39 protein-coding genes, 1 tRNA gene and 1 riboswitch are annotated in these 40,939 nt (G+C 58.8%); of the genes, 18 read left to right on the top strand and 22 right to left on the bottom strand.

All coding sequences use genetic code 11. The features are described from left to right. The first annotated feature begins 352 nt into the window (after window positions 1–352). On the top strand, window positions 353–1,114 hold the full coding sequence (gene fabG / locus NW870_RS07260; protein WP_414374638.1) for a 3-oxoacyl-[acyl-carrier-protein] reductase: 762 nt from the start codon (window positions 353–355) through the stop codon (window positions 1,112–1,114). Between the two features lie 5 nt (window positions 1,115–1,119). Here fabG and NW870_RS07255 read toward each other — a convergent pair whose 3' ends face one another. The 6 genes from NW870_RS07255 to ssuE all read right to left on the bottom strand — a co-directional run bounded on the left by NW870_RS07255 (window position 1,120) and on the right by ssuE (window position 5,891). Next, window positions 1,120–2,763, bottom strand: coding sequence for a gamma-glutamyltransferase family protein (locus NW870_RS07255; RefSeq protein WP_414374637.1), 1,644 nt, complete (start codon window positions 2,761–2,763; stop codon window positions 1,120–1,122). Window positions 2,764–2,800: 37 nt separating this feature from the next. Continuing rightward, a complete protein-coding gene (locus tag NW870_RS07250; RefSeq protein ID WP_414343669.1) occupies window positions 2,801–3,535 on the bottom strand; it encodes an HAD family hydrolase in 735 nt (244 codons plus the stop codon). A gap of 66 nt (window positions 3,536–3,601) precedes the next feature. Beyond that, a complete protein-coding gene (locus NW870_RS07245; RefSeq protein ID WP_414374635.1) occupies window positions 3,602–4,255 on the bottom strand; it encodes a YqiA/YcfP family alpha/beta fold hydrolase in 654 nt (217 codons plus the stop codon). Between the two features lie 12 nt (window positions 4,256–4,267). Then, entirely contained in the window at window positions 4,268–4,507 is a 240-nt protein-coding gene (secG, locus tag NW870_RS07240; protein WP_011433676.1) for a preprotein translocase subunit SecG, read from the bottom strand. Window positions 4,508–4,796: 289 nt separating this feature from the next. Next, window positions 4,797–4,970 carry a DUF4278 domain-containing protein gene (locus tag NW870_RS07235; protein ID WP_414374634.1) on the bottom strand — a complete coding sequence of 58 codons (174 nt, stop codon included), beginning with the start codon at window positions 4,968–4,970 and terminating at the stop codon, window positions 4,797–4,799. Between the two features lie 79 nt (window positions 4,971–5,049). Then, window positions 5,050–5,131: riboswitch (Glutamine riboswitch) on the bottom strand. 232 nt (window positions 5,132–5,363) lie between these two features. Then, window positions 5,364–5,891 carry an NADPH-dependent FMN reductase gene (ssuE, locus tag NW870_RS07230; protein ID WP_414331394.1) on the bottom strand — a complete coding sequence of 176 codons (528 nt, stop codon included), beginning with the start codon at window positions 5,889–5,891 and terminating at the stop codon, window positions 5,364–5,366. A gap of 233 nt (window positions 5,892–6,124) precedes the next feature. On the opposite strand from ssuE, the gene NW870_RS07225 reads away from it, so the two are divergent. Together NW870_RS07225 and NW870_RS07220 are read left to right on the top strand one after the other, a co-directional pair. Continuing rightward, window positions 6,125–6,196, top strand: a tRNA-Gly gene (locus tag NW870_RS07225). Between the two features lie 143 nt (window positions 6,197–6,339). Beyond that, complete coding sequence (locus tag NW870_RS07220; protein ID WP_414331397.1) at window positions 6,340–6,783, top strand: DUF29 domain-containing protein; 444 nt, start codon at window positions 6,340–6,342, stop codon at window positions 6,781–6,783. Window positions 6,784–6,788: 5 nt separating this feature from the next. Here the strand turns inward: NW870_RS07220 and nusB are convergent, their stop codons facing one another. From nusB to NW870_RS07205, 3 genes are all read right to left on the bottom strand, one after another. Beyond that, entirely contained in the window at window positions 6,789–7,664 is an 876-nt protein-coding gene (gene nusB / locus NW870_RS07215; protein WP_414331399.1) for a transcription antitermination factor NusB, read from the bottom strand. Window positions 7,665–7,783: 119 nt separating this feature from the next. Then, window positions 7,784–9,943 (bottom strand): ATP-dependent helicase, encoded by a 2,160-nt coding sequence (locus NW870_RS07210; RefSeq protein WP_414374633.1) that lies wholly within the window; start codon window positions 9,941–9,943, stop codon window positions 7,784–7,786. Between the two features lie 11 nt (window positions 9,944–9,954). Then, window positions 9,955–10,815, bottom strand: coding sequence for a Cof-type HAD-IIB family hydrolase (locus tag NW870_RS07205; RefSeq protein ID WP_414374632.1), 861 nt, complete (start codon window positions 10,813–10,815; stop codon window positions 9,955–9,957). Between the two features lie 214 nt (window positions 10,816–11,029). Here NW870_RS07205 and NW870_RS07200 point away from each other — a divergent pair, with 214 nt between their 5' ends. The 4 genes from NW870_RS07200 to NW870_RS07185 all read left to right on the top strand — a co-directional run bounded on the left by NW870_RS07200 (window position 11,030) and on the right by NW870_RS07185 (window position 14,503). Beyond that, window positions 11,030–11,983 carry a DUF1517 domain-containing protein gene (locus NW870_RS07200; protein ID WP_238376757.1) on the top strand — a complete coding sequence of 318 codons (954 nt, stop codon included), beginning with the start codon at window positions 11,030–11,032 and terminating at the stop codon, window positions 11,981–11,983. 82 nt (window positions 11,984–12,065) lie between these two features. Continuing rightward, window positions 12,066–12,821, top strand: a complete 756-nt coding sequence (locus NW870_RS07195; RefSeq protein WP_414374631.1) for a hypothetical protein — start codon at window positions 12,066–12,068, stop codon at window positions 12,819–12,821. Window positions 12,822–12,897: 76 nt separating this feature from the next. Continuing rightward, window positions 12,898–13,668 (top strand): peptidylprolyl isomerase, encoded by a 771-nt coding sequence (locus NW870_RS07190; protein WP_011433685.1) that lies wholly within the window; start codon window positions 12,898–12,900, stop codon window positions 13,666–13,668. Between the two features lie 106 nt (window positions 13,669–13,774). Further along, window positions 13,775–14,503, top strand: a complete 729-nt coding sequence (locus NW870_RS07185) for a HEAT repeat domain-containing protein (protein WP_414374629.1) — start codon at window positions 13,775–13,777, stop codon at window positions 14,501–14,503. 140 nt (window positions 14,504–14,643) lie between these two features. On the opposite strand, the gene bchM is transcribed toward NW870_RS07185, so the two are convergent. Continuing rightward, the gene (gene bchM / locus NW870_RS07180) at window positions 14,644–15,309 is read right to left on the bottom strand and encodes a magnesium protoporphyrin IX methyltransferase (RefSeq protein ID WP_414343655.1); all 666 of its coding nucleotides are present in this window, start codon (window positions 15,307–15,309) and stop codon (window positions 14,644–14,646) included. Between the two features lie 170 nt (window positions 15,310–15,479). Between bchM and NW870_RS07175 the strand changes: the two genes are divergently transcribed. Then, window positions 15,480–15,977, top strand: a complete 498-nt coding sequence (locus NW870_RS07175; RefSeq protein ID WP_414374628.1) for a hypothetical protein — start codon at window positions 15,480–15,482, stop codon at window positions 15,975–15,977. 44 nt (window positions 15,978–16,021) lie between these two features. Here NW870_RS07175 and NW870_RS07170 read toward each other — a convergent pair whose 3' ends face one another. The 3 genes from NW870_RS07170 to NW870_RS07160 all read right to left on the bottom strand — a co-directional run bounded on the left by NW870_RS07170 (window position 16,022) and on the right by NW870_RS07160 (window position 19,337). Continuing rightward, window positions 16,022–16,999, bottom strand: coding sequence for a D-alanine--D-alanine ligase (locus NW870_RS07170; protein WP_414374626.1), 978 nt, complete (start codon window positions 16,997–16,999; stop codon window positions 16,022–16,024). Window positions 17,000–17,068: 69 nt separating this feature from the next. Continuing rightward, window positions 17,069–18,184 (bottom strand): cell division protein FtsZ, encoded by a 1,116-nt coding sequence (ftsZ, locus tag NW870_RS07165; protein WP_414374624.1) that lies wholly within the window; start codon window positions 18,182–18,184, stop codon window positions 17,069–17,071. A 577-nt stretch (window positions 18,185–18,761) separates the two neighbouring features. Next, a complete protein-coding gene (locus NW870_RS07160; RefSeq protein ID WP_414374622.1) occupies window positions 18,762–19,337 on the bottom strand; it encodes an ureidoglycolate lyase in 576 nt (191 codons plus the stop codon). A 202-nt stretch (window positions 19,338–19,539) separates the two neighbouring features. Between NW870_RS07160 and NW870_RS07155 the strand changes: the two genes are divergently transcribed. Further along, window positions 19,540–19,797, top strand: a complete 258-nt coding sequence (locus NW870_RS07155) for a TMEM14 family protein (protein ID WP_414356331.1) — start codon at window positions 19,540–19,542, stop codon at window positions 19,795–19,797. Here NW870_RS07155 and hypA read toward each other — a convergent pair. The 3 genes from hypA to argJ are packed head-to-tail and all read right to left on the bottom strand — an operon-like array spanning window position 19,794 to window position 22,592. Then, the gene (gene hypA, locus NW870_RS07150) at window positions 19,794–20,177 is read right to left on the bottom strand and encodes a hydrogenase maturation nickel metallochaperone HypA (protein ID WP_414356329.1); all 384 of its coding nucleotides are present in this window, start codon (window positions 20,175–20,177) and stop codon (window positions 19,794–19,796) included. The genes NW870_RS07155 and hypA overlap by 4 nt on opposite strands. A gap of 3 nt (window positions 20,178–20,180) precedes the next feature. Beyond that, complete coding sequence (speB, locus tag NW870_RS07145) at window positions 20,181–21,359, bottom strand: agmatinase (protein WP_414356327.1); 1,179 nt, start codon at window positions 21,357–21,359, stop codon at window positions 20,181–20,183. 15 nt (window positions 21,360–21,374) lie between these two features. Next, the gene (gene argJ / locus NW870_RS07140) at window positions 21,375–22,592 is read right to left on the bottom strand and encodes a bifunctional glutamate N-acetyltransferase/amino-acid acetyltransferase ArgJ (protein WP_414374640.1); all 1,218 of its coding nucleotides are present in this window, start codon (window positions 22,590–22,592) and stop codon (window positions 21,375–21,377) included. A 246-nt stretch (window positions 22,593–22,838) separates the two neighbouring features. Here argJ and NW870_RS07135 point away from each other — a divergent pair, with 246 nt between their 5' ends. Beyond that, window positions 22,839–23,660, top strand: coding sequence for an ABC transporter ATP-binding protein (locus tag NW870_RS07135; protein WP_414329054.1), 822 nt, complete (start codon window positions 22,839–22,841; stop codon window positions 23,658–23,660). 60 nt (window positions 23,661–23,720) lie between these two features. Next, a complete protein-coding gene (locus tag NW870_RS07130) occupies window positions 23,721–24,719 on the top strand; it encodes an ABC transporter permease (protein WP_414374621.1) in 999 nt (332 codons plus the stop codon). A gap of 258 nt (window positions 24,720–24,977) precedes the next feature. Here NW870_RS07130 and NW870_RS07125 read toward each other — a convergent pair whose 3' ends face one another. Together NW870_RS07125 and NW870_RS07120 are read right to left on the bottom strand one after the other, a co-directional pair. Continuing rightward, window positions 24,978–25,991: a phosphate ABC transporter substrate-binding protein gene (locus NW870_RS07125; RefSeq protein ID WP_414356321.1), complete on the bottom strand. Its 1,014-nt coding sequence runs from the start codon at window positions 25,989–25,991 to the stop codon at window positions 24,978–24,980. A 104-nt stretch (window positions 25,992–26,095) separates the two neighbouring features. Next, window positions 26,096–28,156: a ribonuclease catalytic domain-containing protein gene (locus tag NW870_RS07120; protein WP_414374620.1), complete on the bottom strand. Its 2,061-nt coding sequence runs from the start codon at window positions 28,154–28,156 to the stop codon at window positions 26,096–26,098. A gap of 521 nt (window positions 28,157–28,677) precedes the next feature. Between NW870_RS07120 and NW870_RS07115 the strand changes: the two genes are divergently transcribed. The 3 genes from NW870_RS07115 (at window position 28,678) to NW870_RS07105 (ending at window position 31,445) form a co-directional block, all read left to right on the top strand. Next, window positions 28,678–29,316 carry a response regulator transcription factor gene (locus tag NW870_RS07115; protein WP_414374618.1) on the top strand — a complete coding sequence of 213 codons (639 nt, stop codon included), beginning with the start codon at window positions 28,678–28,680 and terminating at the stop codon, window positions 29,314–29,316. A gap of 104 nt (window positions 29,317–29,420) precedes the next feature. After that, entirely contained in the window at window positions 29,421–30,026 is a 606-nt protein-coding gene (locus NW870_RS07110; RefSeq protein ID WP_414374616.1) for a sulfite oxidase-like oxidoreductase, read from the top strand. A gap of 210 nt (window positions 30,027–30,236) precedes the next feature. Next, window positions 30,237–31,445 carry a Coenzyme F420 hydrogenase/dehydrogenase, beta subunit C-terminal domain gene (locus NW870_RS07105; protein ID WP_414374615.1) on the top strand — a complete coding sequence of 403 codons (1,209 nt, stop codon included), beginning with the start codon at window positions 30,237–30,239 and terminating at the stop codon, window positions 31,443–31,445. A gap of 279 nt (window positions 31,446–31,724) precedes the next feature. Here NW870_RS07105 and NW870_RS07100 read toward each other — a convergent pair whose 3' ends face one another. Continuing rightward, entirely contained in the window at window positions 31,725–32,921 is a 1,197-nt protein-coding gene (locus NW870_RS07100) for an aspartate aminotransferase (protein WP_414374613.1), read from the bottom strand. A gap of 166 nt (window positions 32,922–33,087) precedes the next feature. Here NW870_RS07100 and der point away from each other — a divergent pair, with 166 nt between their 5' ends. The 4 genes from der to NW870_RS07080 all read left to right on the top strand — a co-directional run bounded on the left by der (window position 33,088) and on the right by NW870_RS07080 (window position 37,721). Next, complete coding sequence (gene der / locus NW870_RS07095) at window positions 33,088–34,467, top strand: ribosome biogenesis GTPase Der (RefSeq protein WP_414374612.1); 1,380 nt, start codon at window positions 33,088–33,090, stop codon at window positions 34,465–34,467. A 35-nt stretch (window positions 34,468–34,502) separates the two neighbouring features. Next, the gene (gene smpB / locus NW870_RS07090; protein WP_414374610.1) at window positions 34,503–34,967 is read left to right on the top strand and encodes an SsrA-binding protein SmpB; all 465 of its coding nucleotides are present in this window, start codon (window positions 34,503–34,505) and stop codon (window positions 34,965–34,967) included. A gap of 249 nt (window positions 34,968–35,216) precedes the next feature. Then, window positions 35,217–36,398, top strand: coding sequence for a sensor histidine kinase (locus NW870_RS07085; protein WP_414374608.1), 1,182 nt, complete (start codon window positions 35,217–35,219; stop codon window positions 36,396–36,398). A 66-nt stretch (window positions 36,399–36,464) separates the two neighbouring features. Then, complete coding sequence (locus NW870_RS07080) at window positions 36,465–37,721, top strand: BMP family lipoprotein (RefSeq protein WP_414374607.1); 1,257 nt, start codon at window positions 36,465–36,467, stop codon at window positions 37,719–37,721. An 11-nt stretch (window positions 37,722–37,732) separates the two neighbouring features. Here the strand turns inward: NW870_RS07080 and NW870_RS07075 are convergent, their stop codons facing one another. From NW870_RS07075 to era, 3 genes are all read right to left on the bottom strand, one after another. After that, window positions 37,733–38,335, bottom strand: a complete 603-nt coding sequence (locus tag NW870_RS07075; RefSeq protein WP_011432893.1) for a glutathione S-transferase family protein — start codon at window positions 38,333–38,335, stop codon at window positions 37,733–37,735. A 98-nt stretch (window positions 38,336–38,433) separates the two neighbouring features. After that, window positions 38,434–39,564 carry an aromatic ring-hydroxylating oxygenase subunit alpha gene (locus NW870_RS07070; RefSeq protein WP_414374605.1) on the bottom strand — a complete coding sequence of 377 codons (1,131 nt, stop codon included), beginning with the start codon at window positions 39,562–39,564 and terminating at the stop codon, window positions 38,434–38,436. A 226-nt stretch (window positions 39,565–39,790) separates the two neighbouring features. Continuing rightward, on the bottom strand, window positions 39,791–40,834 hold the full coding sequence (era, locus tag NW870_RS07065) for a GTPase Era (protein ID WP_414374639.1): 1,044 nt from the start codon (window positions 40,832–40,834) through the stop codon (window positions 39,791–39,793). Window positions 40,835–40,939 lie beyond the last annotated feature (105 nt).

Raw genomic sequence — 40,939 nt, 5'->3', positions numbered from 1 at the left:
GTAGTAATCCGTACTGAACATATTATACATTATTTTCAGTATAGTTGAGCTTATTATTGACTAGAGTCATGCTCTGCTGCAGCCTAGCCTTTGATCATAGTCCGGCTCTGCTCGCCCGTTGGTCTGGGAATCCGTCCGTCAACACATCTTGCGGGCAGGGTGACTGCACAGAGCCGTGGGATCCCTCCTGCCTATGCCGAAGGACTCCATCCAAGTAGCGCGAACGGCGGTTATGAGGGACGCAGCGCAAGCGATCGCAGGGAAGTCCGTGGCAGCCAGACGGCCCCAAAGCATCCTATACTGTTGCGGCTGTCCTAATCACGCTGTCCGAATCACGAGGAACCTGCCGCTTATGTCTGAGCTTCTCCCTTTGCCTTCCCTCCAAGACCGGGTGGCTGTGGTCACCGGAGCCAGCCGGGGCATTGGCCGGGCGATTGCCCTGCACCTGGGGGCCATTGGAGCAAAAGTGGCGATCAACTACGCCCGCTCCGCTGCCGAAGCCGAGTCCCTGGTGGAGGAGATCGCGGCCCTGGGGGGAGAAGGGATCCCTGTGGCCGCCGATGTGTCTTGCCCAGAGGCGGTGGAGAGCCTGTTTGCCCAGGTGATGGAGCGGTGGGGTCGGGTGGATGTGCTGGTGAACAATGCCGGCATGGCCCGCGACACCCTGCTGCTGCGCATGAAGCCGGAAGATTGGCAGGCGGTGCTGGATCTCAACCTGACGGGGGTCTTTCTCTGCCTAAAGGCAGCCGCCAAAATCATGGTAAAGCAGCGCCAGGGGCGCATCATCAACATCACCTCGGTGGTGGGCTTGGTGGGCAATACCGGCCAGGCCAACTACAGCGCCGCCAAAGCAGGGGTGGTGGGCCTCACCAAGACGGCAGCCCGGGAGCTGGCCAGTCGCAACATCACCGTCAACGCCGTAGCACCGGGGTTCATCACCACCCAAATGACCGAAAAGCTGGATCCCGGCCCGATTTTGGCGCAGATCCCCCTGGGGCGGCTGGGATCCCCAGCAGAAGTGGCAGGGCTGGTGCGTTTTTTGGCGGCAGATCCGGCGGCGGCCTACATCACAGGACAGGTTTTCGCCATCGATGGCGGCATGGTGATGAGCTAGGCACTCTACCACGCCAGGGCTAGGCCATCGGCACGGGGTTCGGAAGCCGCAATGAAGTGATCCCCATCCCGCAAGAGGATCTGTCCCCGGCCAAAAAGACCGTAATCCTCTTCTGCCTCCACCACCTGCACTGCATGGCCGCGGGCGGAGAGTTCGCGCACCACCTGGGGCGGCACCGTGCTCTCCAGCGCCACCTGCGGGATCCCCTGATCCCACAGCACTCGCCAGCGGGGCGCATCCAGGGCCGCTTGGGGGTTTAGGCCGTAATCCACCAAGTTCACCACCACCTGCACATGGCCTTGGGGCTGCATCGTCCCTCCCATCACACCAAAAGGGCCGAGAGGGATCCCTTCTCTGGATAGAAAAGCGGGGATGATCGTGTGGTAGGGGCGCTTGCGGGGGCCCACCTGGTTGGGATGGCCGGGCTCCAGGGTGAAACCCGTGCCGCGGTTGTGGAGAGCAATGCCCGTGCCCGGAACCAGCAGACCACTGCCGAAGCCATCGAAATTCGACTGAATCAAAGACACCATCAACTCCCTATCGGCTGCAGCCAGGTAAACCGTTCCCCCCTCCGGCAGCCCTGGCTGGGCCAGGGGGATCGCCTCCCTCCCGATCAACTGCCGCCGCCGCTGTGCATAAGCCTTATCCAGCATCTGGGCAGGACTGACCCGCACATACTCCGGATCCGCCACCTGTCGGCTCACATCGGCAAAGGCCAGCTTCATTGCCTCAATCTGCAGGTGATAGCGCTCGCCGGCATCGTAGGAGATCCGACCCAGCTCAAAACCCTCCAAAAGGTTGAGCGCCATCAAAGCGGCAATGCCCTGCCCGTTGGGGGGGATCTCCCAGACGGTGTAGCCGCGGTAATCTGTATGGATGGGTTCCACCCAATCGGCCCGGTGCTGGGCCAAGTCGGCGGGGGACAGGAAGCCGCCCGTGGCCTCCGAGAAAGCCAGCAACTTCTCCGCCAGCTCCCCCCGGTAAAAACTCTCACCCCCGCTGTGGGCAATGGCCTTCAGGGTTTGGGCATGCAGGGGGCTGCTCCAGCGCTCCCCAGCCCGTGGGGCACGCCCTTGGGGAAAGAAAACGGCCTTGAAGGCCTCGTGGCGGGGATCTGGCAGGGGCAAATAGATGGACTCCGCCGCCTGCCACAGTTGGGCCACCCGGGGAGAGACCGGAAATCCCTCTTGCGCCAGACGAAGGGCAGGCACAAACAGACGCTCGAACGGCAGCTTTCCCCAGCGCCGGTGCAAGGTCTGCCAAGCGGAAACTGCCCCCGGCACCGTCACCGCTAACCAATCGTAGGGGGGGATCCGCCCATGGTCCCGGTACCGCTCCGGCGTCAGGGCGGCTGGGCTGCGACCGGAAGCATTCAACCCGTACAGCCGACCCTCCTCCCCCCCCTCCCACACCAGAGCAAAGGCATCGCCGCCAATGCCATTGGAGGTTGGCTCCACCACCGTCAAAGCCACCGCCATTGCCACGGCTGCATCCACAGCATTGCCGCCCGCCCAGAACATCTCCATGCCCGCCATTGCCGCCAAAGGTTGGCTGGTGGCCACGGATCCCTGTCTGCCCATCACCACCCGTCGCCGCGAAGCAAACGGATAGCGATCCAGGGCCTGCCGCAAAAAAGTGGGTGCTGGCATATCGCTACGCGACGCTCTCGCGAATGGGCTGGGCTCCCTACACAGGCAGGTTATCGCTACGCGACGCTCTCGCGAACAGGAGTGCGGCCAACTCCGCAAAGCTGTCCACCACCACATCTGCCCCGGCGTGGCGCAGTTCCTCGGCGGTGAAAGCCGTGGTGAGGCCCACCGCAAAACAGCCAGCCCCCTTAGCGGCGCGGATCCCATGGGTAGAATCTTCAATCACCCAACACAACGCCGGATCCAACCCCACAGCGGCAGCCGTTTTCAGGTAAGGCTCTGGGTCGGGCTTGGCCCGCTGAATGTCTTCGGCGGTAATCACCGCGTCAAACCAGCGGTGCAGGTCGAAGCGCTGGAAAATCTGCGCTTGATCCCGGCGGATGGCCGAAGTGGTGACGGCCAGGGCAGAAAAGCGCTGGCGGCTGGCCGCCAAAAACTCCAGCACCCCCGGCACCAGGGGTACCTCTGCCAGCAGCTCGCCAAAAGCCTTGGCCTTTTCCTCGATCAAGCGCTGCACCAGCAGGGGCCGTTCTGCAGGTGGGGTGTCCGTCTGGTGTTGGACAAGGTACTCGAACATGTCGCGGTCGGTGCGCCCCTTGAACTGCAGGGAGATGGGGGCCAAATCCAGGGATAGGTGGCAGCGTTGCAGGGCAATGGCCCCGGCGCGGGCATGGATTGGTTCCGAATCCACAATCACCCCGTCCATATCGAAGAGCAAGCCGGCAGTCACGTCAGCCTTCCCCTGTTGTAGGCACAGCACTTTGGATTGCATAGACATTATCGCTACGCGACGCTTTCGCGAATGGGCAAGCACGGGACAGGGATCCTCTTAACAACCCTACTGCCCCGTCTCCATCCCCCACCCGCAGAAGCGGCTGGTGATCTGCCAGATGGGATCCAACACATCCGTCAGGGCGTGGTCACTCTCCACCGCCACCAGTTGGGCCCAGGGGCGACGGGCCACATAGTCTCGACTGGCTTGAATGGGGATGGTTTCATCTTGGATCCCATGCACAATCAAGGTGGGCACAGGCCGTCGCAACGCCCCATCCGGGTAGCGTTGGGCATCGGCAACAAAGCCGTACTCCAAAGGGAGAGGACGGCCTTCTCCGTAGTGAAACACCATGAGTTGTCCGGTTCGCTGCCAAGTCTCCACCGCCTCTGCCCCCAGCCGCGGCAGCCAATGGCCTAAAAAGCCAAAAGCCGGCGCCAAGAGCACCAAGCGCTGCACGCAAGGTTGTCGTTCGGCAACCCAAGCAGCCACCAGGCCCCCCAAGCTAGAGCCGATGAGGGTGACAGGGGGGTAGTTCATCTCGGCAAGCTGGCTGGAAACCTGCTGGATCTGGCGGGTCAAGGTGAGCTGGGCAAAATTGTCCTGGTTCAGATCGGGCACCTGAGCAGGGATCCCCACCTGCTGCAGCCGCTGCCGAAAGAAAGTTGCCTTGGCCGACTGCGGCCCAGAGCCGAATCCATGCAGGTAAATCGCCAACACGGAAAGGGATCCCTATGGCCCTGTGGCTGCCGAGAGCCAGCCCGCCCCCAACACCACGCTGATGGAGAGGAAAAGGGTCGCTACCGTCCAGGTGATGCGGTTGAGGTTTTGCTCAGCACTCTTGGAGCTGGAGAACAGCTGGGCCTGCCCGCCAATGCCCGCCAACCCATCCCCCTTAGGGCTGTGCAGCAGCACCAAGATCACCAGCAAGATGGCCGAAGCCGACCAGAGAAACTCGAAAAACGCTTCCATCGCAGCGGATCCCTGTAGGGCAAGTTGCTAAGGCCATTATCGCTTGGAACCTCATCTTAGCGCACCCTGCCTCGGCATCGCTCCCATTTCAAACTCAACTCGTTCAAACTCAACTCGGCAGGCCCAGACCCATCTACTTGCTTCTCAGGTGGAACGGGTGCTGCTCCTTCTGGGGGTGTTGCTTTGCCTCAAAAAACGACCCCAAACGGGGCCGCTCGGTCTTTTCCGAATCTCTATGGAGATCTCCAGTGGATCCCCACCTCACCTACAAGGGCAAACAGTATTCACCTCAGTAGCTTACGCCCCGGTAGGTCAGGGGCTGATGAGGGTGAGGCATCGCTTTCTTGCTGGTGTGATGCGCCCAGAAGGTTTGACCGCGATACTGAGCTTGCAACTCCTCATCACTGAGCTGAGTATGCGCGGGAACGTAGTCAAAGGTGTTGCCACGGAAAGAGAGTTTCATATATCGCCTCCATCAACGAAGGGTTGAGTTTGTTGTCGTTGGGCCCTACGCCACGGAAAGAGTGGCGCGATTCAGTTGAGGCGCGTTCCTTCGGGAAGACCCCTACTTCCGTCTCTGCACAGCTCCAGGCCACTGGTGAGCCAACTGCAGAGATGAACGATTTATCCTATGTCTGTATCATAACTTACGGTTTTGCAGGTTTTTTGGGGGATTTATAGAAATTTAATCCGGCCATACCCGCAAAAGGGATCCCTTGCCGTCGGCTCTTCCGCGGCTTCTCGGGCCTGACTGGGCAATCACCTATGCACTTTTCGGAATAGATTGCCGCAACCGGTTCCGGGCCCAGGGCACCAATCCCGTATTCGGCCAGTCTCCGCAAAATTCTGATTTCTTCTATTTCACCGCCTGCGCAAGTGCCTGCAGCCCTGCTCGCAGACGTTCCTCGATGTCGGCCTCTAGCTGTAGTGTTCCGGCAGCGTCCAACTGAATTTGAGAACTCAGGATATAAACCCCTCTCAGGATGTGGGTTGCCCCCATCACCGCCAGCACAGGTTTCATCGCAAAGTCGATGGACAGCAGATGGGCCAGGGTTCCCCCGGTGGCAATGGGGAGAATCACTTTACCGGTAAAGGCGTCCTGATCCAGCAAATCCAGCAGTGCCTTCAACACACCTGGATAGGAGGCTTTGTAAACGGGAGCAGAGATGACGATCCCGGTAGCTTGGGCCACCTTTTGCTGAATTGCCTTGAGTTGAGGGCTATCGAACTTGGCCAGTGCCAGATCCTCTGGGGGCAAATCCCGCACCGAAACAAACTGAGTGGTCAATCCCAGATCGGACAGGATCCCGGCAGCGTGATGTAAAACGGCTTCTGAGCGAGAAGGAGTGCTGGGACTACCGGAGAGCAGGAGGATGCTGGACATAGGCCGCAGACAGAATACTGCCTCAGTTGTACCAGGGATCCCATGTGAAAGATGATTAACCCACTCTCGCCCTGCCCCAGCATGCACGATAGCTTTGTCTCTCGACGTCATTCCCTGCTGGTCAAATTGCGGGCAAAATATGCCCCCCGACTCCCCACCTACTCAAGGGGTCGGGAACGTGATAGGTTAGATTCAGCAAGGGTTTCAGCTTGCTAAACTTGAGATTGATTTACGCGGGCGTAGTTCAGTGGTAGAACGCTAGCTTCCCAAGCTGGATGTCGTGAGTTCGAGTCTCATCGCCCGCTTCTCCCAGCCAACCCGCAAAACCCGCTTTCCGCAAGCATTCTCGGGCTTGGCCTAGTCCGGGAAATCAATGAGCTCAAGGTAAAAAGGGGTAGTTCGGGGTCAGTAAGATCTCCTTGGCCAGTGCCCAGTTAGGCAATGAAGCATGCAACTTTACGAGTACGACTTCTATGCCTGGACGCAAAAGCAAGCCGCACTGCTGAAATCGGGGCAGTGGGATCAACTGGATATCGCCAACTTGGTGGAGGAAATCGAGGCTTTGGGCAGGCAAGAACGCCGGGAATTGCTGCACCGGCTGGGGATCCTGGTAGGGCATTTGCTGAAGTGGCAATTGCAACCCCACCTGCGAGGCAAAAGTTGGCGGGCAACGATTACTGAACAACGCCGCCAGATCCAGCGATTGCTCAAAGACAGTCCCAGCCTCAAGCCCGATCTTTCGGCAGCCCTGCAAGAGGCTCACCAGGACGGGATCCTGTTGGTGGTGAGAGAAACACCATTGTCTGAAGCAGATCTGCCTGCCCAGTGTCCCTACACATTTGAGCAGGTGATGGATCCCGACTTTTATCCTGGCAAGGAAGATCCCCAGTGATCTGCTCAGCCCCCGGAACCAGAACCAGGGAGGGAGGGATCCCGACCCCGGTGGGTCTCCATCTGGCTGTCCACTACCCGTCGCAGCACTCCGTTGACGAAAGCGGCGGCCTCAGGATCCCCGTATTTTTTGGCCAATTCTACAGCTTCGTTGATGGCAACCTTCACGGGGCTGCTGGCCAGTATTTCCATCTCCACCACCGCCAGGCGCAGGATATCTCGTTCGATCCGACCAACCCGCTGCAATTGCCAACCCACCAAAGCCTTTTGCAAACGAGCATCAATCGCCTCCTTGTGGGTTCGCAGGGCAGTTAACAGTTGCAAAGCGTAGGCGCGCACTTCTTGGGATTGGGCAATGTACAACAGTTCCGGCATGGACAGGGCAACGCCCACCCGGTTGACTGCTCTTTGGGACAACTGGACAACCTCATCCAAGATGTGGCGGACGCTGTGCAGCCGCTGTTCCAGGTGTTCTAAGGCTTGGCCGGCGTTGCCGAGGGCCACTTGCACCTGCTGGATTAGCTCCAGCAATTCCCCCCGTAAGGCATTGGGGTCAGGAACGTCCGCCTCCTTCAGAGTGATTTCCAGGCGCTGCAGGTGTCGTTGGGCCTGCTGAAGGCGGAGGGTGACGGAGCGGGATCCACCCTCTTCCTTGGGATCCGAATCGGCCAACAATAGAGGATCGCTCTCGTGCAACAAACGGTCGCTGCGCTGGATTTCCGCCGCCGCTGTGGAGAGGGTTTCATGGGTCTCTTCACTCAGGGCGCGGATGGCTGCCAGCAGCAAGTCCTCCAGTTGTTTTTCGCTCAGTTTGGCCGCCGTGGCTGGCAGTTGATTGACCCCCAGCAGGGCCAGTTCGCGGGCAATACGCCGAGGTTGCATTGCAGAATATCCATAGCTTCTGAAAGACTGCCCCATTGCCGCAAGGCGGCGCGCAAGCGCTATCGGGCTTAGCCATGCTAGCAGGTTGCCAATCCATGAAGAACGAGAGACTCACCCGGTCAACCGGCCCTAAAACTGCGACTTAACACCCGAAACACCAAAGATGAACTCTGCTCTGTGCCAAAGCGAGATTGGCTGGATACCGAGAGGGTGAGCCGTCGTTTGCTGCGGGTGATGCCCACATACAGCAGCCGCAATCGCTCTGCTGCCAAATCCAAAAAGGCTTGCTTGGTGGCCGAGTCGGCCTGCAGCTCCCAGCCGCCTTTGGGGCTGAGCTGTCGCAACTGAGCCAGGGCCTCTGCCTGCATATCCACTTCATCCAAAAACTTCAGCCCCAGGGTTCGCTCCCCGTACTGGGTGGGAAACTCGTAGGCCGACACCTGGGGGATGAACACCTGATCCCATTCCAGCCCCTTGGCCCGATGCAGAGTCGTGACAGTGATGCTGCCCGGCTCGGGGTCGAAGGCGAAGATCTCCGAAGGCAAGTTGTTGAGGCGGTGATCCAGAATCACTTGAAATTCTTGGGCGATCTCCTGCCAATCGGTTTCGGGCAGGGATCCCAGCACCTGCTCCAGCTGATCGATTACATAGCGACCCACAAACAGCTCTTCCGGCTTGCGGTAGAGGCTTTGAACGATCACATTCAGCACCTCCGGCCAAGGGGAGCGCCCGGCCCGGAGCCAACCGGCAAGGGTGCGCAGCAGCCTGCCCAAGTTCTGCCAAGGCGGGCCATCGGGCAGAGCGGGAGCCTCACCAAAGTTGGGAAATAGCAGCCGCTCCGGCAGAGAGGCGCGGATCCAGCTCAACATCGGTCCCAGTTCAGCACGTGGGATCCCCGCCCAATCCGCCAAGCAATCCACAGCAGCAGCCAAGCGAGTGGGGGCAGTGGGCTGGGCAAACCAGTCGATGATTCCCTTGAGCTGCAACAACACCCGCCGCTGACTGGGACTGCCCCGCAACAGATCGATCACCCGCTCCGCTCCCATTTCCTGGAGATAGCTGAGGGCCTTGCCCCCCATTTCGTTGGTGGTGACCAGAATGGCCACCGTTTGGCCGGGAAAAGCTTGGGTGGCTGCAATGGCCTGCCGCGCTACCTGTTGCAGCTCCTCCTCCGGGGATCCGACGACCCGCAGAAAGTCCACACCACCCTCGCTGGCCGGGGGGTTTTGGCCACCGGAGGTGGCCAGTTGAATGGGCTGGGGGGCCAGAGCGGTGCGCAAAGCCGGGATGGGGTGCTGCTGATTCACCCACTCCACCAGGCGGTTGGCCAAAGCGATGATCTGGGGGGCGCTGCGGCTGGATTCATCCAAGAGCACCACCTGAGGACTGGCCTGGCAAAAGGCGCGAAACAGCCGCGGCTCGGCGCTGGTAAAGGTGCCCATGATGCTCTGGTTGGGATCCCCCACCCGCACCAGGTTGCCGGTGCGTTGGCTGAGCAGCCGCAGCAGCTCTTCCTGCAGGGGGGAACTGTCTTGGGCCTCATCCTCGAACAGGTAGTCGTACCAGTTCTGCACCTGCTCCCGCAGCTCCGGACTGCCCTCGATCAAATCCACTGCTTGCCAGCCCAGGTCGTCGTAGTCTAACTTGCCCAGGCGACGCAATTCCGCTTGATAACCGGCGTAGATGGGAGCAGCCCAGCCCAGATAGCCCTCGCTGGGGATCACTTCTGGCCCCAGGCGCAGATTCTTGGCCCTGCTGATGACCACCTGCACCATCTGCTGGAAACTGCGCCGGAACTGGGCTCGGTTTTGGGCGATCTTTTGCGGGTTGTTGTCGCCGGGGATCAGCGGCTCCCAGAGCTGAGTATGGCGGACGAGCCAAGCGCGGCACAGGCGGCTGAGCAACCGCTCCTGTTCGTATCCCTCCAAAATAGACAGCTCCTCCCAACGGCTGGGGGCCTCCCGCAACACCCGCAACGACAAAGAATGCAGGGTAAAGGCCTGGGTAAAGCGATCCGGATACCCCGCCCGTTGCAAACGTTGATTGATGCGGCTGATCAAGTTGCCCCGCGCCGAACGCATGTAGGTGAACACCCCGATGCGCTCCGGTGGGATCCCCCGATTGAGAATTAAATCGGCGATCAACAGCTCCAGAATAAAGGTCTTGCCGCTCCCCGGAACGGCGGCGATCCCCAGCGGCCCCGATTGGTAGGCCAACGCCTGTTGCTGCGCCGGACGCAGGGTGACCTCAGGAAAGGGAGAAGAAGCCAGACCCAGCATGGGATCCCTGCCTAGCTGAGGATGAAGGTCTCGATGGCTGCCGCCACCCCGTCTTCTGCCACAGGAGGGGCAATCCAATCGGCATGGGGCAAGAGAGCTGGCGAGGCATTTCCCATCGCCACCCCGATCCCCGCATACCGCAGCATCTCAATGTCGTTGTCGCCATCGCCAATGGCCATCACCTGCTCCGCCGACAACCCCAGCATTTCCTCGGCCAAAAAACGAACGGCATTGCCCTTGTTCACCGCCGGATGGGTAGCCTCCAGAAAAATTGGCTCCGAACGGGTGAGATAGAGCTGCTCAGGGGAATACCGCCGCCGCAGGGATCCCTGCAATTCCTGCAGGAACTCGGTATCCTCAGAAACAGCCAGGATCTTGGTGGGGCTTCGTCCGTATTGGGCGGAAGAGAACATCTGGAACGGCACCTGAGAGCGCTCAGCATAGGCCTGACTGAGAGGGCTCAGCTCCCGTAAGTAGAGCTGGTCATCGATGTAGAGGTGAACCCCCACCGGCTGATCCTGCAACGCTTGCAACAACTCCTCGGCCAGCGGCCAGTCCAGGCTCCAGTGCTTTAGGGTCTTTTGGCTATCGGGATCCCGAATTAAAGCCCCCTGGTAGCTGCATAGGGGCATATCGGCCCCAATCGCGTAGTGGAACCGCTCGGCAGAACGATGCATGCGACCCGTAGCGATGGCTACTCGCACCCCTGCTGCTTTGGCCTTCTGAATGGCCTCCCGAACCGGCTCTGAAACCTGGTTGGAAGGCCCGGCAATCGTGCCATCGATATCCACCACCAACAGCCGAATCTGGGCACGGGGTGGAGAAGATGCCCGCTCTCTTTCCTCGGCTTGGACGTTAGCCTGAGTTTGCATTGCTGTTGTTTGCCCTCCTCCTGGCAACCTTCCAGACCGTAGCATGGCTCTGCCTCGATTGGTTGACGGTCATTGGCCGGCTCAGTACACAAATCAGTACACAAAGAATCAACACAGAAGAATTGAACAAGTGAGATGGCCGGGTGGGGGATCGGTTTCCGCCCCTATTCCCGCCAACGAGAAAGCGTAGAATTAAGTAAAGACTAGCCCCGTGATGGACGAAAACATTGTGATCATGCTGAAACGAATCGGTCGCGTCTGCCGGCCTCTGCTGGCTATTGCCCTGGCCTTGACCTTGGCCCTGGCTCCCATAGGCGCTGTTTGGGCACGCAGTGGCGGTCGCATTGGCGGCGGATCTTTCCGGTCTCCGACGTTCTCTGCCCCCCGCTCGATTGGCCCGCACTACTCAGCTCCTGTCTACCCCAGCTATGGAGGCGGCTTTGGTTTTCCGCTGCTGGTGCCCTTTTTCTGGGGAGGGGGGGGTGGCGGCCTGCTGACGCTGCTGCTCTTGGTTGGGGCAGGTAGCTTTTTGGTGCAGACGCTGCGCTCGGGGATCAGATCCGAAGAAGGGGACGATAGCATTGGGGTTCGCGATCCCCAGGTAACTGTTGCGCAGGTAAAAGTGGGACTGCTGGCCAGCGCCCGGCAACTGCAAAAAGACATGAACGCCCTGGCTCTGGAGGCGGATACTCAGTCGCCAGAAGGGCTGAGCCAACTGTTGCAAGAGGTCACCCTTGGCTTGATGCGCTACAGCGACTACTGGGCCTATGGCCATGCCCAAGCGGAGAAGCTGCCCCTCTCCCGCGCCGAATCCCTGTTCTATCAAGCCTCTTTACAAGAACGGAGCAAGTTCAGCGTCGAAAGCCTCAGCAACCGCAACAACCAGATCCAACAAGTCTCCCAAGCGGCGCTGCAGCGATCTGCTGCTGGGATCCCAGATGTTGGCGAGTACCTGCTGGTAACTCTACTGGTTGCGTATCGTGGTAACTTGGGTACACTACCTGTAGTTAACTCCATGGCGGATCTGCGGCAGTGCCTGTTGCAGCTGGCTTCGATTCCGGCAGATCGGATTGTGGCCATCGAAGTGCTGTGGACGCCGCAGTTGGAGGGAGACACCCTGTCGGCAGAGGCGCTGTTGACCGAGTACCCGGAAATGCGGCTCCTTTGAGAGCCTTTGGGCGATAGACGGCAACTGTTGGCTGAGTGTCTCAACTCCTCGGGATCCCCGCCGTTCAGGCTAGGGAGGTTGTATGTCCGGGTTGGATGCTTCAGCGGGCAGAGGCCGTCGTTCCCCTTGGGCATGGTCTGGCCAAGTCAAGCAGGCAGATTCTCTGTTGGATGAGCTGTTCGAGGATTTGGAGAACAGCTTGGAAGAGGGGCTGTCAGAAGCCGGCGAATATCCTTACCTCGGCACACGGCCCCCACTGCCTTCCCGGCGCTTCTCTGCTGCCGGAGGATTACTGCTGGGTATGGCTTTGGCCGCTACCTTGGTGGCAGGGCTGGCTTTTTGGATGACCCTGCGCCCGCGGGCGGTGGTTTTTTCGCAGGCCACTCGGGATCCCTTGGCTGAGGCACCCAATTCTTCCCATTCCGATGCTCACCAGGAGCCCTTGCTTCCCACTGCTGCTGATGTGGATGAAAACCCCAAAGCTCCACCTGAGGATTCTGCAAAGGCTGTCTTGGTCGAACCGGCAAAACCGCCGACTGTTGCCGCTCCTCTTGCTTCAAGAGGGGCTGGTCTTCCCTCTCCCCCTAGGGTACCTGCGCCTCCGGTGCCAGCGCGGATCCCACCCCAGCCTGTGCCGCAGATGAAGCTGGTGGGATTGATCCACGATCCAGGTGCCCCCAAGGCTCTGATCTTGATCGACAACGTGGTGCGGCAGGTGGCTGTTGGCCATGCGGTAAAAGCAGAGTGGCGGGTTACCGCCATCAGCCCCTACGGTGTGAGGGTGAGCAATGGCGCTCAAAGCGTTACCTTGCAGTTGGGGCTGTCGCAGCGGATCTGAATCACCTGGATAGGGATCCCTGCTGGGTTGAGCAGCGCCTGGAGGGTGGGAGATTGGATTGAAGGAGAAGGGGCAGATGAAATTCGCCAAGCTGGGGCGAATGAGCCGCTGCAGAGTGGGAGTGGGCTTAGTTCTGGGATACCTCTGTCTCGGGCTGTTGGCTTGTCGCAGTACACCCCCCCTCTCAGAATCCCCCTCTGGGATCCCGGCGGCCTATGCTAGCCGCCCGCAACTGCAAGGGAAGGCAGTGGTGGAGATGGAGGTGCAAACTGCTGAGGGGGTAGGCAAGGTGATCTTGGCGATCCACGGGGAAGCGGCACCCCTGACCGGCGGCCAGTTCGTGGATTTGGTTCAGCGGGGCTTTTACAATGGCCTCACCTTCCATCGGGTGGAAAAGGATCCGCAGCCTTTTGTGGTGCAGGGTGGGGATCCCCGTGGTGACGGTACAGGGGGTGCAACAGAGCCGGGGAGCAACCGCCTGCGCACCATCCCCCTGGAAATTCAGCTGCGTGGGGAACCCTACCCCCGCTACAACACCTTGATCCAGGATCCCGCTGCTCTGAGTAAGTTGCTCTTGCCCCATCGTTTGGGGGCGGTGGCCATGGCCCGTTCTAGCCCACTTGACTCAGCCTCTTCCCAGTTTTACATCACCCTCTCTGCTCTGCCGATTTTGGACGGGCGCTATGCCGTGTTCGGCTACGTCACCGAGGGGATGGAGTGGGTGGAGCGCATCCAGGTGGGAGATGTGATCCGCTCGGCGCGGGTGTTGGAAGGAGCGGACTTGCTTAGGGTGCCGGGATCCCAACCGGAAAGAGCAGATCAGATGGAGGATCCCGGCAGTTTATGATGGGCAGCAACTCTGCTGCTGGTTTGGTTGTTGTGGCTCTGGCTTTTGCCTTGAGGAAGGGCAAGTTTTGCCCTCGTCCCCTCCGCCAACACCTGGGCACCCTTTCATGCAAGAAGACGCTTTTTCCCCCCTTGAGCCCCTAGACGAGCTGCCACCTCACTCACCGCCGGAGGTGGATGTGGAGCTGATGCTGCAGCAGTTGCAGGATCCGGATCCCTATTTGCGGATGCAGGCGGCCCGCGCCTTCTGTGAGATCGAAGAACCCCGCGCCGTTAAACCCCTGCTGGCCCTAGTCCGGGATCCCTGCCCGTTGGTGCGGGTGGGAGCAGCCTATGCCCTAGGTCGGAATCCGGATCCCGCTGAGGTGGAGGTGCTGATCGAGGGCTTGCGCTGGGATTGGAACGGCTATGTGCGCAAAGGCTTGGTGTGGGCGTTGGGCAATGCCAAGGATCCGCGGGCGTACCCGGTGTTGCTGGAAGTGTTGGCCGGGGATATCGCGGCAGTGCGATTGTGGGCTGCCAGTGCCCTCGGACAACTGGCCCAGGCGCAGGCGTTGCCTGGCCCGGCATTGCATGAGGTGGCCGCAGCTCTCTGCCGGGGCTTGGCTCAAGATCCAATCGCAGCGGTACGCGGCAACTGTGCCTGGAGCTTAGGGATCCTGGGGCAACAGGTGAAACTGGCTCTCGAGGATCCCATTGTTTACACGATGCTAACAAGGCAATTGCTGACCAGCGCCAGTCGCGATCCCGATTGGGGGGTGCGGGATGACGCGCGGCTTGCCCTACAAAAGTTGGCGGATCCCGATTTGCTGGAGCAACTGGATAACCTCAGCTGATCGTTATAGTCATTTTTAAACTAGATTGAGACACTCCCCAAGCATTCCACGCTGCTGCCCCTACTCCCAGCCTCGCTGCCAGAGGGAGAGGGGAGCTAGACGAAAATGTTTCATTCCCGTTTAACGAACCAGATCGAGTGTCACCGAACCAGATCGAGGAGCCAAGCAAAGTAGAAGCGGCTGCGAATGGTTTGTCGCTGCTGCACTTTCCAGCCCCATTCGGTTAATTGGCTCACCAAGGTCGCCTCTCGGTGTTGATAGGCGCGGGTGGTTTTGCTGGGGCCGGGGAAGAACTCTCCCACTTTCTTCAGCAGCGTCAGCCAGGGGGTTTTGGGGGCAAAACTGAAGATCAGGCGGGACCGAGCCAGGCGGGTCAGGTGCTTTAGCATGCGCAGGGCCTCGGCTTCAGGGTAGTGGATCATCACATCGAGGCAGATGACGACATCGTATTCCCCCGTCAATTCCTCCAGATCCGAGACCCAAAAGTGTGGGTTGTCTGTGGATCCCAACTCCATTTGCTGGCGGCGGCGTGCTTCGTTCACCATTTGTTCCGAGATGTCGCTGGCGAACACCTGCGCCCCTCTGGTGGCCAAGGGCAAACTGAGGCTGCCCACCCCGCATCCGGCATCACAAATGCGTAAACCCGAGGGATCCCCCAACCACTGCAACACCGTCTCTACCGTGCGGGCATGGCCAAGGCGGATGTCTTTTTGGACGAAATTGACTTCTTCTTCACCATAAATGCGCCGCCAGCGCTCGAAGCCAACGGAGTTGAAGTAATCGCGGACAATGGTTTTCTCTTGCATAGAACTTCCAGCTAGGGATCCGGCGAGAGAAAAGAGGAACGCCCTGCTCTGTCGAGACCCGGCATTTCTTCGCCCATGCGCATCTCATTCTACCCCGAGCCCCCGTAGCCCTCTGCACGGTTGCTCTAGGATTGTATTAGAATTAACTCGCATGCCTTGGATGCTGCACCATGACCGAAGCTGAGATTGCCCAAGCGTTGCAGGCTCGGTTGGCTGCCCCGGTCAGAATTGCGGTCAAACGCCGCCAAGGTCATCTACACGTTCTCCTGAATCGGCCCCCCCTGGCTCGAGTGGACTACCCCCATCTCACGGAGCGGGTGCGGGTGGAGCTCAGGGCGTTGGGCTTGCCCGGCTTAGAGCAGGTCACGGTGTACGGGCGTGAGTCGGGACATTCTGAATACGAGTGGGAGCAAACGGCCCCCTTGTTGAACCCGCTGCTGGCCTCAGAAGAAACCACAGTTCTGTTGGAAAAAAAAGGCGATCGCCTACTGCAGGATCTGACAGTTGTTGCCCCGGATTCGGTCAACTCAAAGCCTGAACCCGCGCCGGAGAATCCTGTCGGGAAAACCGACAAAGGCCGCGGATCCCGCATCTCCTGGGTGTGGCTGGGGGGAGCTGTACTGATTGTCGGAGCTGGGGTAGTTCTTTTGCTGGTTGCCCTTCTCTGAGAGAGCAAAAACCTGGGGTAGAGGCTCTTGTCTTAGGAAAAGCCTCAGGGAGCGTTGCCGAGAGTCGCCGATGAACTTTGAGGATGCCGGGATCCGGTCAATTGGGCTTTTTGCAAGGCATCCTGCAGCATTCGCTCCACCAACTCGGTGAACGTCCACCCCAGAGCTGCCGCCGCATCGGGACAGAGGGAAGTGGGGGTCATGCCGGGCAGTGTATTCACCTCCAACACCCAAGGATTTTCCTCGGGATCCACCCGCAGATCCACCCGCGCCAAGCCTTCGCACCCCAACGCCTGGTAGGCCTTCAGACCTGCAGCCTCACAGCGGGCCAACCCTGCCGGGCTGAGGGAACAGGGGATCAAATGCCGCGAGCCACCGGGTGCGTACTTGGCTTCGTAGTCGTAGAAGTCGCCTTGGGCAGGGATGATCTCAATGGCCGGAAGAACTTGGCCGGACAAGATCGAGAGGGTGATCTCCTTTCCGGGAACATAGCGCTCCAGAAAAATCCGCGACGAGACTGAGCGGGCCAACTCCAGCCCCTGAGCAAATGACCTCTCATCCCGGACAATGCTGATGCCCACCGTCGAGCCGTTGTTGCTGGGCTTAATCACCAGTGGGGATCCCAACTCTGCCGCACAGTCAGCCCAAGTGAGGGGGCTTTGGTCGTCCCAAACCCGCCAATCGGGGGTAGGGATCCCCGCGGCGCGAAAGATCTGCTTGGAGACCAGCTTATCCATGGCCAGGGCACTGGCCAGCGGCCCGGATCCTTGGTAAGGCAGGCCCAGCCAGTCCAGCATCCCCTGTACCACCCCATCCTCGCCGCCGGGGCCATGCAGGGCAATCCAAACGAAATCGCAGCCGGCTTGCCGTTCCTGCCAAAGGCGCAGCGGCAGATCCTCCTCTGGGTCGATCACCTTCACCCGGTGGCCCAAATCCTCCAAAGCTCGCTTGCAGGCTTTACCCGTTACCCAAGAAACTTGACGTTCTGCCGAACGCCCCCCCGCCAAGACAACAATGTTCATGGCTTAACCCCGAAGCACTCCCCACCCTTGACAACCGGCACCAAGATACCGGCATTCCTTCACTCTACTCTACGAAGGGGGCCGCCGGCGGCGCAAAAAGTCGGGAATATCCAAGCCACCCGACATCGGAGGCTCAGGCTCCGGGGGCTGTCGAGGCGGCAGCTCAGGGCTCGTGGGGGTGGGCTTACGAACCCCTGACTTGTTGGAGGCAGAAACTTTGGTTGCAGCAGGGATGGCGGCTGGATGGGCTTTCTCTTGGAAACCGGTGGCGATGACCGTGATGCGCACTTCCCCCTGCATGCGCTCGTCTTGGACGGTGCCGAAGATGATGTTGGCCTCGGGATCCACTGCCTCGGCGATGATCTCGGCAGCCACCGTGACTTCATGCAAGGACAAATCCGGCCCACCGGTAATGTTGAAGAGGACACCTTTGGCCCCTTCGATGGAGGTTTCCAAAAGCGGCGAAGATACAGCGGTAATGGCAGCCTCGCGGGCGCGGGACTTGCCGGATCCCATGCCAATTCCCATCAAGGCAGAGCCGGCATCGGCCATCACGCTGCGCACATCGGCAAAATCCACGTTGATCATGCCGGGGATGAGAATGATATCCGAGATGCCCTGCACCCCCTGCCGCAGCACATCATCAGCAACGCGAAAAGCCTCTTGGACAGGGGTTTGCTCGGAGATCACCGAAAGCAACTTGTCATTGGGAATTACAATCAGGGTATCAACTGCCTCCCGCAGCGCTTGGATCCCTTCCTCGGCCTGCTTGCTGCGGCGTTTGCCCTCAAAGGAAAAAGGCCGTGTCACCACTCCCACCGTCAGGGCACCACTGGCTTTGGCAATTTGGGCGATGACGGGTGCTCCACCCGTGCCCGTGCCTCCCCCCATGCCGGCGGCAATGAAGACCAGATCTGCCCCTTTGATGGCTGCTGCTATTTCTTCGCTGGATTCTTCTGCCGCTTTCTGGCCAATAGCCGGGTTACCACCTGCACCCAAGCCTCGAGTCAGCTTCTGCCCAATTTGCAAGCGGTTCACTGCCGAGGACTGGGCAAGGGCCTGCGCATCGGTATTGACGCTCCAAAACTCGACGCCCACGAGGTTACTGGCCGCCATCCGACTGACCGCGTTGCCACCCCCACCCCCCACGCCTACAACCTTAATCTTTGCGGCATTGCTCGGCATGATCTCCTCTGGACGATCCGCCGCTCTGGTCTGAGATCCGTTCCTCTCATACTCGGCATGAGAGCCTTCTCCCCTGTGGCGCTCATTCCAATGGGAAGGCGCAGACTGGGCTGAACCCAACCCTTGCCCAGGATTGAGAGGATGGATGTCTGACCAATTGGATGGCATGTCAGCTCTCACAATAACTTAAATTCTGGCAAATATCGAATATGCTAGCTGATTTAATATAGAGCAACTCCCTCCAGATGCCAACGCTGCCGACGTTTGTGAATCTTCCCGCTGAATACGGCCCTCCTAAAGACGCCTGTCGGCAGAATCTCAGGTAGCCTTTCTTGCCTAGAGGCATTTCTCTCTGAACTTGTCTCGAAGCTTTTGTGTGTAAGAATAGGTGTTCTCGAATACTTAGACCCTTGCAGGGGAAGAAGGGTCCAAAGGGAGGTTTCGGTACAAGAGTCTGGCCCTAGTTAAGGCCCAGTTAAGGCGAAGAGTTCGCTATCCAGCCAAAGGCTGATAGAGCGCCACTTTGTAGAACTGAGGCTTTGGCATCCTGTAGAGATTCAGGGATCCGGACTTGCATTCAGACCAGCTCTAGGTGGATCTCCGCTTTTAGCCGTTGGGGGAGGGAAATTTTGAATACATCTCCCTGATTCATTTCGTGGGCATCTTCCATGCTGGCCAGGGCTTCCACCACTTCTTCGGAGTTGGCGGTTAGCACCACAACGGGGCGCTCGCAGGCAATGGGGAAATCGTGCCACGTGCCGAGGTGCAGCAGCAGCCCATGCCCGGCAGGGAATCGCAGGGCTTGTACTTTGTCGAGATCGGGAGCTTCTTGGGGATGGTTGGGAGGAGCCATCACCATGATGAACGGCTCTTGCCCCAGACCGACGAACAACTGGGTCATACGCATGTGGCGCTCTAGCCAGAGCACAGGTGGATAGCCGGGCAGGATCTTGGCGGTACGGATAACAGCTCTACCGGTGTACTGAAAGTCGATGTTTTGTCCTTCCAGGACACGCTCCTGATAAAAGGGGATCCCCAGGCCAGGATTGGTCACATCGTCCCCCAAAAGTTGGCCGAAGGGTTGCACATTTTCCGGGGTGGCATCCACAATCGGCACCCGGACAACGGTGGTGGCAGTTGCAGTCGTACTCATGGTTGGCATCCTCGCTCTTTCTTGGACTGGGGTCAATTGGATTGGAGTCAGACTTTTTATCTTATTGAGAGCGACAGGAAAGAAACGGTTTTCCCGGTAACGGTCTATGCGTCTCTAATTCTTACCTTGTCCTTCTTGAGGGCACGTACTAGGTCTCGAATTGAGTACCGAGGAGCGAGGAGTGAGAAGTGAGAAGAGAGGAGTGAGAGGAAGAAATCTCTCCTCTTTCCTCTCTGCTCTTTGCTCTCTGCGGCTGGTTGGGGCCGCACTCAGCGGAGTCAGCTATGGGCTGCTGGGGGTGGATCCCCACTGGGGGCTGGGCTTGGGGACGGCGGTGCTGGGGTCTATCCTATTTGCCCTGCGCTACCGCAAAACCCGAAAGTTGATGCCTGCCAGCTTGATGTTCATCCTCAGCTTGGGAGCGGCTGTCCTTCTGGGGCTTAGCTTTGGATCGGCTTAGGCGACCTCTGGTCGCGCCGGTGGGGCGGAGTCAGTCAGACATTCGATGTAGTCGATCTTCAGCTCTCGGCCCGAGCGAATCTCCTCCATCGGGGATCCGCAGTTGGGGCAAGCATAGCGCCGGCCTATCTCTGGCTTGTACTCTTGGCTACAGGGCTGGCAATAGGCAATGAGCGGCGTTTCCCGGATGACCAACTGGGATCCCTGTAGGAAAGTACCCTGGGTTTGTGCGGCATAGGCAAAAGTTAGGCTGGCCGGCTCTACACAGGTAAACTGTCCCACCACCAGGTGCACCCGAGCAATCTGAGGCTGTCCTGGCTGACTTTGCCACCAGTCGCGTAGTGTTTGGATCAAGGCGCGGGTCATGTCGGTCTCGTGCATCTCTCACCTCCAGTCGCCGACCATTTCTGGCGTCGCCTCCGGGTGGATGTAGGCGGGCTTTTCTCGGCGCGGCAGTTGCCCAGATACCACCAAATGCGCCAGCGTATCGCAAATGACTCGGGTGGCCATCAGGGCTGTGATATCGCTGATGTCGTAGGGGGGAGAGACTTCCACCACCTCTAGGCCGCAGATCGGCGCTTCCCGCACAATGCGCTTGAGCAAGTAGAGCGCTTCCCGCGGCAGCAGCCCACCGGGCTCCGGCCAGCCTGTACCCGGCACAAAGCCGGCATCGATGCAGTCGATATCGAAGCTGATGTACACACAATCGGTGCCGTCTAGAGCTTTTTCGAGGGCGAAATCGGCGGCTGCATCCAAGCCCATTTCGGTGATGTCGGTAACGGTGAGGATATGGGTGGCCCGCTCCCGGCACACTTTCACCCCTTGCCGTGGCACTTGCCAGCCGCCAATGCCCAGTTGCACCAGGTTATGGGCCGGTGCGTTGCGGATGTTGGTGGCATGAAACCAAGGACAGGTGTGCATGCGCTCATCCAAGTCGGTTTCTTGGGTGTCCACATGGCGGTCGAAGTGGATGATGCCCATCTTCTTGTCCCCCAAGTGGCGACAGATCCCCCGCACCGTGGGAAAGCCAATCGAATGATCCCCGCCCAGGATGACGGGAAAGGCGCCAGACCCGAAAATGTGAGCTACCCCTTTGGAGATTTGGTCGAAGGATTTTTCGTTGTTGGCCGGGATCGTAAAAATATCGCCGACATCGCAGAGGGTGATCTGCTCTCGCAGATCGACGCCAAACTCAAAGTTGTAGGGGGTGTACAGAGCGGAAATGCGCCGGATCCCCTGTGGGCCAAAGCGAGTGCCGGGCCGATAGGTGGTGCCGGAATCGTGGGGTACACCCACCACTGCCACATCGTACTCCCCAACTTTGCGCACATCCTCCAGGTAGGGAGCCTTGAGGAAGGTGTTGATGCCGGCATAATGGGGCAATTCGCCACGGGAAAAGGTGGGGATGGAGCGATCGCCGATGCTGGCTGCTGCCTCGAGGCCAAACTCTAAGCCTCGACTCACCTCTTGCTGCCAGCCGGATAGGGAAAGCCTCGCTTCTTTGGCCAAAGCCGCTTGGGCTTCGGTAGAAAAGCCGTTATTTGCGTTCGATTCGGTGGTCATGGTTGGGATCCCCCATTAGGTGGTGTATTCGGCGTTGATGCGCACGTAATCGTAGCTGAGATCGCAGCCCCAGGCCACGCCCTGGCCGGATCCCTGATGGAGATCCACGGTAAAGGTCACCGGATCCCCTTTCAAGTACTCAGAGGCTGCCTTGCGATCGAAAGCCAGGGGCATTCCCGCCTGCATGAGCAGAAAATCCCCCAGACGGATATCCAACCGGCGGCTGTCGAAGGGGATCCCGGCTCGGCCGGCGGCGGCTGCCACCCGTCCCCAGTTGGGATCGTTGCCAAAAGCTGCCGCCTTCACCAAGGGAGAGCTGGCGATCACACGGGCCATATGCCGGGCTGCCCCATCATCCACAGCCCCACACACCCGAATTTCCAGCAGCTTGGTAGCTCCTTCCCCATCGCGGGCAATGGCCTTAGCCAGATGAATGCAAACTTGGTTGACCATCTCCGCTAAAGTCTGGGCAGCTTCTGTGCCGGCTTGCAGGGTTGGGATCCCACTTTGGCCGTTGGCCAGGGCCAAGAGCATGTCGTTGGTGCTGGTATCCCCATCCACCGTGATTTGGTTAAAGCTGAGGTCAGCAGCTTGCTTGAGGATCTGCTGCCACAGGCGGGGATCCACAGCCGCGTCGCAGGTTAAAAAAGCCAGCATCGTGGCCAAGTTGGGGTGGATCATGCCGGATCCCTTGGCAATGCCCCCGACCCTGACGGTGTACCCGTCGATCTCAGCTTGCAGGGCAACGCTTTTGGTCACCAAGTCGGTGGTGATGATGGCGCGGGCGGCACTCTCCCCCCCCTCTGGAGAGAGGCTGTCGATAAGGCCAGGCAGGGCTGCTTGGATTTTCGGCATTTCCAGTTGTCGCCCGATGACCCCTGTGGAGGCCGTGAGCACCTGATGGGCCGGGATCCCCAACCGTTCTCCCACCCAGAGGGCCAGTTGGGCGTTGTTGCGCTCTCCTTCTTCTCCGGTACAGGCGTTGGCTTGCCCAGCATTGCAGAGGATGGCCCGCACCGGCTGCTGTTGGGCGAGGATCCCTTGGTTGTAGGTAACACAGGCTGCTTTGACCTGATTGGTGGTAAAAACGCCTGCCCCAACCGCATCGCACTCGGAAACGATCAAAGCCAAATCCGCAGCTCCTGAGGGCTTGAGGCCAGCGGCCACTCCAGCGGCTCGAAATCCTCGCGGGGCTGTAACAGCACCTGCAACCGGTTTAAATGGGGATCCCATGTGTTCCTTGGCCAGAGGGTGGTCGGCAACATCATACCGACTTGCTGCTCCGATTTGGGTCATCGCAAGCTTTCCGTGAGAAACTCTCTGGAAACCGGTTCTGAGGGAAAGAGTTGTAGTTACGCCTACCAAGCAGAGGCGGCAGAGAGGGTTATTTTGAAAGTGTGCGCTTTCTATCACCCATCTTTTCCCCTTTTTAGATTGGGAAGGATACTCTTCTATCCTCTGCTCTGGGAACTGCCAGCCATGCCCACCCCTGTCATTACCCTCAACCATGTCAGCAAGGTCTATTCCAATGGCACGGTGGCTTTGCAGGACATGAATATGACCATCCAAGAAGGGCAGTTTGTCAGCTTGGTGGGGCCATCCGGCTGTGGGAAAAGCACGGTGCTGCGGTTGGTGGCGGGTCTGGGGCATCTGACCACAGGCTCTATCGAATGGGGGCAAAGTTTTGAGAAGAACGCCCCCCAGGGGGAGCCCAAGTTGGCCTTTGTGTTTCAGGAGCCGGCTCTCATGCCTTGGGCAACGGTGATGGACAATGTGCGTCTGCCCTTGAAGTTGGCAGGTGAGCCCAAGCCAAAAGCCGATCGAGATGTCTTGGAAGCTCTACAACGGGTGGGCCTGCAGGGGTTTGAGCGCAGTTTTCCCCGCGAGCTATCGGGCGGCATGCGCATGCGGGTTTCCATTGCTCGCGCCCTGGTAACCAAGCCCCAAGTGTTGCTGATGGACGAGCCCTTCGGCGCTTTGGATGAAATCACCCGCAGCAAGTTGAACAGCGATCTGTTGGAGCTGTGGCAAGAAAAGCGCTGGACGGTGCTCTTCGTTACCCACAACATTTACGAGGCTGTCTACCTGTCCAACCGCGTGGTGGTGATGGCGGCTCGCCCAGGGCGGGTGATAGCCGATATTCCCATCGATGCGCCCTATCCCCGCTCGGAAGACTTTCGCACCTCTTCCCTTTACAACAACTACTGCCGTGAAGTGTCGGCCCGTCTGCACGAGGCCATGCACGGCTCAGCTCAGGATCCCCCCTATTTGCGCCCCCTCTCTGCCGGACGTTTGCGCTGATGGGATCCCTTGCTTGACAGTGCTCCCTTGACTCTCTATTGCGTATCTCAACTTCACGATATGTTCGACCCGTTTGTCCACCTTCTCGAGCCATGGCGCCGTTGGCTGGGATCCCTTGTTGGCTTGGGGGAGAGCTGGCCTCTCCATTGGCCAGATTGGTCTCTGCCCAAGCTGACCGGCGCAGTTGGAGAAAAACTCGGATCCCAACCCACGGATGAGGCAGACATACCGAGTGCCGGCTCAGGGGTGCCCGCGAAGGGGTTGAATCTGGGCCGTTGGTTCAACCTGGAAGTGATTGCCCCCCTTATCGTCGGGATCCTCTTCTTGGTGGGCTGGGAAGTGGCGGTGCGGGTAACGGGAGTGCCCCACTACCTCTTGCCGGGGCCGATTTTGGTGGTGCAAACCCTCATCCGCGACTGGGGAACGCTTTTTCCTTCCCTGTTGATCACTGTGCAAATTACGGTGGTGGCCTTTTTGGCTGCCACAGTGTCGGGGCTTTTGGTCTCGATTGTGTTCACCCAGAGCAAGTGGATTGAGCGCAGCTTTTTCCCCTATGCGGTGATTTTACAGACGATGCCCATTGTCTCCATCGCCCCGCTGATCATCATTTGGCTGCGCAACAACACCTTTGCCGCGATGGTGGTGTGCGCCTGGATTGTGGCGTTTTTCCCGATTCTTTCCAACACCACTCTGGGGCTGAACAGCGTCGATCACAACCTGCTCAACCTGTTCCAACTGTACAAAGCCAACCGCTGGCAAACGTTGATCTACTTGCGGCTACCCAGTGCCATGCCCTATTTCATGGGGGGCCTGCGCATCAGCGGTGGCCTTTCTTTGATTGGGGCGGTGGTGGCGGAGTTTGTCGCTGGTACTGGCGGGCAGCGGGCCGGGATCGCCTACCAGATCTTGATCTCCAGCTTCAACCTGCAGGTGCCCCGCATGTTTGCGGCCTTGATCTTGGTCACCGGCTTGGGGATCCTGATCTTTATTTCCTTGAGTGCTCTATCCGACCGGGTGTTGGGCAAGTGGCATGAGAGCGCTGTGCGCCGAGAGAACTGAAAAATTGAACTTTGGTGAAAATTAGGGCCCCCTCTCTAACATCTAGGGTCATTTGGATTCAAACTAGGACGCTGCACCCACCCCTAAAACGTTGAACGCACGCGGCCAAAGGCTTTTCTCAATAGCTCAGGCGCCTCACTCTAACCTGAAACGACTAAGTGCCTTGAATAGGAGCAGGTGGAAGGCGTCTTCTGGAAAAGCCCAGAGATATCGCTGCGCTTGCTGTCGGCGGCTATCTCAGATGCTATTTTTGGGTTGCTATCGGAGGGGGATGAACTCAGTGCGGCCAATGATTTGCTGGCCTTGATCCGAGAGCGCGTAGTTGATGAAATCGGCCACCACAGGGCTGGTTCTTTGAGGTGCCACCAAAAACACATTCCGCGCCAAGGGGTAGCTGCCCCTCTGGATGGCCTCACGGGTGGGCATCTGGCCGTCGATGGGCACAATCCGCACCGTTTGCTGGTTTTGCACCTGATCGACAGTGCTGTAGGTGATGCCATCTTCTCCCAAAGCCCGCAGCAGCGGGGTGGTGACATCTTCTGTGGCGGTGGTGAAGTAGGGAGGGTTATCGGGAGCGAAGGGCAGCCCCAACAACACGAGTTCTTGGAAAACGCTGTAGGTGCCGCTCTGGGGGGCGCGATTGAGGACCCGAATCCGCCGATCCGGGCCGCCCACCTGGCTCCAATTGGTGATCCGACCCTGGAAGATATCGGCCAATTGCTGCAGCGTCAGTCCTCCTTTGTAGGGGTTGTTCACCCCCACCGCCACCGCCAGGGCATCTTTGGCCACCGGGATCGCCTGTAGACCCGCCTGCACTTCGCTGGCATTGAGGGGGCGGGAGCTAGCGGCCATCTGGATGCGACCTTCCATCAGGGCCTTCAGGCCGGCATTGGATCCATTGGGCTTGCCATCCGGGATCCCATAGGTGAGGGGAATGCCGGGGTTGCGCTGGGTGTAGCCTCCCTTCAGGGCCAAGACGATCCGGATCATCGTGACGCTGCCATCCATCTGGAGCACTGCTGGGTTGGGCAGAGAAGTATCCAGATTAACGGCGTTGGCAGGCGGGTTGGGTACCTGGGCCTGAGGGGGGTTGGGCGCTGTTGGGGCTTGGGGCCGGGCAGCTGGAATCTGGCTGGGGATAGGAGGCGTGTTCTCTCTATTCAGGAATGAGTCCAACAGGCCGGAACGATAGGCATACCAGCCGCCGCCTCCCAGTATCGCGAACAAAAGAATGTAAACGATTGGAGGTGGGCCGGAAGGTCGTGCAGTCATGGGATCCCTCCTAAAGAAAATTCACGATCCAGACTTTTGAGACTTCCCCCCTCTGTTGTATCAGCTATCCGCGCAGATTGGGTGAGCAGCAGGTTAAGGTGCATCTATCCGCACATGGCCGCCTCTCGTCCCACCTCGCGCAGCTCAATTACGTCCGCACGGGGATCCGCCTGCACAACTTCCAACTCGATCCAAGCCCCCAGAGGAATCTGGCGTTCTAGGCGCACCGGCACCCGAAAGGCAATCTCATCCAGCATGGCCAACACCAAGTTTTCCTGCTCGCGCAGGTAGCCCAAGACCAGAGCCCGCCAAATTTGCCCCGGTCGCAGGCGCAGGTATTCGATGCTCCAGTAGCGCTTGGATTTCCGCTCCACCTGGTTGGCCTCTACGGTGCCCGGCTCAATCCCCAGCAGCAACTGCTGCACATCCGCCTCCGTCAAGGGCAAGGGATCCCCGCGCAAAAAGGCCTTGATCTGGTAATGGGCCACCAAATCCAGGTAGCGCCGAATCGGGGAGGTAACCTGACAGTAGGCCTCAAGCCCCAGCCCTGTATGTCGCCCCGGCTGGGTGGCTACTTCCGCCCGCGATAGACAGCGCATGATGGCAAAAGACCGAACTGGCCCCTGAGGGTACCTATCCAGCACTTCGGGTGGGGGTAAGTCGGGAGCCGGCTGCAGACGATAGGGCACCGGGATCCCATTTTGGCTGGCGAAGCGAGCCGCCACCTCGCCGGTGAGCACCATCATTTCCGCCACCATCTGCCGCGCAGGAGTATCCTCGATTACCCGGAGGTGGGGGATCTCGTCGATGACCTTGATATCTTGCTCGGGCAAGCCAATTTGGATTGCCCCTTGAGCCATGCGCCAGGCATAACGCCACTGGGCTGCCCGGGCAATGGCTGTCAGTTGAGCCTCTGCCCCCAACTCCAACATTTCATCGGCATCTTCGTAGGTGAGGCGGTAGGTCACTTTGATCTGGCTGAGGCAAATCTTGGAATCCCGGATCTGGCCGTCGGATCCCAGTAGAATGCCAAAGCTAAGGGCAGGCCGCACCTCTCCCTGCACCAAGCTCATCGGGCCAGTGGACAACTCCGGTGGGAACATCGGGATCACCCGCTCCGGCAAATAGACACTGGTGCCACGCTTGCGGGCTTCCAAATCGAGGGGATCCCCCCACTGCACCCAACAACTGGGATCAGCGATGTGGATCCAGAGCTTCACCGCGTCATCCGACCAGAACTCGACGCTGAGGGCATCGTCAATGTCGCGGGTGCTGGCATCATCGATGGTGTAGGTGTGGAGGTGGGTGAGATCCCGCCGCAGATGGGGATCCCAAAAGGAGGGAGGCTGGCTGAACAGGGCTTGGGTGTATCGCTCCACCGCCTTCGGGAACTGGGTTGGGATCCCGGTGAGGCGCAGGGCCAGGTTCTCGTGGCGGCTCCACAGCCCCAGAGCCACCAAAGCCTCAAAGGCCCCCTGCGGAGTGTCAGGAAACCCCATCAGCTCCAGCAGTTGCGAGGCCCGTTCCCGATCCGACGGGTTGAGATTGGAAGAGAGATCCTCGTGGCTGCGAATGGCTGCCGCCGCTCCCTGTAAGGCCAGGCGTTCCAGCACCTCCAGGCGGGCCCGCTCGGCAGGAGTCCAGGGATACCCTTGACCGGGATGAGCCAGAGCCTCCCGCAGGTGGGCCTCAAACTCTAGTTGTTCCTGCTGCCGTTGTTGGGCAACGGCCATTTGATGGAGGATCTCCTTCACCTGAGCCGGAGTGCGGGGTTCGTAGCTTTCCCCCTTTTGCTTGAAGTAGGTGCGATCCTCGCTCAAGAGGCGGTAGGCGGCATAGGTAGAGACCGGAGAATCATCAGAAAACAACAGCCGAGCCATCTCCGCCAAGCTCAGGGGCTGACGCTCCTCCTGCACCAGTTCCCAGGCCAACGCCAAACTTTCGGGATCCAACTTTGCCTGCACCGCCTGCCAAAAGCCGGGGATGTCGGAAGCCGTGAAGCTGGATCCCCCGTTCAAAGCGAAGGTAATCTGGCGAGGGTGAACACTGTGAACCTGCCCGGAAGGCACCCCCAGCAGTAGGTTCTTCTTGCCCTCGGTGCCCTGAACCACTGCCAACACACGGTCGTTATTGTAACGAAACTCCACCAGTGTGCCCTTTTCCACCCGTTCTCCCCATGTCGGCTGTCGTTAAAGCGCAGGCTTTCTTCCATTCTCCATCAGCTCTGCCCGCCTGCCTACGTGGAAACCCCGGCCAGAAGACATACGGACACTATGAACAGGTAGCAGATGTTAGATATATCGGTACTTAAGCATATAGGTATGTGATATATAGACACACGAGATACAAATTTTTGGGTAGATTGCGGTTATGTGTTGGGCACTGCGATTTCAGAGCAGAGGCCAGCTCTGCCAAGTTCCTGGGATGAGGTTACCAACTGGAGTCCCTAAATTGCGTAGAGATACTGTTGCCAACGTTTCCCAAGTATGTATTTCCACTTCCATGTGTGATATCATAGGCTCTAGGGGTAAGGCACAGTTATCACGGACTGCTGCCTGATCTAGCGAACAAGAATCGGGCACTTACGGATTGTTTTCCTGCGGTGAAGATCCTCAAAGCAGAAGGGGTTGTGTTTTTTCCCTAGAGCTTCTTAGCACTCAACTTTTTAGCACTCAAAAGGTGAGCTGTGGACAACCCGAAGCGACTGTTGCTCATCGACGACGATCCGAACTTGATCCTTCTGGCCAAGGACTACCTAGAGTTTCGCGGTTATGAGGTGGTGGCGGCGAGCAACGGTCTGGAGGGGTTGGAAGCGATGCGCCATTTCACACCAGACCTGATCATCTGCGATGTGATGATGCCGGAGATGGATGGCTACACCTTTGTGGAAACCATTCGCTCCAACAGTGCTACGGACTGGATCCCCGTGATTTTTCTGTCGGCGCGTGGGCAAACGGCAGACCGGGTGCGCGGCCTGACCACAGGGGCAGATGTTTACATGGTCAAGCCCTTTGAGCCGGAAGAATTGGTGGCGCAGGTGGAATCTTCTCTTAAACATACTGAGCGCCTGTTACAAATGCAGGGCGCGGGCGTTCAACCCGTCATAAAACTGGATCGGGAAATTGAACTTACGCCAACAGAAACTAAGGTGATCCAGTACGTGGCCAGGGGCATGTCCAACCGCGAGATTGCCGAAGTTCTTGGGGTGAGCCAGCGCACTGTTGAAAGCCACGTCAGCAACATGCTGGGCAAAACCGGCCTGCACAACCGCACAGAACTGGCCCGCTGGGCGATAGAAAGTGGTCTGGGCAAAAAACCGCTATGATTCCTCTCCTTTTTCGGAGTCCTCTTGCTTAGCGGCTCAGGAACTCTCTCTCCTCAGCCCGATTGGAGATAGGGTGGTAGCAGCGCTTGCAGAGCAGAATAACCATGGTGGGTAAGTTTTTTCAAAAATTGGCAGGAGAGGATCCCTTGTCGGGTCGGCTACCCCCTGGGCAGCATTTGGCGCGGGGCTTTCCGGTGCTCACCTACGGCGATACGCCGGTGATCCGGCCAGAAGAATGGCGGCTGCGCATTTGGGGATCCGTGGAAAAAGAAGTAGTGCTCACCTGGGAGGATCTGCTGGCCTTGCCCCAACATACGTTCACCGCCGATTTTCATTGTGTTACCCGCTGGTCAAAGTTGGATGTGACTTGGACAGGGGTGCGGATCCCGGACGTGTTGCAGGCAGTATCCATCGCTCCTGAGGCCAAGGCGGTGATGCAACACTGTTATGGTGGCTACACCACCAACCTGACTCTGGAGGAGTTCATCCGCCCCGAAAACTACCTGGTTCACACCCTGGAAGGCCAGCCGCTCCCGGTAGATCACGGTGGGCCGGTGCGCACTTTGATCCCTCACCTGTACGCCTGGAAAAGTGCCAAGTGGATCGGCGGCCTGGAGTTTCTCCCCCAAGATCAGCCGGGCTTTTGGGAGCGCAACGGCTACCACATGCGCGGTGAACCCTGGGCAGAAGAACGCTACAGCGATTCATAGAGGCTCTGGGATTTTGCCCTCCTTGGCCAGGGATCCCTCGAAGTTCTTTGCCGCTATCTGCCGTTTTGGCCGCAAACTGAAGAGAGCACCTTGGTTGCCGTTGCTGCGAACGCCTGAGGTGCCTGTGTCTTTAGATCTCAAAGAAAGCTTAAATAGCAAAGCTCAAAAGATCCATTGGACTCCATTCCGCTTACGCAAACACTAGAAATCATGGGATCCCGTTCACCACGTCCAGCCCGGCCCATCCGTTCCGGCCACTATCCGGCCAAAGAGCTGTGCAGCCAGTGTGGCCTTTGCGATACCCGCTACGTGGCCCAGGTCAGAGAAGCCTGTGCGTTCTTGAACCAGCAACTGACCCAGTTGGAAGAACAGACCCACGGGCGATCCCGGGAATCGCTGCGCTCAGGATCCCTTGCCGTCACTGATACCGATTACTTCGGTGTCTACGAGGCGATGTACACAGCCCGCAAGCGGGATCCGATCCCGGGGGCCCAGTGGACGGGCATTGTCAGCAGCATTGGCATGAAGGCCCTCACCACTGGCTTGGTGGAAGGGGTGGTGTGCGTGCAGGCGGATGAGCGGGATCGCTTTCAGCCACGGCCCATCCTGGCCCGTACCCCCGAAGCGGTCTGGGCGGCGCGAGTTAACAAGCCAACTCTTTCTCCCAACTTGTCTGTGTTGGAGCAGGTGGAGCAAAGCGGCCTCAAGCGCCTATTGGTGATCGGGGTGGGCTGCCAAATTCAGGCTTTGCGGGCTGTGGAAAAAAAACTGGGCCTGGAGAAGCTGTACGTGTTGGGCACGCCCTGTGTGGACAATGTCAGCCGTGCCGGGCTGCAAAAGTTTCTAGAAACCACCAGCCGCTCCCCACAGACGGTGGTGCATTACGAGTTTATGCAGGATTTTCGTGTTCACTTCAGGCACGAAGATGGCTCAATCGAAAAGGTGCCTTTCTTCGGTCTTAAAACCAAGGAATTAAAGGATGTGTTTGCCCCCTCTTGCCTCAGTTGTTTTGATTATGTGAATGCTCTGGCGGATCTGGTGGTGGGCTACATGGGATCCCCCTTGGGCTGGCAATGGCTGCTGGTGCGCAACCAGCGGGGGCAAGAGCTGCTGGACTTGGTTTGGGAAGAGCTGGAAACCCAACCGGTGATCTCCCAGGGATCCCGGCGGGCGGCAGTGCAACAGGGGATCCCAGCCTACGATCAAGCCCTGACCCTACCGATGTGGTTGGCCCAGATCATGGGGGCGGTGATCGAGCGGTTTGGGCCACGCGGTTTGGAATATGCCCGTTTTTCCATCGATTCCCACTTCACCCGCAACTACCTCTACGTGCGCCGCCACTATCCCCAGAAGTTGGAGCAGCACGTGCCCCCCTTTGCCCGGCGGATTGTGGAGCAGTATCAACTTCCCAAGGACTGAGAATTACGGTCATTTCGATTCAAGCCAGGACACTGCAACCACCCTAAAACTTTGAAGGAACGGGTCTATAGGGCTTTTCTCAGTGGCGCAGGCGTCTCACCCTAACCTGAAACGACCATATGCGGTCACTTCAAGTAGCCAATCAAAGGGTTTGTCGCGTTGATCCCTAGCTCCCCCTGGGAGAGAGGCCGGGGGTGATGGAGGATCGAGAATGGCTATTGATCTAAATCCTTCAGATCCTTGCCAGAAGGGATCCTCGCGGCTCCTTCATCCTATGGCTCAGCAGTAGCGGATCCCGGCTTCCGCCCAGCGATCGATGGCCTGCCCCATGCGCTCGCAATCGGCAATCAAGCTAATCCGCACGTAGCCTTCTCCCCCTTCTCCAAAGGCGCTGCCGGGAGTCACCACCACCCCGGTGGACTCTAAAACCCGTAGGGCAAACTCTGTTGATCCCTCGGGGGTGCCATCAGCAGTGCGAGGGGTAGGGATCCAGAGGTACATCGTCGCCTGAGTCGGTGGGATCCGCCAGCCCAGTTCCGCCAAGCGGCCAATCAAATAGTCGCGACGGCAGCGGTAGCGTTCTTGCACCTGCTCCAGATAGCTATCCGGCAGGCGCAGGGCAGTTTCGGCGGCCTTTTGGATGGCGGCAAAAATGCCGTAGTCGAGATTGGTTTTCAGGGTGCGCAAGCTTTGGATGATCTGGCGATTGCCCACCACAAATCCCACCCGCCAACCGGCCATGTTGTAGGTTTTGGAGAGGGTGTGGAACTCCACTGCCAAGTCCTTGGCCCCTGGGATCTGCAGCAAGCTGGTGGGCCGGTAGCCGTCAAAAGCCAGCTCGGCGTAGCACAGGTCGTGCACCAGGATGAGATCGTAGCGGCGGGCAAACTCCACCACTTCCTCAAAAAAAGAGCGGGGCGCCACCGCAGCCGTTGGGTTGTTGGGGTAGTTAAAGTAGAGCACCCGCGCTTGCTGAGCCACTTCCGGCGGTATTTCTTGCAGATCGATCAACCACCCCTTCTGCGGGCGCAGCATCATCGGGTAGATCTGCCCGCCGGCAATCATGGGGCCGCGAAAATGGGCTGGATAGGCAGGGCTGGGCACCAACACCAGATCTCCGGGATCCACATAGGCCAGAGCCAGGTGGGTCAGCCCCTCTTTGGATCCCAGCAAAGGCAGCGCCTCTCCATTGGGATCCAGCTCCACCCCGTAGCGGCGCCAGTACCAATCCGTGATCGCCTGGCGGAAGCTGGCCGTGCCCTCAAAGGGCGGGTAGCCGTGGTGGGCGGGATCCGCAATGGCCGCCTGGGCTGCCTCCACCACCGGCTGTGGGGTGGGGCCATCGGGATTGCCCATGCCCAGATCGATCAAATCCAACCCCTGCTGGCGGGCGCGGGCCTTCAGCTCATCCAAGCGGGCGAAGACATAGGCGGGCAGCTTGTTCAGCCGCTGGGCGGGAACGAGAGCGCGGTTCATGGCAAGAATGGGGAAGGGGCACAGCCGGTGCCTGATGGGAGGATAGGTACCTAACTTACCGCCAGACCTGCATCCAAAGCAATGATCGAGATCGGCGGCTTTGGGCATCCGGGATCCGGAACGGCTAGGATAGATATCCCATCTCAAGTTATCGACGAGCCGAACAGTGCCCCTACCACTTGTGGCTATTGTGGGTCGCCCCAACGTGGGCAAATCTACCCTCGTCAACCGCATGGCGGGGGTGCGTTCGGCCATTGTGCATGATGAGCCTGGGGTGACCCGGGATCGTCTGTACCAGGAGGTGGAATGGAACGGGCGCCGCTTGCGGGTGGTGGATACCGGCGGCCTGGTTTTTGGAGATGACAGCGAATTTTTACCCCACATTCGCCAGCAAGCAATGGCAGCCATGGCCGAGGCCCAAGCCGTGATCTTCGTAGTGGATGGCCGAGAGGGGCTGACACCCGCCGATGCAGAAGTGGCCGATTGGCTGCGCAAACAACCCCTACCGGTGGTGGTGGCTGTGAACAAGTGCGAGTCGGGGCAGATGGGCCTGGCTCAGGCAGCAGCCTTTTGGGAGCTGGGGCTGGGGGATCCGATCCCCTGTTCCGGCATTCATGGCAATGGGGTAGCCGAGCTGTTGGAGGCGGTGCTGGCTCACTTGCCCGAAGTGACCGAAGAAACGGTGGGTGAGCCGGATCCCATCGCCGTCTCGATTGTGGGGCGGCCCAACGTGGGCAAATCCAGCCTGCTCAATCGCCTGGTGGGATCCGAGCGGGCCATCGTCAGCCCCATTTCCGGCACCACCCGTGATGCCATCGACACCGTGGTCACCTGGGAAGGGCAGCCCTATCGCCTCATCGATACCGCCGGGATCCGCAAAAAAAAACGCGTGGAGTACGGAATCGAGTTCTTCAGCATCAACCGGGCCTTCAAGGCCATCCAGCGCTCGGATGCGGTGCTGCTGGTGATCGATGCTTTGGAGGGGGTTACCGAACAGGATCAAAAGCTGGCCAGCCGCATTGAAGAAGAAGGCCGCGCCTGTGTCATCGTGGTCAACAAGTGGGATGCGGTAGAAAACAAAGACACCTATACTATCAACGACTTTACCCGCGAAATTCGCGACAGGCTTTACTTTATCGAATGGGCACCGCTTCTGTTTGTCAGCGCCCTCACCGGGCAACGCACCCACAAAATCTTTGAGCAGGTGAATACCGTGGTGGCCGCCCACCGCAAACGGGTTCCCACCGCTGTGGTCAACGAAGTGCTCCAGGATGCTCTTGCCTGGCAATCGCCCCCCACCAACCGCCAGGGCAAGCAGGGCAGAATTTACTACGGCACCCAGGTGGCGGATCGGCCCCCCACCTTTGTTCTGTTTGTCAACGATCCCGATTTGTTTAAGGATAACTACCGCCGTTTCTTGGAAAAGCACTTCCGGCAAAACCTGGACTTTACCGGTACCCCCATTCGCTTTCGCTGGCGCGGCAAGTCCGAGCGCTTGGTAGGACGAGCGGTGCGAAAATTGGAGGGATCCCTGGCCTCTCGTTAGGCCCTTTGGAGGACGAAGCTCTGTTCTGAAAGCCTATGGCTGTGGATCCCAACGTCAAAACCCTGGTTGACAACCGTCGCGCCCGCTTCGAGTACGACATCTTGGAGACCTATGAGGCCGGGATCCAACTGACCGGCACAGAGGTGAAATCGATACGAGCGGGCAAAGCGAACCTGCAAGACGCTTTTGCCCTCTTTCGGGATGGGGAAGCCTGGCTGCACAATCTGCACATCTCCCCCCATGACACCGCCGGCAAAGTGTTTAACCACGACCCTACCCGCCGCCGTAAGCTGCTGCTGCACCGGCGTGAGATCGACCGCCTACGGGGCTTGGTGGAACAAAAGGGCTTGACTGTGGTTCCCCTCAAGCTGGTGCTCAACCGCGGCTGGATCAAAGCCCATCTGGGCGTAGCCCGTGGCAAAAAGCTCCACGACAAGCGACAAGCCATCAAAGAGCGGCAAACCCAGCGGGAGATTCAGCGGGAACTCAAGGAGCGGTGAGTTCTCCTGTATTACAGACTGATCAAGAGGGCCCGTGGAATCACGTAAATCTGTTTGGTAGAGATGGCTTAATCTTTTTTTCAGCTTTTTAGACAGATTTACCTACGGACTTACACGTGGGTTTCACCAGTTTTTCACTCTGTGAAGGTTAGGCTGTATGCAGACATACTCAACACTATCGCGTTTCACATGAGTGGCTGGGTGGGTGAGGGATTCTTCTCACAAGGTTATCCGTGGGAGACAAACTGGTTGTGGCCAGAAGCCATTGCCGACAGCCTGATCGGCTTTACCTTTTTCTCAATTGCCCTATCTCTTCTCTCCTCGGTTTGGCGGCGGCAGGAGGAAGTGCCCTTGAAGCGTTTCTTCGCCCTGCTCGGTCTGTTCACGCTTGCCTGTGGCCTGATCCACCTGATGGAGGTGTGGGCGCTTTGGCAACCTGCCCATGGGATCCCTGACTGGCTGAAAGGGATGGCGGCTTTAGTTTCTCTCTATGCTGCTGCTCAGGTGCTGCGGATTTTACCGAGAACGCTCCGCTTGCCCAGTTCTGCTGCCTTGGCAGAGGCCAACCGAGCCTTAGCCCGCGAGATCCAGGGACGAGAAGCAGCCGAGGGGCAAGTCCGCCAGTTAAGCGAACGGCTGCAAAACCAGGTGAAGGAGCTGGAACGGCTGGATCTTCTCAAAGACGACTTTTTAAGCACCATCTCCCATGAGCTGCGCACCCCGCTCACCAGCATCCGCCTCGGAGTGGACATGTTGCAGATGTCTTTGCGGCAGTTTTCCCTTTCTGAGAAGCAACAGCAGTATTTGAGTTTAATTCGCCAGGAATGTCAACGGGAAATTGATCTGGTGGAAGATCTGCTAACCCTGCAAGAGCTGCAAACCCGTACCCACTGCGAAGTTCTGCAAGACCTGGATCTGGAAGAGCGCCTAGCCAACTGGATCCAAGCCCTGCGAGCACGGGCAGTGGCTGCCCAACAGGATCTGAGCTTGCAGATTCTCTCTCCTCTGCCGTTGTTGCGGTTGAATGCCGTCAGCCTGGAGCGTGTCTTTCGGGAGCTGATCGTCAACGCCTGCAAGCACGGAGATCGGCCCGGCCAAATTCAAGTACAAGCCAGCCTGAACCCCAGCCCCCTATCTGAAAGTGGCCTCTCCTCCCTGCGGATCCAGGTGCGCAACACCGGGCACATCCCTCTCCCAGAGCTGCCCCATTTGTTTACCGCCTTTTACCGGGTTCCCAAGGCGGATCCCTGGAAACAAGGTGGTACAGGGCTGGGATTGGCGTTGGTGAAGAAGTTGGTGGATTCGATGCAAGGCAAAATTACCGTCGAAAGTGAGGAGGGCTATGTCTGCTTTTCGGTGGAGCTGTCTGGGGTTCCCGCTCCCCAGACGAGAGTGGATAGAGCAATGGATTGCTCCCTGAGCCCCTGCTAGCTTCGCACGTCGTTTGCCAAAGACCTTTTTGTATCAGCGAATACAACAGTCTGCGGCGGGATCCCGATGATGGATGTAGTTCTTTGGCTTTGGATCCCTGTTCTGTTGGAGCTGCCTGTGAACTGGAATCTTACCCGCGCTTTTTCTCCCTCGAGAGGCTGGGCTATTGGCCTGGCAGTCGCCGCTCTACTGGGATCCACCCCCACAACGGCGCAGGAGACCTTCAAAGTGGGCATGGTGCTGGTGGGGCCGATGCAGGATGGCGGCTGGAGCCAGGCGCATGTGGAGGGCAGCGAATACGTCAAGGCCAAGTTGCCCGGTGTCGAGTTTGATTACCTGGATAAGGTGAACCCGGCGGATCGGCCCAATGTGCGCGCCTCCCAGGTGGCGGATGACATGATCGCCCGAGGTGCGAAGGTTATCATCTTTACTTCCGATGACCACAAAGACGATGCGATTGAAACGGCCCGCAAGCATCCTGAGATCGCAGTTATCCATGCTTCTGGGGACATGGCCTGGAAGGAAGGGAAAAATTACATCGATCTGCCCAACTTGGCCAACATCATGCCCCAGATGGAAGCGATGCGCATGGTGGCCGGATGTGCCGCGGCTCTGGGATCCGAAACCGGCAAAATTGGCCTGTTGGGGCCTCTGATCAACGACGAAACCCGCCGTTACGCTGCTGCCGCCTACTTGGGAGCCAAATACTGCTGGGATACTTACCGGGATCGTCCCGAGGAGTTGCAATTCCGAGTGACCTGGATTGGCTTTTGGTTTAACATTCCAGGGGTCACTTTGGATCCGAGCAAGGTTGCCGATGACTTTTACAACGGCGGCTTTGATGTGGTGATGTCAGGGTTGGATACACCGGAGGCGGCGGTGCAAGGCAAACGGGCTGCTGAGGCCGGAAAGCGAGTGCGCTACACCCACTACGGCCTGGCCAGCGGTTGCAACTTTGCGCCCGAAATTTGCCTGGGGGTTTCCTACTACAACTGGGGGCCAGGATACAAGCAATTGATCGAGGCAGCTCGCGCGGGCACCTTCGAGAGCCAATTCCTGCGTCTGCCCATCGACTGGTCGGATATCAACAACCCGGACACGTCTTCGGCGGGGTTCATCATGGGAGAAGCCCTGAAGCCGGAAGACAAGGCCAAGCTGGAGGAGTTTATTGCTGGCTTGGGGAATGGCGGCATTCAGCTCTTCAAGGGGCCACTCAACTTCCAAGATGGCACGCCCTTCTTGGCTGAGGGGGAAGTGGCCAGCGAGGTTGATATTTGGTATCTGGGCCAGTTGCTGCAGGGCATGGAGGGAGCCAGCAATTAGGAGAAAATGTTTCATGCTCCGGGTAGGGGGAAGAAGCGGTCGGTGGCTTTCACCCGCTGACACCAGGCTCGGATCTGAGGAAAGGGCTTGAGGTCAAACCCGCCCTGCTCCGCCACATGAGTGTATGTGAAAAGGGCGAGATCGGCGATGGTGTAGCGGTTGCCCACAAAAAATGCTTTCCCCTGCAGATGGCCTTCCATGATCTCCAGCGCCTCTGTTCCAGATTTCAAGTTCTGGGCGATCACGTCAGCATGGGCCTCTGCTTGGCCGGCCCGCACCCAGAAGCGAGTGGTGGCGATGTAGCGGGCAATGCGGGTTTGTTCAAAAAGCAACCACTTCAAAATCTCAGCCCGTTCCAACTTGTTTTGGCCGTAGAGGGGGGTGTCTTCTGCCAGGTAGACCAAGATCGCGGCGGACTCGGCCAAGACCGTTCCATCTTCCAGTTCCAAAGCCGGGATCTGGCCCAGGGGGTTTTTGGCCAGGTACTCGGGGCGGCGGTTTTCTCCGGCCCTGGAGTTGACTTCAACCGTCTCATAGGGAATCCCCAATTGCTTGAGGAGCAATTCCACTTTGTAGCAATTTCCGGAGGTTGGGATCCCGTACAGTCGCAACATTGTGGTTAACCTCAGCCCAAAGCACCTTACAAAGAACTTCGTCCTAACAACGCCAACGGCAACCCAATCAACAAAAACCCTCTGTCCCTAACACTTTTTCAGCAGCTTTGTCCTTCCAACTCCTGCATCTGCCGGCGGTATTCCCGCCCAAAGGCTTGCAGCAACCCTTCTGCATGGGAAAGAGGCCCTGCTTCATAGGCACGGGATCCCACCCCTTGCTGGGTGAGCTCGCACAGGTGCCAATCCTGTCGATTGGTGCGATCCCACAATTCCACCACCTCGCTGGGATCAAAACCATCCAGCGCCAAGGTCTCCGGCTCAAACAGCCAATCGCAGACGACCCGCGTCCGGTCGGATCCCTGGGGCCACAGAGTGTGGGTCATGACATAATCCGGCTGCAGGCTCAAGAATAGATTGGGCATAAGGGTGTAGTAGTAGGCCCGCCGTTGGTTTTCTCCGCGCACGGTGGAGATCAGGGGCAAGCTGCGTTGGCCACTCATGTTTAGGCTGGTAACATCTGGATTGAGCAACATGTAGCCGCCCAAAAAGGGGCCTTCCATCAGGTCGTTGCGACCGCTGCGAGCCGGCGAAAGACGGGCCAATTCCGGGTGAATGAGGGGGCAGTGGTAGCACTCAGAGTAGTTTTCAAACAGCAATTTCCAATTGGCTTGAACGTGGTATTCAATACGATGGCCTCGCCGCAGAGCGGACAGGTTCCACTCTCGGAAACGACCTTGCAATGGGGCAAAAACCTCATCGAAGGGCTGAGGATGGCGGCTGAGATTGACCCAGACAAAGCCTTCCCATTCTGCCAAGGCAGCGGAGTGGAGGGGATAGTCTTCACGGCGAAAGTCTTCCACCTCGTGCATCTGGGGAGCCGCCAACAATTGTCCATCCAGCCCATAGCGCCAGGCGTGGTAGGGGCAAGGGATCCCATCGGCAAAATGGCCTTGGAGCTCGCTGCAGAGTCGGGTTCCTCGATGGCGACAGTGGTTGAAGAAGGCATGGGCTTGCCCCTTGGGATCCCGTACCAGGATCAGGCTTTCTCTGAGCACCTGCACCTGCAAAAAGTCTCCGGGTTGGGCCAGATCGGCACTGCGCCCCACGCAGAACCACTGCCGATAAAAAATCTGCTCAATCTCCGCCTCAAAGCGGCTGGAAGAAACATAGTAGTGGCCAGGCAGGGTGCGGGCGCCCGGTTGAACAGTAGCGGGATAGAAAGCGGTCATGGGGCAAAGCAGCGATAAGAAAAACTGCTGTGGGACTCCAAAGGCTTTGCTATCCAAGCTAACGCAGGGATCCCAGTCAGTATCTGTTCTAAGCAGGTCTAGGGCATTTTTGAAGCATTCCCCCCAAGCACGCTGTGCTGCTCGCGCAAATACCCCAGTCTCCTACCCACAAGGGGAGAGGGGGCCATAAGAACTCCGTCCTGCTGACGCAAATGGCTTATTCCCGCTAGGGGGACGTAGCGCTATAGCCCAAGTCGCGCAGAAGGTGCTCAGAGCGCCGCCAGTGGGGCCGCACCTTGACAAACAGCTCCAGGTACACCTTGCCCAGGATCAGCTTTTGAATCTGCAGGCGGGCTGCCTGGCCGATCCGCTTGAGCCTTTCCCCCCCTTTGCCAATGAGGATCCCCTTTTGCGAGTCCCGCTCTACATAGAGGGTGGCCAAGATGCGGGTGACGTTGGGGGTTTCTTCTACCTGGTCGATGGTCACGGCCACGGAATGGGGCACTTCCTCGCGGGTCTGCAGCAGCACCTGTTCTCGGATCAGCTCCGCCATGATGAACCGCTCCGGCTGATCCGTCACCAGATCCGGCGGGTAGTAGTAGGGGCCGGTGGGCAGCAGGTCGATGGTGGCTTGGATCAGGGGTGTCAAACTGCTGGGATCCAAGGCAGACACCCAAACGACAGGAGCGCCGGGGCGCAGGGCTTGGTAGCTCTCTTGGTGAGCTTGGCGCACGGCAGCATCCCGAGGAAGCAGATCCGCTTTGTTGCAGACGATCAGGCAGGGGGAAGCAGCAGGGATCCGCTCGGCAATAAAAGCATCCCCGCGTCCTGCCGGCACCGATCCATCCACCACGAAGAGGATCACGTCCACAGCGGCAATGGCTGCCTGGGCGTTGTGTACCAAGATTTCCCCCAGGCGGTGGTGGGGTTTGTGGATGCCAGGGGTATCCACCCAGATGATCTGGGCTTGGGGTAGGGAGAGGATCCCCTGCAGGCGGTTGCGGGTGGTCTGGGCCACGGGAGAGGTGATGGCAATCTTTTGTCCCACCAGGGCGTTGAGTAGGGTGGACTTGCCCACATTGGGCCGCCCGATCAGCCCCACAAACCCCGACTTAAACCCTGGCGGGGCAGCCGGGATCGCAGACAGTTCCCCACTGCTGACACGACCGGGCGCCGATTCCCCTTCTGCTGCAGCAGCGGAGGACTCTGTCCCGCCGTCGCCGTGGTATTCTACCGCTCCAGTGACCGGGTTGTTTTCGGGGAAAGCCATGCTCCGCCGGCTCAGCTCTTGCAGCGCCTTTTCAATTTCGTCAAAGTCGGCAGGTAAGTCGATAGCTATCTCCGCAAGGGTGAGGATCCCTTGCCGCTGTTGGGC

Source organism: Synechococcus sp. R50.1, assembly GCF_047462115.1.
In the GTDB taxonomy this organism is placed as follows: Bacteria; Cyanobacteriota; Cyanobacteriia; order Thermostichales; family Thermostichaceae; genus Thermostichus.
This window is presented reverse-complemented; position numbering and strand designations above follow the sequence as displayed.

Excerpts from the sequence above, each read along its gene's own strand:
- NW870_RS07075 (WP_011432893.1), bottom strand. The coding sequence starts at position 38,335 with ATGTTGCGACTGTACGGGATCCCAACCTCCGGAAATTGCTACAAAGTG.
- era (WP_414374639.1), bottom strand. The coding sequence starts at position 40,834 with ATGGCTTTCCCCGAAAACAACCCGGTCACTGGAGCGGTAGAATACCAC.
- NW870_RS07205 (WP_414374632.1), bottom strand. The coding sequence starts at position 10,815 with ATGCAAACTCAGGCTAACGTCCAAGCCGAGGAAAGAGAGCGGGCATCT.
- secG (WP_011433676.1), bottom strand. The coding sequence starts at position 4,507 with ATGGAAGCGTTTTTCGAGTTTCTCTGGTCGGCTTCGGCCATCTTGCTG.
- speB (WP_414356327.1), bottom strand. The coding sequence starts at position 21,359 with ATGACCACCGAATCGAACGCAAATAACGGCTTTTCTACCGAAGCCCAA.
- NW870_RS07105 (WP_414374615.1), top strand. The coding sequence starts at position 30,237 with ATGGGATCCCGTTCACCACGTCCAGCCCGGCCCATCCGTTCCGGCCAC.
- NW870_RS07125 (WP_414356321.1), bottom strand. The coding sequence starts at position 25,991 with ATGACTGCACGACCTTCCGGCCCACCTCCAATCGTTTACATTCTTTTG.
- argJ (WP_414374640.1), bottom strand. The coding sequence starts at position 22,592 with ATGGGATCCCCATTTAAACCGGTTGCAGGTGCTGTTACAGCCCCGCGA.
- NW870_RS07185 (WP_414374629.1), top strand. The coding sequence starts at position 13,775 with ATGCAAGAAGACGCTTTTTCCCCCCTTGAGCCCCTAGACGAGCTGCCA.
- NW870_RS07160 (WP_414374622.1), bottom strand. The coding sequence starts at position 19,337 with ATGAGTACGACTGCAACTGCCACCACCGTTGTCCGGGTGCCGATTGTG.
- NW870_RS07235 (WP_414374634.1), bottom strand. The coding sequence starts at position 4,970 with ATGAAACTCTCTTTCCGTGGCAACACCTTTGACTACGTTCCCGCGCAT.
- NW870_RS07175 (WP_414374628.1), top strand. The coding sequence starts at position 15,480 with ATGACCGAAGCTGAGATTGCCCAAGCGTTGCAGGCTCGGTTGGCTGCC.
- ftsZ (WP_414374624.1), bottom strand. The coding sequence starts at position 18,184 with ATGCCGAGCAATGCCGCAAAGATTAAGGTTGTAGGCGTGGGGGGTGGG.
- bchM (WP_414343655.1), bottom strand. The coding sequence starts at position 15,309 with ATGCAAGAGAAAACCATTGTCCGCGATTACTTCAACTCCGTTGGCTTC.
- NW870_RS07220 (WP_414331397.1), top strand. The coding sequence starts at position 6,340 with ATGCAACTTTACGAGTACGACTTCTATGCCTGGACGCAAAAGCAAGCC.
- smpB (WP_414374610.1), top strand. The coding sequence starts at position 34,503 with ATGGCTGTGGATCCCAACGTCAAAACCCTGGTTGACAACCGTCGCGCC.
- nusB (WP_414331399.1), bottom strand. The coding sequence starts at position 7,664 with ATGCAACCTCGGCGTATTGCCCGCGAACTGGCCCTGCTGGGGGTCAAT.
- NW870_RS07210 (WP_414374633.1), bottom strand. The coding sequence starts at position 9,943 with ATGCTGGGTCTGGCTTCTTCTCCCTTTCCTGAGGTCACCCTGCGTCCG.
- NW870_RS07250 (WP_414343669.1), bottom strand. The coding sequence starts at position 3,535 with ATGCAATCCAAAGTGCTGTGCCTACAACAGGGGAAGGCTGACGTGACT.
- NW870_RS07080 (WP_414374607.1), top strand. The coding sequence starts at position 36,465 with ATGATGGATGTAGTTCTTTGGCTTTGGATCCCTGTTCTGTTGGAGCTG.
- ssuE (WP_414331394.1), bottom strand. The coding sequence starts at position 5,891 with ATGTCCAGCATCCTCCTGCTCTCCGGTAGTCCCAGCACTCCTTCTCGC.
- NW870_RS07135 (WP_414329054.1), top strand. The coding sequence starts at position 22,839 with ATGCCCACCCCTGTCATTACCCTCAACCATGTCAGCAAGGTCTATTCC.
- NW870_RS07110 (WP_414374616.1), top strand. The coding sequence starts at position 29,421 with ATGGTGGGTAAGTTTTTTCAAAAATTGGCAGGAGAGGATCCCTTGTCG.
- NW870_RS07170 (WP_414374626.1), bottom strand. The coding sequence starts at position 16,999 with ATGAACATTGTTGTCTTGGCGGGGGGGCGTTCGGCAGAACGTCAAGTT.
- NW870_RS07100 (WP_414374613.1), bottom strand. The coding sequence starts at position 32,921 with ATGAACCGCGCTCTCGTTCCCGCCCAGCGGCTGAACAAGCTGCCCGCC.
- NW870_RS07190 (WP_011433685.1), top strand. The coding sequence starts at position 12,898 with ATGAAATTCGCCAAGCTGGGGCGAATGAGCCGCTGCAGAGTGGGAGTG.
- NW870_RS07255 (WP_414374637.1), bottom strand. The coding sequence starts at position 2,763 with ATGCCAGCACCCACTTTTTTGCGGCAGGCCCTGGATCGCTATCCGTTT.
- hypA (WP_414356329.1), bottom strand. The coding sequence starts at position 20,177 with ATGCACGAGACCGACATGACCCGCGCCTTGATCCAAACACTACGCGAC.
- NW870_RS07130 (WP_414374621.1), top strand. The coding sequence starts at position 23,721 with ATGTTCGACCCGTTTGTCCACCTTCTCGAGCCATGGCGCCGTTGGCTG.
- NW870_RS07195 (WP_414374631.1), top strand. The coding sequence starts at position 12,066 with ATGTCCGGGTTGGATGCTTCAGCGGGCAGAGGCCGTCGTTCCCCTTGG.
- NW870_RS07070 (WP_414374605.1), bottom strand. The coding sequence starts at position 39,564 with ATGACCGCTTTCTATCCCGCTACTGTTCAACCGGGCGCCCGCACCCTG.
- fabG (WP_414374638.1), top strand. The coding sequence starts at position 353 with ATGTCTGAGCTTCTCCCTTTGCCTTCCCTCCAAGACCGGGTGGCTGTG.
- NW870_RS07200 (WP_238376757.1), top strand. The coding sequence starts at position 11,030 with ATGGACGAAAACATTGTGATCATGCTGAAACGAATCGGTCGCGTCTGC.